This is a genomic window from Stenotrophomonas sp. YJH_SMC_69, from assembly GCF_059370495.1.
In genome coordinates this window covers 167,080-221,513 of sequence record NZ_JCAFTS010000002.1, presented here as the reverse complement: position 1 = coordinate 221,513, position 54,434 = coordinate 167,080, and the positions used below count along the sequence as shown (strand labels likewise).

At 68.1% G+C, this 54,434-nt stretch carries 55 protein-coding genes, 1 pseudogene and 2 riboswitches (2 of these 58 only partly in view); of the genes and pseudogenes, 25 read left to right on the top strand and 31 right to left on the bottom strand.

Annotation, left to right across the window (positions count from 1 at the left end):
• On the top strand, positions 1-1,884 hold the 3' portion of the coding sequence (locus tag AC5P8F_RS04140; protein WP_495227697.1) for a primosomal protein N'. Its footprint begins 294 nt before the window's first position; only the last 1,884 of its 2,178 coding nucleotides appear in the window; the start codon falls outside the window, past its left edge; its stop codon occupies positions 1,882-1,884.
• 96 nt (positions 1,885-1,980) lie between these two features.
• On the opposite strand, the gene AC5P8F_RS04135 is transcribed toward AC5P8F_RS04140, so the two are convergent.
• Positions 1,981-2,601 carry a glutathione S-transferase family protein gene (locus tag AC5P8F_RS04135; RefSeq protein ID WP_014648579.1) on the bottom strand — a complete coding sequence of 207 codons (621 nt, stop codon included), beginning with the start codon at positions 2,599-2,601 and terminating at the stop codon, positions 1,981-1,983.
• A 112-nt stretch (positions 2,602-2,713) separates the two neighbouring features.
• A complete protein-coding gene (locus AC5P8F_RS04130; RefSeq protein ID WP_014648580.1) occupies positions 2,714-3,493 on the bottom strand; it encodes an NYN domain-containing protein in 780 nt (259 codons plus the stop codon).
• A gap of 123 nt (positions 3,494-3,616) precedes the next feature.
• Between AC5P8F_RS04130 and AC5P8F_RS04125 the strand changes: the two genes are divergently transcribed.
• The gene (locus AC5P8F_RS04125) at positions 3,617-4,897 is read left to right on the top strand and encodes an NAD(P)/FAD-dependent oxidoreductase (protein WP_046432761.1); all 1,281 of its coding nucleotides are present in this window, start codon (positions 3,617-3,619) and stop codon (positions 4,895-4,897) included.
• A 92-nt stretch (positions 4,898-4,989) separates the two neighbouring features.
• Here AC5P8F_RS04125 and AC5P8F_RS04120 read toward each other — a convergent pair whose 3' ends face one another.
• From AC5P8F_RS04120 to AC5P8F_RS04110, 3 genes are all read right to left on the bottom strand, one after another.
• On the bottom strand, positions 4,990-5,406 hold the full coding sequence (locus AC5P8F_RS04120; RefSeq protein ID WP_049408667.1) for a hypothetical protein: 417 nt from the start codon (positions 5,404-5,406) through the stop codon (positions 4,990-4,992).
• A gap of 3 nt (positions 5,407-5,409) precedes the next feature.
• Positions 5,410-5,841, bottom strand: coding sequence for a nuclear transport factor 2 family protein (locus AC5P8F_RS04115; protein WP_227863671.1), 432 nt, complete (start codon positions 5,839-5,841; stop codon positions 5,410-5,412).
• 144 nt (positions 5,842-5,985) lie between these two features.
• Positions 5,986-6,261 (bottom strand): GIY-YIG nuclease family protein, encoded by a 276-nt coding sequence (locus AC5P8F_RS04110; RefSeq protein ID WP_111206764.1) that lies wholly within the window; start codon positions 6,259-6,261, stop codon positions 5,986-5,988.
• A 40-nt stretch (positions 6,262-6,301) separates the two neighbouring features.
• Positions 6,302-6,391, top strand: a riboswitch (glycine riboswitch).
• A gap of 13 nt (positions 6,392-6,404) precedes the next feature.
• Positions 6,405-6,510, top strand: a riboswitch (glycine riboswitch).
• Between the two features lie 79 nt (positions 6,511-6,589).
• Between AC5P8F_RS04110 and AC5P8F_RS04105 the strand changes: the two genes are divergently transcribed.
• Positions 6,590-7,207, top strand: a complete 618-nt coding sequence (locus AC5P8F_RS04105; RefSeq protein ID WP_005411215.1) for a trimeric intracellular cation channel family protein — start codon at positions 6,590-6,592, stop codon at positions 7,205-7,207.
• A gap of 262 nt (positions 7,208-7,469) precedes the next feature.
• Here AC5P8F_RS04105 and AC5P8F_RS04100 read toward each other — a convergent pair whose 3' ends face one another.
• From AC5P8F_RS04100 to AC5P8F_RS04070, 7 genes are all read right to left on the bottom strand, one after another.
• Complete coding sequence (locus AC5P8F_RS04100; RefSeq protein ID WP_014038657.1) at positions 7,470-8,543, bottom strand: 3-deoxy-7-phosphoheptulonate synthase; 1,074 nt, start codon at positions 8,541-8,543, stop codon at positions 7,470-7,472.
• Positions 8,544-8,837: 294 nt separating this feature from the next.
• Positions 8,838-9,095 (bottom strand): hypothetical protein, encoded by a 258-nt coding sequence (locus AC5P8F_RS04095; RefSeq protein WP_014038658.1) that lies wholly within the window; start codon positions 9,093-9,095, stop codon positions 8,838-8,840.
• A 90-nt stretch (positions 9,096-9,185) separates the two neighbouring features.
• Positions 9,186-9,524 carry a DUF6616 family protein gene (locus AC5P8F_RS04090; protein ID WP_046432768.1) on the bottom strand — a complete coding sequence of 113 codons (339 nt, stop codon included), beginning with the start codon at positions 9,522-9,524 and terminating at the stop codon, positions 9,186-9,188.
• 48 nt (positions 9,525-9,572) lie between these two features.
• Entirely contained in the window at positions 9,573-10,313 is a 741-nt protein-coding gene (locus AC5P8F_RS04085; protein ID WP_495227621.1) for a DNA alkylation repair protein, read from the bottom strand.
• On the bottom strand, positions 10,310-10,810 hold the full coding sequence (locus tag AC5P8F_RS04080) for a MarR family winged helix-turn-helix transcriptional regulator (RefSeq protein WP_495227620.1): 501 nt from the start codon (positions 10,808-10,810) through the stop codon (positions 10,310-10,312). Before AC5P8F_RS04080 ends, AC5P8F_RS04085 begins: the two co-directional genes overlap by 4 nt.
• Positions 10,811-10,882: 72 nt before the next feature.
• Entirely contained in the window at positions 10,883-12,181 is a 1,299-nt protein-coding gene (locus AC5P8F_RS04075) for a sensor histidine kinase (RefSeq protein WP_014648589.1), read from the bottom strand.
• Between the two features lie 32 nt (positions 12,182-12,213).
• Complete coding sequence (locus AC5P8F_RS04070) at positions 12,214-12,921, bottom strand: response regulator transcription factor (RefSeq protein WP_014648590.1); 708 nt, start codon at positions 12,919-12,921, stop codon at positions 12,214-12,216.
• A 106-nt stretch (positions 12,922-13,027) separates the two neighbouring features.
• Between AC5P8F_RS04070 and AC5P8F_RS04065 the strand changes: the two genes are divergently transcribed.
• Positions 13,028-13,957 (top strand): retropepsin-like aspartic protease, encoded by a 930-nt coding sequence (locus tag AC5P8F_RS04065; protein ID WP_046432775.1) that lies wholly within the window; start codon positions 13,028-13,030, stop codon positions 13,955-13,957.
• A gap of 67 nt (positions 13,958-14,024) precedes the next feature.
• On the top strand, positions 14,025-15,188 hold the full coding sequence (locus AC5P8F_RS04060) for a serine hydrolase domain-containing protein (RefSeq protein WP_495227619.1): 1,164 nt from the start codon (positions 14,025-14,027) through the stop codon (positions 15,186-15,188).
• 92 nt (positions 15,189-15,280) lie between these two features.
• Here AC5P8F_RS04060 and AC5P8F_RS04055 read toward each other — a convergent pair whose 3' ends face one another.
• The 3 genes from AC5P8F_RS04055 to AC5P8F_RS04045 all read right to left on the bottom strand — a co-directional run bounded on the left by AC5P8F_RS04055 (position 15,281) and on the right by AC5P8F_RS04045 (position 18,043).
• On the bottom strand, positions 15,281-15,892 hold the full coding sequence (locus tag AC5P8F_RS04055) for a DUF6445 family protein (protein WP_032958237.1): 612 nt from the start codon (positions 15,890-15,892) through the stop codon (positions 15,281-15,283).
• A gap of 132 nt (positions 15,893-16,024) precedes the next feature.
• Complete coding sequence (gene groL / locus AC5P8F_RS04050; RefSeq protein WP_005411226.1) at positions 16,025-17,674, bottom strand: chaperonin GroEL; 1,650 nt, start codon at positions 17,672-17,674, stop codon at positions 16,025-16,027.
• Between the two features lie 81 nt (positions 17,675-17,755).
• Complete coding sequence (locus AC5P8F_RS04045) at positions 17,756-18,043, bottom strand: co-chaperone GroES (RefSeq protein ID WP_005411227.1); 288 nt, start codon at positions 18,041-18,043, stop codon at positions 17,756-17,758.
• Between the two features lie 311 nt (positions 18,044-18,354).
• Between AC5P8F_RS04045 and AC5P8F_RS04040 the strand changes: the two genes are divergently transcribed.
• The 5 genes and pseudogenes from AC5P8F_RS04040 to AC5P8F_RS04020 all read left to right on the top strand — a co-directional run bounded on the left by AC5P8F_RS04040 (position 18,355) and on the right by AC5P8F_RS04020 (position 26,607).
• Positions 18,355-20,145 carry an endonuclease gene (locus tag AC5P8F_RS04040; protein ID WP_014648594.1) on the top strand — a complete coding sequence of 597 codons (1,791 nt, stop codon included), beginning with the start codon at positions 18,355-18,357 and terminating at the stop codon, positions 20,143-20,145.
• Positions 20,146-20,213: 68 nt separating this feature from the next.
• On the top strand, positions 20,214-20,552 hold the full coding sequence (cutA, locus tag AC5P8F_RS04035) for a divalent-cation tolerance protein CutA (protein ID WP_014648595.1): 339 nt from the start codon (positions 20,214-20,216) through the stop codon (positions 20,550-20,552).
• Entirely contained in the window at positions 20,549-22,921 is a 2,373-nt protein-coding gene (locus AC5P8F_RS04030; protein ID WP_197604921.1) for a protein-disulfide reductase DsbD domain-containing protein, read from the top strand. Before cutA ends, AC5P8F_RS04030 begins: the two co-directional genes overlap by 4 nt.
• Positions 22,918-23,478 (top strand): annotated as a pseudogene (locus AC5P8F_RS04025) (TlpA family protein disulfide reductase); the annotation flags it as partial. The gene AC5P8F_RS04030 and the pseudogene AC5P8F_RS04025, both read left to right, overlap by 4 nt.
• A gap of 606 nt (positions 23,479-24,084) precedes the next feature.
• Entirely contained in the window at positions 24,085-26,607 is a 2,523-nt protein-coding gene (locus AC5P8F_RS04020; RefSeq protein ID WP_262093636.1) for a PepSY domain-containing protein, read from the top strand.
• Positions 26,608-26,699: 92 nt separating this feature from the next.
• Here AC5P8F_RS04020 and AC5P8F_RS04015 read toward each other — a convergent pair whose 3' ends face one another.
• On the bottom strand, positions 26,700-29,237 hold the full coding sequence (locus tag AC5P8F_RS04015) for a methyl-accepting chemotaxis protein (RefSeq protein ID WP_495227618.1): 2,538 nt from the start codon (positions 29,235-29,237) through the stop codon (positions 26,700-26,702).
• Between the two features lie 203 nt (positions 29,238-29,440).
• Here AC5P8F_RS04015 and AC5P8F_RS04010 point away from each other — a divergent pair, with 203 nt between their 5' ends.
• Complete coding sequence (locus tag AC5P8F_RS04010; protein WP_495227617.1) at positions 29,441-30,280, top strand: arylamine N-acetyltransferase family protein; 840 nt, start codon at positions 29,441-29,443, stop codon at positions 30,278-30,280.
• 65 nt (positions 30,281-30,345) lie between these two features.
• Here the strand turns inward: AC5P8F_RS04010 and AC5P8F_RS04005 are convergent, their stop codons facing one another.
• Complete coding sequence (locus tag AC5P8F_RS04005) at positions 30,346-30,717, bottom strand: VOC family protein (RefSeq protein ID WP_401729225.1); 372 nt, start codon at positions 30,715-30,717, stop codon at positions 30,346-30,348.
• 82 nt (positions 30,718-30,799) lie between these two features.
• Here AC5P8F_RS04005 and AC5P8F_RS04000 point away from each other — a divergent pair, with 82 nt between their 5' ends.
• Positions 30,800-31,516, top strand: a complete 717-nt coding sequence (locus tag AC5P8F_RS04000; RefSeq protein ID WP_495202304.1) for a transporter substrate-binding domain-containing protein — start codon at positions 30,800-30,802, stop codon at positions 31,514-31,516.
• Between the two features lie 34 nt (positions 31,517-31,550).
• Here the strand turns inward: AC5P8F_RS04000 and AC5P8F_RS03995 are convergent, their stop codons facing one another.
• Positions 31,551-32,450 (bottom strand): LysR substrate-binding domain-containing protein, encoded by a 900-nt coding sequence (locus tag AC5P8F_RS03995; RefSeq protein ID WP_032959086.1) that lies wholly within the window; start codon positions 32,448-32,450, stop codon positions 31,551-31,553.
• A 98-nt stretch (positions 32,451-32,548) separates the two neighbouring features.
• On the opposite strand from AC5P8F_RS03995, the gene AC5P8F_RS03990 reads away from it, so the two are divergent.
• A complete protein-coding gene (locus AC5P8F_RS03990) occupies positions 32,549-32,692 on the top strand; it encodes a hypothetical protein (protein ID WP_162838509.1) in 144 nt (47 codons plus the stop codon).
• A gap of 7 nt (positions 32,693-32,699) precedes the next feature.
• On the opposite strand, the gene AC5P8F_RS03985 is transcribed toward AC5P8F_RS03990, so the two are convergent.
• Complete coding sequence (locus tag AC5P8F_RS03985; protein ID WP_049439308.1) at positions 32,700-33,266, bottom strand: GIY-YIG nuclease family protein; 567 nt, start codon at positions 33,264-33,266, stop codon at positions 32,700-32,702.
• A gap of 132 nt (positions 33,267-33,398) precedes the next feature.
• Here AC5P8F_RS03985 and AC5P8F_RS03980 point away from each other — a divergent pair, with 132 nt between their 5' ends.
• The gene (locus AC5P8F_RS03980) at positions 33,399-34,193 is read left to right on the top strand and encodes a D-alanyl-D-alanine carboxypeptidase family protein (RefSeq protein ID WP_481453179.1); all 795 of its coding nucleotides are present in this window, start codon (positions 33,399-33,401) and stop codon (positions 34,191-34,193) included.
• Between the two features lie 5 nt (positions 34,194-34,198).
• Here the strand turns inward: AC5P8F_RS03980 and AC5P8F_RS03975 are convergent, their stop codons facing one another.
• On the bottom strand, positions 34,199-34,792 hold the full coding sequence (locus AC5P8F_RS03975; RefSeq protein WP_049439310.1) for a TetR/AcrR family transcriptional regulator: 594 nt from the start codon (positions 34,790-34,792) through the stop codon (positions 34,199-34,201).
• A gap of 16 nt (positions 34,793-34,808) precedes the next feature.
• The gene (locus tag AC5P8F_RS03970; protein ID WP_495227616.1) at positions 34,809-35,405 is read right to left on the bottom strand and encodes an NAD(P)H-dependent oxidoreductase; all 597 of its coding nucleotides are present in this window, start codon (positions 35,403-35,405) and stop codon (positions 34,809-34,811) included.
• A gap of 126 nt (positions 35,406-35,531) precedes the next feature.
• On the opposite strand from AC5P8F_RS03970, the gene AC5P8F_RS03965 reads away from it, so the two are divergent.
• Complete coding sequence (locus tag AC5P8F_RS03965; protein WP_014648608.1) at positions 35,532-36,065, top strand: hypothetical protein; 534 nt, start codon at positions 35,532-35,534, stop codon at positions 36,063-36,065.
• Positions 36,066-36,122: 57 nt separating this feature from the next.
• On the opposite strand, the gene AC5P8F_RS03960 is transcribed toward AC5P8F_RS03965, so the two are convergent.
• Positions 36,123-36,950, bottom strand: coding sequence for an isocitrate lyase/PEP mutase family protein (locus AC5P8F_RS03960; protein WP_134966121.1), 828 nt, complete (start codon positions 36,948-36,950; stop codon positions 36,123-36,125).
• A gap of 164 nt (positions 36,951-37,114) precedes the next feature.
• On the opposite strand from AC5P8F_RS03960, the gene AC5P8F_RS03955 reads away from it, so the two are divergent.
• The 5 genes from AC5P8F_RS03955 (at position 37,115) to accC (ending at position 40,900) form a co-directional block, all read left to right on the top strand.
• Positions 37,115-37,843, top strand: a complete 729-nt coding sequence (locus tag AC5P8F_RS03955) for a DOPA 4,5-dioxygenase family protein (protein ID WP_014648610.1) — start codon at positions 37,115-37,117, stop codon at positions 37,841-37,843.
• Positions 37,844-38,116: 273 nt separating this feature from the next.
• The gene (aroQ, locus tag AC5P8F_RS03950) at positions 38,117-38,566 is read left to right on the top strand and encodes a type II 3-dehydroquinate dehydratase (RefSeq protein ID WP_032959080.1); all 450 of its coding nucleotides are present in this window, start codon (positions 38,117-38,119) and stop codon (positions 38,564-38,566) included.
• On the top strand, positions 38,563-38,988 hold the full coding sequence (locus tag AC5P8F_RS03945; RefSeq protein WP_032959079.1) for a lysozyme inhibitor LprI family protein: 426 nt from the start codon (positions 38,563-38,565) through the stop codon (positions 38,986-38,988). The genes aroQ and AC5P8F_RS03945 overlap by 4 nt, the downstream gene beginning before the upstream one ends.
• Positions 38,989-39,042: 54 nt before the next feature.
• The gene (accB, locus tag AC5P8F_RS03940) at positions 39,043-39,522 is read left to right on the top strand and encodes an acetyl-CoA carboxylase biotin carboxyl carrier protein (RefSeq protein WP_005419696.1); all 480 of its coding nucleotides are present in this window, start codon (positions 39,043-39,045) and stop codon (positions 39,520-39,522) included.
• 10 nt (positions 39,523-39,532) lie between these two features.
• On the top strand, positions 39,533-40,900 hold the full coding sequence (gene accC / locus AC5P8F_RS03935) for an acetyl-CoA carboxylase biotin carboxylase subunit (RefSeq protein WP_014648613.1): 1,368 nt from the start codon (positions 39,533-39,535) through the stop codon (positions 40,898-40,900).
• 129 nt (positions 40,901-41,029) lie between these two features.
• Here the strand turns inward: accC and AC5P8F_RS03930 are convergent, their stop codons facing one another.
• Together AC5P8F_RS03930 and AC5P8F_RS03925 are read right to left on the bottom strand one after the other, a co-directional pair.
• Positions 41,030-41,404 carry a hypothetical protein gene (locus AC5P8F_RS03930; protein WP_032959077.1) on the bottom strand — a complete coding sequence of 125 codons (375 nt, stop codon included), beginning with the start codon at positions 41,402-41,404 and terminating at the stop codon, positions 41,030-41,032.
• The gene (locus AC5P8F_RS03925; protein ID WP_126411424.1) at positions 41,401-42,372 is read right to left on the bottom strand and encodes a hypothetical protein; all 972 of its coding nucleotides are present in this window, start codon (positions 42,370-42,372) and stop codon (positions 41,401-41,403) included. The genes AC5P8F_RS03930 and AC5P8F_RS03925 overlap by 4 nt, the downstream gene beginning before the upstream one ends.
• A gap of 164 nt (positions 42,373-42,536) precedes the next feature.
• On the opposite strand from AC5P8F_RS03925, the gene prmA reads away from it, so the two are divergent.
• The 3 genes from prmA to fis all read left to right on the top strand — a co-directional run bounded on the left by prmA (position 42,537) and on the right by fis (position 44,658).
• Positions 42,537-43,457, top strand: coding sequence for a 50S ribosomal protein L11 methyltransferase (prmA, locus tag AC5P8F_RS03920; RefSeq protein WP_014648616.1), 921 nt, complete (start codon positions 42,537-42,539; stop codon positions 43,455-43,457).
• Positions 43,458-43,499: 42 nt separating this feature from the next.
• Complete coding sequence (locus AC5P8F_RS03915) at positions 43,500-44,267, top strand: DUF3426 domain-containing protein (protein WP_495227615.1); 768 nt, start codon at positions 43,500-43,502, stop codon at positions 44,265-44,267.
• A gap of 115 nt (positions 44,268-44,382) precedes the next feature.
• On the top strand, positions 44,383-44,658 hold the full coding sequence (gene fis / locus AC5P8F_RS03910) for a DNA-binding transcriptional regulator Fis (protein ID WP_005419706.1): 276 nt from the start codon (positions 44,383-44,385) through the stop codon (positions 44,656-44,658).
• A gap of 126 nt (positions 44,659-44,784) precedes the next feature.
• On the opposite strand, the gene AC5P8F_RS03905 is transcribed toward fis, so the two are convergent.
• Genes AC5P8F_RS03905 through AC5P8F_RS03880 form a run of 6 tightly spaced genes read right to left on the bottom strand, consistent with a single transcriptional unit; the run spans position 44,785 to position 50,585 of the window.
• Positions 44,785-45,780: a phosphatidate cytidylyltransferase gene (locus tag AC5P8F_RS03905; RefSeq protein WP_014648618.1), complete on the bottom strand. Its 996-nt coding sequence runs from the start codon at positions 45,778-45,780 to the stop codon at positions 44,785-44,787.
• Complete coding sequence (locus tag AC5P8F_RS03900) at positions 45,777-46,406, bottom strand: lysophospholipid acyltransferase family protein (protein ID WP_014648619.1); 630 nt, start codon at positions 46,404-46,406, stop codon at positions 45,777-45,779. Before AC5P8F_RS03900 ends, AC5P8F_RS03905 begins: the two co-directional genes overlap by 4 nt.
• A 13-nt stretch (positions 46,407-46,419) precedes the next feature.
• Positions 46,420-46,857, bottom strand: a complete 438-nt coding sequence (locus tag AC5P8F_RS03895) for a hypothetical protein (protein ID WP_111205600.1) — start codon at positions 46,855-46,857, stop codon at positions 46,420-46,422.
• Positions 46,854-48,182 carry a phosphatase PAP2/dual specificity phosphatase family protein gene (locus tag AC5P8F_RS03890; protein ID WP_425604378.1) on the bottom strand — a complete coding sequence of 443 codons (1,329 nt, stop codon included), beginning with the start codon at positions 48,180-48,182 and terminating at the stop codon, positions 46,854-46,856. Before AC5P8F_RS03890 ends, AC5P8F_RS03895 begins: the two co-directional genes overlap by 4 nt.
• Positions 48,182-49,933, bottom strand: a complete 1,752-nt coding sequence (locus AC5P8F_RS03885) for a bifunctional alpha/beta hydrolase/class I SAM-dependent methyltransferase (RefSeq protein WP_495227614.1) — start codon at positions 49,931-49,933, stop codon at positions 48,182-48,184. Before AC5P8F_RS03885 ends, AC5P8F_RS03890 begins: the two co-directional genes overlap by 1 nt.
• Positions 49,934-49,967: 34 nt before the next feature.
• Positions 49,968-50,585 (bottom strand): CDP-alcohol phosphatidyltransferase family protein, encoded by a 618-nt coding sequence (locus tag AC5P8F_RS03880; RefSeq protein ID WP_111205601.1) that lies wholly within the window; start codon positions 50,583-50,585, stop codon positions 49,968-49,970.
• Positions 50,586-50,793: 208 nt separating this feature from the next.
• Between AC5P8F_RS03880 and purH the strand changes: the two genes are divergently transcribed.
• A complete protein-coding gene (purH, locus tag AC5P8F_RS03875) occupies positions 50,794-52,377 on the top strand; it encodes a bifunctional phosphoribosylaminoimidazolecarboxamide formyltransferase/IMP cyclohydrolase (RefSeq protein WP_046429857.1) in 1,584 nt (527 codons plus the stop codon).
• Positions 52,378-52,438: 61 nt separating this feature from the next.
• Positions 52,439-53,722, top strand: a complete 1,284-nt coding sequence (gene purD, locus AC5P8F_RS03870; RefSeq protein WP_049439324.1) for a phosphoribosylamine--glycine ligase — start codon at positions 52,439-52,441, stop codon at positions 53,720-53,722.
• 134 nt (positions 53,723-53,856) lie between these two features.
• Here purD and rpoH read toward each other — a convergent pair whose 3' ends face one another.
• Positions 53,857-54,434, bottom strand: the 3' portion of a protein-coding gene (rpoH, locus tag AC5P8F_RS03865; RefSeq protein ID WP_005411269.1) for an RNA polymerase sigma factor RpoH. It continues 298 nt past the right edge of the window; the window shows 578 of its 876 coding nt (coding positions 299-876); its start codon lies beyond the right edge, outside the window — the gene reads right to left on this strand; it ends in the stop codon at positions 53,857-53,859.

The following is a 54,434-nucleotide window of genomic DNA, read 5'->3' as shown; positions in this document are numbered from 1 at the left end:
CTGAGCACCGCCCTGCCCGGCCCGCTGCGCCATGGCGAGGTCCTGCCCGACACACACCACTGGGGTTGGCAGCTGACCACCGAAGGCCACGCCCAGCGTGAAAAGCTGCGCGCTGGCAGCCGTCCACGGCAACTGGCCGAGCTGCTGGCCGAAGCCATCGTGGATGAGGACGTGCTGGGCGAACGCATGCAGGACTGGCGCACCGCCGCGCGCAGCCTGGCCAAGCGCGGGCTGGCCGAGCGGGTTGCGTTGAGCGTGGCCCCCCAACACGCGCAGCCACTGCCCGGTCCCACGCTCAACCCGGACCAGGCCGAGGCGGTGGCCGCGATCACTGCCGCCGACGGCTTCCAGCCGTTCCTGCTGGATGGCGTGACCGGCAGCGGCAAGACCGAGGTCTACCTGCAGGCGATCATCCATTGCCTGGCGCAGGGCAGGCAGGCGCTGGTGCTGGTGCCGGAAATCGGCCTGACCCCGCAGACCCTGGCACGCTTCCGTGGCCGCCTCGGCATCGCCGTGCATGCGCTGCACTCGGGGTTGAACGACAACGAGCGCGCGCGCGTCTGGGCAGCGGCCTCACGCGGCGAAGCGCGCGTCATCGTCGGCACCCGCTCAGCGGTGTTCACGCCGCTGCCCCAGGCCGGCCTGCTGATCGTCGACGAGGAACACGACGGCAGCTACAAGCAGCAGGACGGCATCCGTTACCACGCGCGCGATTTCGCCCTGGTCCGGGCCAAGTGGCTGGGCGTTCCGGTGTTGCTGGGCAGTGCCACGCCCTCGCTGGAAACCCTGCACAACGCCTACGCCGGGCGTTACACCCACCTGCGCCTGAAACAGCGCGCCGGCGATGCGCGGCCACCGCGCGTGCGCATCCTCGATGTACGCAAGCGCCCGCTGCATGACGGCCTCTCGGCCGATGTGCTGGCCGGCATCGGGGAGCATCTGCAGCGTGGCCAGCAGGTGCTGGTGTTCAAGAACCGCCGCGGCTACGCACCGGTGCTGCTGTGCCACGACTGCGGCTGGACCGCGCCATGCCAGCGCTGCGATGCGCCGATGACCGTGCATGGTGGCGGTCGTCGCCTGCAGTGCCACCACTGCGGCGCGCGGCAACCGGCGCCGCTGGCATGTCCGGCCTGCGGCAGCCTGGCACTGCAACCGCAGGGCATCGGTACCGAACGCCTGGAAGAACATCTCACTGCGGCCTTCGCCGACTTCCCGGTGGTGCGCATCGACCGCGGCACCACCTCACGGCGCGACGCGCTGGAACAGCAGCTGGCGAAACTGGGCGACCAGCCCGGCATCCTGGTCGGCACGCAGATCCTGGCCAAGGGCCACGACCTGCCCAAGCTGACCCTGGTGGTGGTGGTGGGTATCGATGAGGGCCTGTTCTCGGCCGACTTCCGCGCCAGCGAAAAACTGGCGCAGCAGCTGATCCAGGTGGCCGGTCGCGCGGGACGTGCGCGCGACCCGGGCGAGGTCTGGCTGCAGACCCATCACCCCGGGCACCCGCTGCTGGAAACCCTGGTGAGCGGTGGCTACCATCCGTTCGCGCAAGCCGAGTTGAACCAGCGCCAGGCGGCCGGATTCCCGCCCTTCGCGCATCTGGCGCTGATGCGCGCCGAAGCGCAGCAGGTGGAGCATGCCAATGCATTCCTGCTGGCAGCCCGGCACCTGCTGGGCGAACAGAACGTGGTCGAGGCCTACGGGCCGATGCCGGCGCCGATGCCGCGGCGGGCCGGTTACCAGCGCACGCAGCTGCTGCTGTCTGCGGTGCAGCGGCCGCCGCTGCATGGCGTGCTTTCGCAACTGGTTCCGCAGCTGTACGCGCTGCCGGAAGCACGCAAGGTGCGCTGGTCGCTGGATGTGGATCCAACGGATCTTTATTGAGGGGTCAGAGCCCACCCGTCGGGTGGGATCCGACCCCGATGCCCTGGGGTCGGATCCCTTTTCGCAGAAAAGGGCTCTGACCCCGGACGCCTTCGCTTACGTCAGCGGCGACATCACGCCGCGCTGGTAGGCCGGTCGCTCACGCAGGCGCGCATACCACTCGGCCAGGTGCGGCAGGTCCGGGCGCTGGATCGGCAGTTCATACCAGGCGTACACCAGCGAGCCGAGCGGAATGTCGCCCATCGCGAACGTCCCGCCCGACAGCCATGGCTGCGTGGCCAGGGTGGCATCGGCCATCGCCAGGTAGTCACCGGCACGGACGATGGCCGCGCTGATGCGCGCTTCGTCACGGTCGGCCGGCGCGGTGCGCATGATGCCCCAGACCAGGTCGCTGTACAGCGGCGCCATCCGCGAGGTGCTCCAGTCCATCCACTTTTCGGCCTGCGCGCGCTCCATCGGGTCCTCGGCGTACAGCGTGCCCAGCGCATAGCGCGCGCTCAGGTAACGCACGATGGTGTTCGATTCCCACAGCGGCAGGCCGTGGTCCTCGATCACCGGCACCAGGCCGTTGGGATTCATCGCCTGGTACTCCGGCGTCTGCGTGCCGCCATGGCTGCCGCCGACTTCGATGGATTCGTACGGCAGGCCGATCTCCTCGGCACACCACAGCACCTTGCGGACGTTGCTGGAATTGCGGCGGCCCCAGATCTTCAACATGCGGGTTTTCCTTGCTGGCAATGCGAGCGGCAACGATACGCCTGATTGGAGTGGAGATGTGCGTGCAGGATGCGGGATCGGGCGCCTGCGCGCTGCCGGCCGGCGGCCGGCACTACCGGTTCTTTTTTGGCAGCGCGCGCACGTAGGACGACTTGCCGTCCTTCTTCAGCTCGAACAGGCCGATCGCCGCCAGCAGATCGCTGAGTTTGCCGTAGCCATAGTTGCGCGGATCGAACGAGGCCTGGTTGCCGATCTGGCTGCCGACCGGCCCCAGGTGCGACCAGCCATCCTCGCCCTCGGCCGAGGACACCGCGCGGCGCAGCATCTTCACCAGCCGGGTGTCGCTGCGCATCTCCGCCCCGCTCTTGCGCGGGCGTGCATCATCATTGGCGACGGGCTCGTTCGATGCCTGTTCGCTCGATGCCTGCTCGGCATCCGGCACGCTGGCGTGGGTCTGGCCCAGCGCTTCCAGGTAGGTGAACTTCGAGCACGCGTTGACGAACGGTTCCGGCGTCTTCTTTTCGCCGAAGCCGTACACCTTCACGCCGTCGGTCAGCAGGCGCATCACCATCGGGGTGAAATCGGCATCGCTCGACACGATGGCGAAGCCATCAAGGTTGCGCGCGTACAGCAGGTCCATGGCATCGATCACCATCGCCATGTCCGACGCATTCTTGCCCTTGCTGTAGGCGAACTGCTGGATCGGGCGGATCGCATACTCATGCAGCACCGCTTCCCAGCCCTTCAACCGCGGGCTCTTCCAGTTGCCGTAGGCACGGCGCACGTTGGCCACGCCATAGCGGGCGACTTCGGCCAGGACCTCGTCGATCTTCGAGGCCGGCGCATTGTCGGCGTCGATCAACAGGGCGATGCGCTTTTCCGGTTCGCTCATGGATTCCTCGCGGGCGGTTGCCTGAACCCGAGTATCGCCGATCCACCCAGGCGCTGACGTGACAGGTGGCCGCCGTGCGAAGATGCCAGGCGCTTCCCCCAATGCCCCCACTGGAGTGAGTCGATGAGTCGCGAGCGCGTTCCCCACCTGGTCGTTGTCGGCGGCGGTTTTGCCGGTCTCTGGGCCACCCGTGCCCTGGCCCGCGAGCGCATACGCATCACCCTGGTCGACCGCCGCAACCATCACCTGTTCCAGCCGCTGCTGTACCAGGTGGCCACCGCCGGCCTGTCCGCGCCGGATATCGCCGCACCGCTGCGCCACATCCTCGGCCACCAGCGCAACGTGGAAGTCCGCCTCGGCGAAGTGGTCGCCATCGACAAGCAGGCACGGCAGATCGGCATGGCCGATGGCAGCACGCTGGACTACGACAGCCTGCTGCTGGCCACCGGCGCTACCCACGCCTACTTCGGCAACGACCAGTGGGCCGATGATGCCCCTGGCCTGAAAACGCTGGACGATGCCATTGCACTGCGCCGCAAGCTGCTGCTGGCGTTCGAACGCGCCGAGGCCGAACCGGACCCGGCCAGGAAGGCGGCGTGGCTGAGTTTCGCCATCGTCGGTGGTGGTCCCACCGGCGTCGAACTGGCCGGCACGCTGGCCGAGATCGCGCGCCACACGCTGCGCAACGAATTCCGCCACATCGATCCGGCCAGCGCCAAGGTGCGGCTGGTCGAGGCTGGGCCGCGCGTGCTGTCCTCGTTCCCGGAAGTGCTTTCGCTGAAGGCGCGCCGCCAGCTGGAAAAGCTGGGCGTGGAAGTGCTGACCGGTACCCCGGTGAGCGACATCGACAGCCAGGGCTTCAAGCTCGGTGAGCAGTTCGTGCCGGCCCGCACCGTGGTCTGGGCCGCCGGCGTGGCCGCTTCACCACTGGCGCGCACGCTGGACGTGCCGCTGGACCGCGCCGGCCGCGTGCAGGTGCAGCCGGACCTGACCCTGCCCGATCACCCGGAGCTGTTCGTGGCCGGCGACCTGGCCGCACTGAGCCAGGCCGACGGCAAGCCGGTTCCCGGCGTGGCGCCCGCGGCCAAGCAGATGGGCAAGTACGTGGCCGAGGTGGTCCGTGCACGCCTGCACGGCAAGCCCGAGCCCGGTCCGTTCAAGTACGCCGACTACGGCAACCTGGCCACCATTGGCCGCATGGCCGCGATCGTGCACCTGGGCCGGCTGCAGCTCTCCGGCGTGCTGGCCTGGTGGTTCTGGCTGGCCGCGCACGTGTTCTTCCTGATCGGCTTCCGCAACCGCATCGTGGTGCTGCTGAACTGGGCGGTCGCGTACTGGAGCTACCAGCGCAGCGCGCGCATCATCTTCGGTGATGACCAGGACGACCGGCGGCCGAGGCGGTAAGGCCGCACGCAACAGGGGTCGGATCCCTTTCCGCGGGAAAGGGCTCTGACCCCGTCAACAAACATGGAGCGCCATCCGCGCATGACGTGGATCTACTTCCGGCAGAAGTCCTCCTTCCTCGCGGTGTCCGCAATCTGCGCGGTACTCCAATGCCGGGTGATCCAGATCGCCAACGCGGTGCTGCTGAGATGCCAGCGCAGCATGCCGCGCCGAGGTTGCCGCCACAGGTGGCGCCGGGCAATCCAGAAGGCCTCCCGCTCCACTTCAGGCACCTTGTTCTTCATCCCGTCCTTGTCGAAGAACTGGGCGGTGAAGCGCCAGGGGTTCATCGGCTGGTATCCCGCCCGTGGCTCACCGCTGCACGCAGCCACGCCACTGGGCGCGCGGTCGGCCGGCTTCGGCCGACCGTCCACCAATGCCAGCCCGAGCAGATACAGCAGGCCAGGCAGCAGCGCGATGCCGGCGACCAGCACGACGACGGAGATCCATGCGTTGCCGGCGGCACGCATCGCTCAGTGCGCCTTCGGTTTCGGGTACCACAGTGCGTTGACGATGACCCAGCGCTGGTCGAAACGCCCCATGTGGAAGTAGTCGACGAACCACGGGGTTTCCAGCCGCACCGAGGCCGCGTTGCCGGTCACGTCCAGCACCGTGCAGCGGCGATCCCATTGATCCTTCGGGGTCTTCAGCGCGCCCTGTTTCGTCAACGAGACCAGCTCTTCCTTCGACATCCGGCGCAGGCCCAGGCGCTCGTCGGGTGTATCGCCGAGCACAGCGCGCTTGGCCAGGTCCGGATGCAGGGAACGGGCGACGCGCTGCGGGTCGGCCTCCAGCTGGCCATCGACGTAGTCGTGGCAGGTGGCTTCGATGGCCGCGATCGTGGCGGCGTCGGCGGCAGGGCTCGTTGATGCGGAAAGCGCGAACAGCAGGGCAATCGTGGACATCCGGGTCTCCGGCTCTGGGCGCGGGGCGATCATCGCATGGGCCGGGTAGCCCATCCACGCAGGGCGTGGATCTACTGTAGAGCCGAGCCCGTGCTCGGCTCCCGCATCGGGCAGACGGAACAACAGCCGAGCGTGGGCTCGGCTCTACAGAAGCGCAGGATCCGTTGCCTGCAGCCAGGCCAGCTTGCGTTCGCGGGGCTGCTGCTTGAGTTGCCACTCGGCCCGCGAGGCGGCGGCCCGGTCCGGGTATTCGCGCACGGCCAGCACGCGCAGCGGCGGCCGGGCCCGGGTGTAGCGCGCGCCCTTGCCGGCCTGGTGGGCGGCGAAACGCGCCTCCACATCGGTGCTGATGCCGGCGTAATAGCTGCCATCGCGGCATTCGAGCAGGTACAGGAACCACGGGCGGACGGACGAGGCCATGCCTGGATTATGCCGTGCTGCACTGCAGCGGATATACTGGCACCCGAATGCAGGAGAGAGGCGCCGCGCTGGCGCCCGCCGAAGGCGCAGGCTCCCATGATCGCTCAGGCCGGTGGGCTGGAATCCCACCAACCATGCATTCGACTCGCCGAGCTGGAGAGAGGTCACCGGGCATGCCCGGGACGATCCGCCGAAGGGGCACGCGGCCCATGCCGCTGAACTCTCAGGCAAAAGGACAGCGGGAGCGGCACCGGTCATCGTCCCGTCATTGCGCAGGCAGTGGCGGCGGTCGCGCATGGCCGGCCCCACCGCGCCCGGAGCCTGTCCCATGCTGCTGTCCATCATCTACCTGATCGCCATTTCCGCCGAAGCCATGACCGGCGCACTGTCCGCCGGCCGCCGCCGCATGGACCTGTTCGGCGTGGTCATGATCGCCTGCGTCACCGCCCTCGGTGGCGGCTCGCTGCGCGACATCCTGCTCGGCCACTATCCGCTGGGCTGGGTGAAGCATCCCGAGTACCTGGGCTTCACCGTATGCGCGGCGCTGATCGCCACCTGGGTGGCGCGCTGGATGCACCACTTCCGCCGCACCTTCCTGGTGCTCGATGGCCTGGGCCTGATCGCCTTCACCCTGATCGGCTGCTCGATCGCGCGCGAAGCCGGCCATGCAATGCCGATCGTGCTGATCGCCGGCATGCTGACCGGCGCGTTCGGCGGGGTGCTGCGCGACATCCTCTGCAACGAGGTGCCACTCATCTTCCAGAAGGAGCTGTACGCGATCATCGCGCTGCTGACCGGCGCGGCCTATCTGTTGCTGCTGCACTGGGGCGTGGCCGATGCCACCGCGATCCTGTGCTGCCTCGGCGGCGGCTTCGCGTTGCGCCTGCTGGCGATCCACTACCGCTGGGAAATGCCGAAGTTCGTGTACCACGACGAAGTGCATTGAGCCTCTTCGTAAAGTCGAGCCATGCTCGACTGCTCTTTGCAGCAAACCAACGCGCTTCGCGCGCAGGTCGGGCATGGCTCGACGCTACAGGAAGCGGTATCACCACCCCGGCGATGTACCTGGCGCTGTCGCTCATGCGCAGCGCCAGGCGCATCGCCGGTGCAGATGGGCCGGCCTCCAACTCTGACCGGCCCTGATCGCGGCCGCACCCCCGCAGGCGCTGGCCGCCATCCACACACGTGCCGCACTCAGGCGGTTTCGATCAGGCTGCTTCGGACACCTTCACGTCGCGACGGGCGCGCACGGCCGCAGCCAGACGCTCCAGCACCGTCACGGTGGTGTCCCAGTCGATGCAGCCATCGGTGATGCTCTGCCCGTAAACCAGCGGCTGGCCTTCCACCAGTTCCTGGCGGCCACCGACCAGATGGCTCTCGATCATCACGCCAACGATGCGCTGTTCGCCGTCTTCCAGCTGAACAGCGATGTCCTCGATCACCTTCGGCTGGTTCTCGGGGTTTTTCAGGCTGTTGGCGTGGCTGGCGTCGATCATCAGGCGCGTCGGCAGCTTGGCCTTGGCCAGCACCTGGCAGGCGTCGGCGACGCTGCCGGCGTCGTAGTTCGGCTGCTTGCCGCCACGCAGGATCACATGGCAATCCGGATTGCCGGTGGTCGACACGATGGCGGTGCCGCCCTGCTTGGTGACCGACAGGAAGTGATGCGGATTGGACGCCGCACCCACCGCGTCAGCGGCGATCTTCACGTTGCCATCGGTGCCGTTCTTGAAGCCGACCGGGCACGACAGCCCCGAGGCAAGCTCACGATGCACCTGGCTTTCGGTGGTACGCGCGCCGATCGCGCCCCACGCCACCAGGTCGGCGATGTACTGCGGCGAGATCACATCGAGGAATTCGACACCGGCCGGCAGGCCGAGCTTGTTGATGTCGCGCAGCAGGCCGCGGGCGATGCGCAGGCCCTTGTCGATCCTGAAGCTGCCGTCCAGGTCCGGGTCGTTGATCAGGCCCTTCCAGCCCACCGTGGTGCGCGGCTTCTCGAAGTACACGCGCATGACGATTTCCAGTTCGCCGGCCAGCGCGTCGCGCAGCGGCTTCAGGCGCTGGGCGTATTCGATGGCGGCCTTCGGGTCGTGGATCGAGCACGGGCCCACCACCACTGCCAGGCGGTCGTCACGGCCGTGCAGGATCTGGTGCAGGGCCGCGCGCGAGGCGCTGACGGTGTCGGAGGCTTCATCGTCACAGGGCAGCATCGCCAGCAGCTGGGCAGGCGGTGTCAGCGGTTCGATGGTGCGGATACGCAGGTCGTCGGTGTGCGGGGGCATTGCAGGAGATCTCCGGAACGTTGGGGTCCCCAGCGTGGCGGCATGAAAAAAGCCGCCAGGTTCGCTGGCGGCTTTCGGGAATGCGTCTGAAGCTTTCTTCAGGGTGAGCGCAGTCCTTCCTCCGCCAGTGGCTTCGGAAAGTAATACCAGTAAAAGCGGGTGGCGGCTGCGTTCATGGGGTGTATTGATAGCACAGCTTTTGCGCAGTGCAAAATGTTTCATCCGCAACCGGGGGTGCGGTTCAGCGAGGCGCGCGCCAGCGCTGCCCACGCGGCAGCAGCCACGCAAAGCTGCTCATTTGCCATGCACTTCCACGTCCAGCAGCAGGCCTTCGTGGATGTCGGCCCAGCGCTCCAGCACGCGGTCCAGCTCCTGCCTGGCCTCGTCCAGCTGCTCGGGATTGAGCAGGGAACGGGCGGTGTAGAGGTCGGAGACCAACCGCCGCAGGGCCGCCTCCGGGATGGCCACCGACGGCCCTTCCCGCCCCGGCAACTGCAATGCCGGGCTGTCGCCAAGCGGGCCGAACAGCGTGACCTGGAGCGTGCTCTGCATGATCAACTTCCCTGCGGATGGACATGGGCAATGTCCTGTTTACCGCGTCCGGGTGACAGGCGCATGTGCCATGCGCGTCCGGAGACGCTGCTACAAGGCGGCCAGGTCGGCAAGGTGCTGCCCCATCCCATCGTCTGCGCCGACGGCGTTGATGGTGGCGAAGTACTGATGCCAACCGGTGGCGGCAATGCCGGCCACCAGCGCATCGGCGTCCGCGCGGCTTGCACAGCGCCAGACCGCATAGAACTGCTCATCGCTGCCGTGCTGTACGCCCCTGGCAATGCGGCCCATCGCCAGCAGTGTGATGCGGACTGGATCGAACTGCTGCATGCCTGCACCGATACGGGCGAAGAAGGCATTCCGCTGCTCGGGCTGGAGCGTGGTCCAGGCGGGGGTGGCGGTATAGAGCTCGATGAAGGTGTGCGACATGCTGCTTCTTCCTTGAAGGTTTGGGGGGGTGCCGGCCAGCGGCCGGCACTACCGGAGCGAGCGCATGGCGCGTTTGCGGATGTAGGCATTGGCATCGCCACGGTGCTGCTGTTGCCAGCGCGCGCACAGCGCACGCAGCCACTGCGGCTGTGTCTTGCCGGCATCATTGAGCCAGTTGCCGACCGAGTCCTGCACATAGCGCTCCGGGTCGTCGGCGAGTGCCTCCAGCATCGCCTCTGCAAGTTCCGGCTGCCGCTTGAACAGCGCGACATGTGTGGCCCACACGCCGCGCGGGCGCAGCGCTTCGCAGGCGAAGCGGCGCAGGTACGGCGATCCTTCCTGCGTCCATGGTTGCAGGTACTCCAGCGCCTGCAGTGGTGCGGCAACAATGTCGGCACGCAGCGCCAGCCACGCCCATTCGCGCACGCCGAAGTGCGGGTCGTCAGCCAGTGGCCGCATCGCCTGCAGCTTGGCCGGCAGCGTCGCGTCGGCGTCGCCGCCGATCAGGTAGCAGGCCCAGCCACGCACCGTGTCTGACGCATGCGCCTGCCAGCGCGCAGGCTCCCCCTGTCCGGCTTCGTGCAGCAACCGCGCCGCCAGCGCCATGCGCTGGGTGATGCCCTTGCCTGAGGCGTCGCGCATGCATTGCAGCGATTCCGGCTCAAGGGCAGGCGCCACCACCTGCAGCAGCGCGGTGAAATCCACGGCCAGGCATTCGGCCAGATGGGTGGCAGCAGCGCTGCCACTGTTGAGTGCATGCAGCCTTTGCGCAGGAACGGGCGTGCTCATGCTGCCGATTCCCGCCCGCCGTCCGTGTGCTGCCAGACCTTGTGCAGCAGCTGCGACAGCTGCTGCTGTTCACCCGCATCCAGGCCGTCGAACAGGCCGCTGATCCATTGCGTGTGCTGCTCGAACAACGACTCGGCCAAGCGCTTTCCCGGTGCGGTCAATACGATCTGCAGACGGCGGCCATCCCCGTCATCGCTGCGACGCTGCAGCAGGCCTTCACGCTGCAGGCCATCGAGCAGGCCGCTGATGGTGGCACGGGTCACGCCAGCACGCTCGGCCAGCAGGTGCGGCGGCAGCGTGCCACCGGCCCCGTGCAGCAGGAACAGCACGACGAAGCGGCCCTCGCTGAGCCCATGCGGTGCCAGCCGCGAGGCGCAGTCGCGATCGATCGACGAGGACAACGAGAGCAGCTGGAAGCACAGGCGCAGTTGCGCGATGTTGGCGTGGCCGCGTCGCTGCGATTCCTCCAGCAGGGCCTGATGCTTGGCTTCGATCATCTCACGAACACGATATGGTTAGGCGCCTAATCATATCACCGGATAGCCGCCACCTGTAAATCACAGCCGATATCAGGGGAGCTTTCCCAGCAGCAGGCGCGCGATCAGCCCGCCACCCTCGCGGTGCAGCAGCTGCAGTTCGCCTGCGTGACGCCTGGCCACGTTGGCGGCCATGGCCAGTCCCAGCCCGGTCCCACCGGTAGCGCGACTGCGCGAGCTTTCGCTGCGCTGGAACGGTTGCAGCAGGCGGACACGATCAGCTTCGGCGATGCCCGGTCCGCGATCCATCACATCCAGCTGCACCCCATGTCCCCACACGGCGACATGCAGCTCCACGGCGCCCGCGTAACGCTCGGCGTTGTCGATGAGATTGTCGACCGCGCGCCGGAGCAGCAGCGCATCGCCATGCCACGGCAGCGTATCCGGGCACTGAAGCGAAATGTCGACCCCGCGCAGCAGCGCCCCTTGCAGGCATTCCTGCAGCAGGGCAGCCAGATCCAGCGAGCGCATCTGCAAGGGCTGCAGCTCGCCGCGTGCATAGTCCAGCACCTGCTCGATCATCGCGTCCATGCGTTCGATGTCCGCCACCATCCGGGCGGCCTGTGGTGCGGGAGCGAACTCGGCGCGCAGGCGCAGGCCGGTCAGGGGCGTGCGCAGGTCATGCGCCACTGCCGCCAGCATATGGGTCATGTCCTGTGCCTGGACCCGCAGGCGTTCGCGACCGGTGCTGATCGCGGCGGCCAGCATCTGCACTTCGCGTGGGCCATCGTCGGGCAATGGCGACTCGGCCTGCAGGTCGACGCGTGCGCTCGCTTCGGCCAGGCGCCGCAGCGGGCGCCCCAACCGGATCGACGCCCACGCCGCCAACGGCGCCAGCAGGATCGCACCGCCCAACAGGGCGAGCATCACCTGGCGGCGCCAGGCCGCCAGGTCACTATGGTCGCTGCCGACCACCCGCCAGCGGCCGTCGGCCTGGCGCATCCCCAGTTCAAACGGCGGCCACTGCATCGCGGTCAGCAGCGCGGCCTGTGATTTCAGCACGCCAGCACGACCGGAGGCGTCCAGTACCGCGCCACCCTCGATGACCTGCACATCGGGCGCCCTGCCCTGCCCCGTCCATGCCAGGCGTACATCCTCGGCCGGCATGCCCATCTGCGCGGCCGCCAGCTGCGCGAGCCAGTCGCTGGCGCTACCTTGGGGGGGCGCGTCCTGCGTCGCCCTGCGCAATCCCAGTGACGCCGGCGCCTGTTCCCCACGCAGTACCTGCATCGCATGGTCCAGCCGCATCGGTGGCGGCGCGGGCCGGGGCATCCAACCCACCACTGCAACGCTGGCCAGGGTTGCCAGCAGCAGGCTGGCCAGCGCCAGCATCGCGATCCAGCGAGTGGTCGACCACCGGCTGCTCACAGCACCTGTACCTCAGCGTCGAAGCGATACCCTTCCCCGCGCAGTGTCTGCACGAGGGCTTCTGCCCCGGACGCGGCCTGCCCGAGCTTGCGGCGCAGGCGGCTGATCGCGAGGTCAATGGCACGGTCCACGCTGTCACTGGCTTCTCCGCGACTCAACTGCAGCAGCTGCTCACGCCCCAGCACCCGCCCGGGACGTTCGGCCAGCGCCAGCAACAGGGAAAACTCGCCACGACTCAGCACCAGCTCGGCACCGTCCGGTGCGAACAGGCGACGCTGGTCGGGCAGCAATCGCCAGCCATCAAACCGCAGTTCGCTGGCCACCTGCGTGCGCAGCTTGTCCTGACGGCGCAGCAGTGCGCGTACCCGCGCCAGCAGTTCACGCGGATCAAAGGGTTTGGCCAGGTAGTCGTCCGCGCCCATCTCCAGGCCGATCACGCGGTCCGGTGCAGCCCCCATCGCCGACAGCATCAGGATCGGGATCGCCCTCGCCTGCAGCCTGCGGCAGACCGACAGCCCATCCTCACCGGGCATCATCCAGTCGAGGATGATCAGGTCCGGTCGTTCGGCCTGCAGCAGCACGTCCAGTGCCGCCGCATCCGCCGCCAGGCGTACCTGGTAGCCGTGCAGCAGCAGGTGGTCGGCGATGGCGTCGCGGATGCTGGCATCGTCGTCGACGACGATGACACGGATGGGAGTACTCATTCGGACAGTATCCAGCACCTGTGTATCAGGACGGTATCAACGCCGATATTCCGGCGATACGCCGCCGTGCGCCAATGGTCACCCACGATCACTGCGGAGTCTTCCCTTGCGCCTCTTCCTGTTGCCCCTGTTCGCCGCTCCCTTGCCTGCGCTCGCCTCCAACGCCGCCGCGCACATCCTGCCGATGTGGATGCAGGGCGGTCATCCGGCGGTGGCCGTCTCGCTGGACGGGCGCGCCGAACCGCTGCGCTTCGTGGTCGACAGTGCCGCGGGGGCAACGCTGGTCGATGCCCGCGTCGTGCGGCGCTATGGCCTGGAGGATGCGGATGCAGAGGTATCACAGGCGCAAGGGGCGAGTGCAGCTTCGGCGCGGTTGCAGCGCATGCGCAGCACGTCCTGGCAGCTGGGCAGCTGGCAGCTGCAGGCCCAAGCCATGAACGTCGATCTGTCATCGTTGCCGAAGGATGATGATCCAGCCATCGACGGCTTGATCGGCAACGATCTGACCGGGCGCTGGGACACCCGTTGGGACTTCGGCCGCAATCAACTGGCGCTGTGGACACCCGGCGGATTGAACCTGGAAGGACCGGGTTGCCAGCCCAATGCGCTGCCCGGCCGCACTGGCGGCCTGCGCCAGTTCGGCTTCATCACGCTTGCACTGGGCGCGCCTGCGGTGGACGCCATCGCCGTGGTCGACACCGGTGCCGCACAGACCGTCCTCAACGCCGAAGCCGCCCGCGCACTGGGGCTGCGCACCGACGGCAGCGACGCGCGGGTGCGGGTGCGTGAAAAGGGCACCGAAGGCCTGGGCGGCGGCAAGCAGGCAACCTGGCTGTACACCCTGCCCGGCATGACCGGCGGCGGCTGGCAGCACCCGTCGATGGAGGTCCGCATCAGCGAACTGCCGGTGTTCAAGGCGATCGGCCTGGAGGGCCGGCCGGCGCTGATCCTCGGTGCCGATGCAATGCGCGGCGGCCAGGTGGACATCGGTGCCGGCGCGGCGCGGATCTGCCTGCGCCGGCCGCAGGCCGGCTGACATCTGGCGATGACGCCAGCGGCAGCCCGGCGTAGAATCACCGTGCGCCCCACCAGGAGTTCCACGCATGTGCCGTGCCACCCTGATGTTGCTGACGCTGCTCCCGCTGGCGGTACTGGCCGCGCCGCCACCCGTGCCCTCGCCCACTCGCATCGATGCCGAAGCACGGCGGCTGATGCAGGCGGCCCATGCGCGCGGGATGGCGCTGGCGGTGATCGATGACGGCAAGGTGGTGCATGTGGCCGCCTACGGTGAACGCAACGCCGCAGGCGAGCCGCTGCGCACCGACACCGTGATGTATGCCGCATCGCTCACCAAGATGGCCTTCGGCCACCTGGTCGCACAGCTGGCGCAGGACGGGGTGATCGATCTGGATGCCAGCATCGCCACAGCTCTGGACGTGCCGCTGCCAGACTACCCGCCCGAACCGAAAAAGTACGCCGACTACAGCGTGCTGGCGAGTGATGCACGCTGGCGCCGGCTCACGCCCCGAAAGCTGCTGAATCACGCCAGCGGCTTTGCCAACTTCGGCTTTCTCGAACCGGATGGCCGGTTGAAGTTCCACTTCGAGCCCGGCAGCCGCTACGGCTATTCCGGCGAGGGCCTGATCCTGCTGCAGTTCGTGATCGAACGTGGGCGACTGGGCGAGGATGTGGGTGCGTTGATGCAGCAGCGCGTGTTCGATCGCTTCGGCATGGCGCGCACCAGCATGTCGTGGCGCGCGGATTTCGCCGGCAACCTGGCCGATGGCTGGACCGTCGAAGGCAATACAGAGCCGCACGATCAACGCAGCCGTGTGCGGGCGGCAGGATCGATGGATACCACCATCACCGACATGGCCCACTTCGCCGCCGGTTATGTGCGCGGCGATGGGCTGTCTGCGGCAATGCGCAGGGAACTGGTGCGGCCGCAGCTGCCGATCACCACCGCCAGCCGGTTCCCAACGCTGCAGCCGGAGCTGCCCGTTGCGCAGCAGCACCGGGATCTGGCCGCGGGCCTGGGCGTGGTGACCTTCCGTGGCCCCCAGGGTGCAGGCTTCTACAAGGGCGGCCACGACGATGCGGTCGGCAACACCCTGGTGTGCATCGAGCGGCACAAACGCTGCGTGGTGATCCTGGGCAACGATGTACGGGCCGAGGCCACCTTCCCGGCACTGGTGGCGTTCGTGCTGGGTGATACCGGCGTGCCATGGCAGTGGGAGTACGGCGCGGCGAAGGCCTTCGTCGAATGAAGGCGCGATGATCCCTGGGCGGGGAGTGCGGAGGGATGGGAGCAACCATGCATGGCGTGTGGATCCACCTCACGCGTGGATGCCTGCTCCGCTCAGCGCGCCTGCTCGAAGAACATCAGGTACACCAGCCGGCCATTCTCCGGGCGGTCGCCGAACGCTGGCCCGGCGGTATGCCAGAACCAGGGCCGCAGCAGCACCAGCCGGTTGAAACGCATCGGGATGCGCATGGTCATTTCCCACTGGCTGTCGTCGTTGCTGTCGCGCTCGATGATGTCACGATGCATGTCGCCGCCGTTGGCATAGCCCAATGCGGCCAGCTCCGCTGCATCCAGGGCCATGCGCTCGGTGCCGGTACGGCGGTGGCGGAAGAACTCGGTGCCGCCCTCGCAGTGCTCCGGTGCACTCAGGTAGAGGATGCCCGACCAGTGCGAGTGATCGGCGTGCACCTTGGCGCGGCCGGTGTCACCGGCCAGGGTAAGGCGGAACTTGCCATGCGACTGCAGTGGGTTGACCGGCCGCAGCGGTTCGTTGACCAGCCGCGAGACCGCGCCGGACAGCCCATCCAGTTCCAGCCGCTGCTGCGAATTGCGGCCGGGGAATGCACCCTCCTGCACCGGATAGGTCAGGCCCAGCGCCGCCTGGCGCAGCCCCTGCGCATCGGCAGGAGAAAGGAAGTCGTCGACGACGATGAAGGAGGTAGGCATGGCCACCGAGCGTAGCGATGCGCTGCTGCGGCGGCAACCGGGCAACGAAAAACCCCGCCTTGCGGCGGGGTTCTTCCTTGCATCGGGAGGGCGTGCCGACCAGGGTCGGCAACGACCGCCGGGGACGTGGACTTAGAAGTCCATGCCGCCCATGCCACCCATGCCGCCCATGCCACCGGCGCCACCCATGGCCGGCTCGTCCTTCTTCGGAGCTTCGGCAACCATGGCTTCGGTGGTGATCATCAGGCCAGCGATCGAAGCGGCGTTCTGCAGCGCCGAACGGGTCACCTTGGTCGGGTCCAGGATGCCGAACTGCAGCATGTCGCCGAACTCGCCGGTGGCGGCGTTGTAACCGAAGCTGCCGGTGCCTTCCTTGACCTTGTTGATGATGACCGACGGCTCGTCGCCGGCGTTGGCCACGATCTCGCGCAGCGGGGCTTCCATCGCACGCAGGGCGATCTGGATGCCGTGGTTCTGGTCTTCGTTGGCGCCCTTCAGGCCGGCCAGCGCGGTGATCGCGCGGACCAGGGCAACACCGCCGCCCGGAACCACGCCTTCTTCAACGGCCGCACGGGTCGCGTGCAGGGCGTCGTCGACGCGATCCTTCTTTTCCTTCATTTCGATTTCGGTCGAGGCGCCGACCTTGATCACGGCAACACCGCCGGCCAGCTTGGCCACGCGTTCCTGCAGCTTCTCGCGGTCGTAATCCGAGGAGGTGTCCTGGATCTGGGTCTTGATCTGCGCCACGCGTGCATCAACGTTGGCCTTGTCGCCGACGCCGTCGATGATGGTGGTGTTCTCCTTGGAGACCTGCACCTTCTTGGCGCGGCCCAGGTCCTTGATGGTGGCCTTCTCCAGCGACAGGCCGACTTCTTCGGAGATCACGGTGCCGCCGGTCAGCACGGCCATGTCTTCCAGCATCGCCTTGCGACGGTCGCCGAAGCCCGGGGCCTTGACGGCCACGACCTTGACGATGCCACGGATGGTGTTGACCACCAGGGTGGCCAGCGCTTCGCCTTCGACTTCCTCGGCCACGATCAGCAGCGGCTTGCCGGCCTTGGCGACACCTTCCAGCACCGGCAGCAGGTCACGGACGTTGGAGATCTTCTTGTCGTGCAGCAGGATGAACGGGTCATCCAGGTCAGCGGTCTGCGACTGCTGGTTGTTGATGAAGTACGGCGACAGGTAGCCGCGGTCGAACTGCATGCCCTTGACCACGTCCAGTTCGTTGTCCAGGCCCGAGCCTTCTTCAACGGTGATGACGCCTTCCTTGCCGACTTCCTTCATCGCGTCAGCGATGATCTGGCCGATCGACTCGTCCGAGTTGGCCGAGATGGTACCGACCTGGGCGATCGCCTTGTCGTCGGCGGTCGGCTTGGAGATGTTCTTCAGCTCGGCGACGGCGGCCGAGACGGCCTTGTCGATACCGCGCTTGAGGTCCATCGGGTTCATGCCGGCGGCAACGGCCTTGGCGCCTTCGCGGATCAGGGCCTGGGCCAGCACGGTGGCGGTGGTGGTGCCGTCGCCGGCATCATCGTTGGTGCGCGAAGCAACTTCCTTCACCATCTGCGCGCCCATGTTCTCGAACTTGTCAGCCAGTTCGATCTCCTTGGCGACGGAGACGCCGTCCTTGGTGATGGTCGGCGCGCCGAAGCTCTTTTCCAGCACGACGTTGCGGCCCTTCGGGCCCAGGGTGGCCTTGACGGCATTGGCGAGAACGTTGACGCCGCGCACCATGCGCGAACGGGCGTCTTCACCGAAACGAATATCCTTGGCAGCCATTGCATTTACCTCATTGGTAGCGCCGGACGATGCCCGGCGGCTGGGAGTTTGGGATCAGGTTGAAACAGGTCGCGCCGGGGCTCAGCCGATGACGGCGAGCACGTCGTCTTCGCGCAGGACCTTGTATTCGACGCCTTCGCTCTTGTACGAGCTGCCGGCGTACTGGCCGTAGATGACCTTGTCGCCGACCTTCAGCGACGGCGCGCGCACGTTGCCGTTGTCCAGCGGCTTGCCGGGGCCGACGGCCACGACCTCACCCTTGGTGGACTTTTCCTTGGCCGAGTCGGGGATGACGATGCCACCGGCGGAGATTTCGTCGGCTTCGATCGGCTTGACCACAACGCGGTCGTGCAGCGGCTTGATGCTCATAGGAGACCTCTTAAGTGATTGATTGGTCTAAAAAAGTCCGGCGATGTTAGCACTCACCCCAAGCGAGTGCCAGAACCGCACGTGAAGAAACCCGACAACGTCGGGAGCAGGGCAGAGATGGAGCCCCGCCGCCCCCTTTCAAGGGCGGAATGAAAAAATTTTTCCGCCCGCGCGCCTCGGCCAAGGCGTCGGTCTTGGACAATTTCGGTGACAAGCGTCGCACTGTCAGATATCTGACGTTCATTTACGACAAAGTGTCACTGGATCGGCCTTAGGCTCGGTCAGGCATTCCCAATCACAAGGAGTAGTCGATGCGATTGCTGTCCCCGCTTGCCGCCGCCTGCCTGCTGGCACTGGCCGCCGCGCCGGCCCAGGCCGAGGTTTTCATCAACGAACTGCACTACGACGACAGCACCGCCGCCGGTGACGTCGGCGAAGCCATCGAAGTGGTCGCCACCGCCGGCGAGGACCTGTCCGGCTACCGCCTCTACCTCTACAACGGCAGCAATCCTTCGGCGGCCGCGGTCTACGCCAACAACCCGGTCCCGGCCGGCACCGCCGCCGGCTGCGGCAGCGCGACCATCGCCGTGGTCAACTACCCGACCAACGGCATCCAGAACGGCCCCAACGACGGCATCGCCCTGGTCGATGCCAGCGGCAAGGTGGTCCAGTTCCTCAGCTACGAGGGCGCCATCACCGCCTCCGGTGGCCCTGCCGCCGGCATGACCAGCCAGAACATCCCGGTGGCCGAGACCAACAGCACGGCCGCGGGCACCTCGCTGCAGCTGACCGGCAGCGGCAGCCAGTACACCCACTTCACCTGGGCCGAGTCGGCCAGGCAGACCTTCGGCAGCTGCAACAACGGCCAGACCTTCAGTGGCGGCGGAACCCCGGGCCCGAACACACCGCCGTCGGTCTCCACCACCACCCCGGCGCAGGGCAGCAGCACCTTCCCGGCCGCCGCCGACCTGGAAGTGGTGTTCAGCGAGACGGTGAACCTGGCCAGTGGCGCCTTCGCCCTGAGCTGCGGCACCTCCGGCAGCGTGCCGTTGACCTTCCCGGCCAGCGGCCGCAGCGTGAAGCTGTCCACCAACACTGCGCTGGTGGCCGGTGAGGCCTGCCGCTTCGACATCCGCGCCGCGCGCATCACCGACCTGCAGGGCGCGCACCCGGCCGCCGACAGCCGCATCGCCTTCACCGTGGCCAGCACCGGCGGCAATCCGGACCCGGGCAACCCGGGCGTGCCGGCCGGCTATTACTCCAAGGTCAACACCAGCAGCCCCAGCCAGCTGCGCTGCTCGCTGCATGCCACCATCAAGGGCCACACCGCCTACCCTTACAGCGGCTCGGGCACCAGTACCTGGACCATTCTGGAAATCGCCGACGAGGATCCGAACAATTCCGGCAGGATCCTCGATGCATATCGCAACCACAGCTACGCCAAGGTGACCGATCGCGCCGGCAGTGGCAGTGGCCTGAAGTACAACCGCGAGCACACCTGGCCGAACTCGCTGGGCTTTGCCACCACCACCGGTGACAAGGGCCTGCCGTACGCGCCGTATACCGACACCCACATGCTGTACCTGACCGACGCGCAGTGGAACGCCGACCGTGGCAACAAGCCGTTCGGCAAGTGCGACGCCAACTGCGGCGAGCGCGCCACCGAGGCCAACAACGGCCAGGGCGGCGGCAGCGGCGGCTATCCGGGCAACTCCAACTGGGTGCGCACGCCGGACGGCAACACCGGCACCTTCGAGGTGTGGGGCAAGCGCAAGGGCGACATGGCGCGTGCGGTGATGTACATGGCGATCCGTTACGAGGGCGGCAAGGATGCGGCCACCGGCCAGTCCGAGCCGGACCTGGAGCTGACCGACGACCGCAGCAAAATCGTCAAGACCAGCAGTTCGCCGGCCTACATGGGCCTGCTGTCCACGCTGATCGACTGGCACCTGTCCGATCCGCCGGATGATGCCGAGCGTGCGCGCAATGACGTGATCTACAGCTTCCAGGGCAACCGCAACCCGTTCATCGACCACCCCGAGTGGGCAACCCCGGCCCTGTTCACCTCGGCCAAGCCGGCCACCTGCCAGCTGGCCAACTGACCGCGCAACGCAGCGGTCCACTGCCGCCGCCCGGCCCTGACCCGGCGGCGGCCCTATACTCGGCGGTCATGTCGACCGTCGATCCCGTCCTGCTGCTGTTGACCACCTGCCCGGACCGGGCCAGTGCCGAGCGCATCGCGCACGCGCTGGTCGGCGAGCGCCTGGCGGCATGCGTGACCCGCCTCGATGGCGCGCAGTCGACCTACCGCTGGCAGGGGGAGGTGACCACCGACGCCGAACTGCAGCTGCTGGTGAAAACCACCGCGAGCCGCGTCGATGACGCAATTGCCCGGATCGTCGCACTGCATCCGTATGAACTCCCGGAGTGCATCGCGGTCGAAACCCGGGCCGGCCTGCCGGCGTATCTGGACTGGATCCGGGCACAGACCCGGGAGGACACTGATTGAAGACTCTGTTTGCGCGCGGCGCCGCCTTGTGCGCCCTGTTGTGGCTCTCGCTGCCGGCCTTCGCGCTGGATGAGAAGGACCTGCTGCCGGTGGACCAGGCGTTCGCGCTGACCGCCAGTGCCCCCGAACGGGGCCAGGTGCAACTGCAGTTCAAGATCGCACCGGGCTATTACCTATATCGCCACCGCACCAGCGTCAAGGCCGACCCGGCCTTCAATGCCGGCGCGCTGCAGATGCCCAAGGGCGACAAGCACCACGACGATTTCTTCGGCGAAGTCGAGACCTATCGCGAGCGCCTGCAGGCCACCCTGCCCGGCACGCCGTCCGAGGCTGCCGGCACCATCAGCCTGGAAGTGCGTTACCAGGGCTGCGCCGATGCCGGTGTCTGCTACCCGCCGCAGAAGCGCGTGGTGCAGGTCACCCTGCCGGGCGCCGGTGCGGCGGCGGCGGTGCCTGCCGCGCGTGCCGGTGCGGCCAGCCCGTTCAACAACCCGCTGGCCGGTGCCGGCAACAGCGGTGGCCTGCGCCTGCCGGGCGCGGCCAACAACAGCCAGGCCCTGCCGCTGCCGTCGGAACAGGCGTTCGGCTTCGATGCCATCGCCAGTGACGGCAACACCCTGCTGCTGCGCTTCAGCCCAGCGCCCGGCTATTACCTGTATCGCGACCGCACCTCGCTGAAGCTGGAAGGCAGCGCCGGCGTGCTGGCCGGCAAGCCGCGCTGGCCAGCCGCGCAATCGCATCGCGACGAGCACTTCGGCGATGTCTCGGTCTACTTCAACCAGGTGGAAGTGCCGTTGCCGCTGCGCCGCACTGTCACTGATGCCGTCGACAGCACCCTGGTGGTGACCTTCCAGGGCTGCCAGACCGATGGCATCTGCTACCCGCCGATGACCCGCCGGGTGAAGCTGTCGATCCCGGCCGGCAAGGTCAGCGCCAGCGCCGACCAGGCACCGCCGCGCAACGAGGTAATCAGCCCGTTGGCTATGGCGCCACGCGAAGGCGCCAACGGCGCCCCCCTGCGCCTGCTGCCGACGGTGCCCAATACGGACGCCGCCCCCCCGGCCGTCGCAGGCACCGTGGACGGCAATGAATTCGCCGCCGATGCGCGCGGTGACAACGCGCTGCGTACGCGCCCGCCGGCGACCACCCCGAACCCGGACCGTTCGTTCGTCTGGGTGCTGCTGCTGGCGCTGGCCGGTGGCCTGGTGCTGAACCTGATGCCCTGCGTGCTGCCGATCCTGTCGCTGAAGGTGCTGAGCCTGGCGCAGAGTGGCGAAAGCCCTGAGCGGGCACGCAGCCATGCCCTCTGGTACACGCTGGGCGTGCTGGTCGCGTTCGCGGTGATCGGCGCGCTGATGGTGGGCCTGCGCGCGATCGGCAACGCCGTCGGCATCGGCTTCCAGCTGCAGCACCCGGGCGTGGTGGCGGCGCTGGCCTACATCATGTTCGCGGTGGGCCTGAGCCTGTCCGGCGTGTTTACCCTCGGCGGTGGCATCGGCAACCTCGGCCAGTCGCTGGCCAGCCGCAGCGGGCCGGCCGGCGATTTCTTCACCGGTGCGCTGGCCTGCCTGGTCGGCAGCGCCTGCGTCGGCCCGTTCATGGGCGGGGCGATCGCCTATGCCTTCATTGCCCCGCCGCTGAAGGCGATGACCGTATTCCTGTTCCTCGGCCTGGGCCTGGCGCTGCCGTTCCTGCTGATCGGCTTCGTGCCGGCGCTGGCACGCCGCCTGCCCAAGCCCGGCCCGTGGATGGAAACGCTCAAGCACGTGCTGGCCTTCCCGATGTATGCCACCGCGCTGTGGCTGCTGTGGGTGCTGGGCAAACAGCGCGGCGTGGACGGCATGGCACTGGTGCTGGGTGGCCTGCTGCTGTTCGCCTTCGGCCTGTGGCTGTTCGAGCGCAATCGCTGGACCGGCTCGCGTGCGGTGACCCTGCTCGGCGTGCTGCTGGCGATCGGCGCGCTGGTTCCTGCCTGGGGCGTGACCCAGCTGGCACCACCGGCGCGGGCCGCACAGGCCGCCAGCGAGAACGTGGTCGAGTATTCGCCGCAGTTGCTGGACCGCCTGCGTGCGGACAACCGCGTGGTGTTCGTCAACATGACTGCCGACTGGTGCGTGAGCTGCAAGGCCAATGAACGTGCCGTGCTGTCGCGGCCGGAGTTCAAGGAACTGCTCAAGCGCACCAACGCGGTGTACATGCGCGGTGACTACACCAACGTCGACCCGCAGATCACCACGTTCCTTGAAGAGCACAAGGCCGTGGGCGTGCCGCTGTACGTGGTGTACGGCCCGGGGGCGCCGCCGACTGTGCTGCCGACCCTGTTGACCCAGGCGGTGGTCGAGGAAGCGCTGCTGCGCACCGCACGATGAAGTGGCAACGGCCAGCGCTGCTGTGGACAGCGGTGCTGGCCGCCGGCCTCGGCCTGTGGGCCGGGCATCGATTCTCACCCGGCCCGTCTGCACCGGCCGCGGCAACGACGGCTTCCACAGCGACGGCCGTGAAGCCTGCCCTGCAGGTGGGTGATCCCTTGCCGGCGCTGATCCTGCCGGACCTGGCGGAACAACCGCTGGACCTGCGCGCCCGCTTCGCCGGCCGGCCGCTGCTGATCAATGTCTGGGCCAGCTGGTGTGCGCCCTGCGTGGAAGAGATGCCCGAACTGGCCCGCTTCGCCGAAGCCCAGGGCAACAACGGTGTGCAGGTGCTGGGCATTGCGCTGGATGCCCCGGACGACGTGCGCGCTTTCCTGCTGCGGGTGCCGGTGGACTACCCGATCGTGGTCGAGACGCCGGGGCCACGCGATGCCAGCGTGCAACTGGGCAATACGCAGGGCCTGCTGCCCTACAGCGTGCTGTTCGATGCACAGGGGCGGCGGGTGAAGGCAAAGCTGGGACCGTTCGCCCACGGCGAGATCGACGGCTGGGTGAAGTGGGGTGTTTTTGCAGGGCTTGCAGCCCTGCACCCTGCTCAATGCAACGGCAACAGCCAAAGCGGGCTTTCCGTGGGATGGCGGGGCGCTGTGGCCGTGCAGGACACGCCGTAAACCCGTCCGTGGGGGCTCGATGGCGCCATCCATGGCGCCAACGGTCCTGCACAGCCACACCGCCCCACCTTCGACAGATTCCGGCGGCTGTTGGTAGGTGTCGACCTTGGTCGACACATCTGTCAGATATCGATATTCAGAACGGAATCAGACCCCGTGCCGACCAACGGTCGGCACCCACCAAAGCAGAACCTCGTTCCGACAGATCGCAGGAACTGTCGAAGGCGGGGTGGGTCCGGTTGAGGGGGTGTCCGCGGCATGGATGCCGCGGCCAAGGCTACAGGGACGTACTTGCGCCGTCCCCCGCAACCGGACCCGCCCCGCTTCCTCACAGGAAACCCGCTGTTGCTTCGGCTGTTGCTTCTGAGGTTGCCGGCCAGGCCGGCAACCCCTGCTTGACCGCGGGCAGGGCGCCACGGAGAATTCCGCGACTAATTCTCATTTGCTGTTGCGCAGGATGCGGGCGGCAGCCTCCCGGGCCCCTCTCCTTCGATGTTCAAGAACGTCCTGTTCCAACTGCATTGGCTGCTGGGCATTACCGCCGGTGCCGTCCTGGCCCTGATGGGCCTCAGCGGCGCCATGCTGTCCTTCGAGGACGAGCTGCTGCGCGCGGCCAATCCTGGCTTCGCTGAGATCGCCGAGCACCATGCGGACGGCCAGCATCCCCTTGCACTCAGCGAACTGGTGCCGTTGCTGCAGGCTGGCAGCGAGCGTCCCCTGCAACGCCTGCGCGTGGATGCCACCGGACAGCGGCCGTCGGTCGCGCGCTTTGCCGGCGGCAAGGAACACTGGGTGTACTTCGATCCGTACAGCGGCGAGCGCTTCAGCGCCCTGCGCGGGCAGGCATTCTTCGACGTCGTCGAGGACCTGCATCGCCACCTCGCTGCCGGTGAGCGCGGCAAGTGGATCACCGGCAGCTGTGCAATCGCGCTGCTGTTCTTCACCCTGTCCGGTCTCTACCTGCGCTGGCCACGACGCTGGTGGCACTGGCGCAGCTGGCTGGCGGTGGAGTGGACGCGCAGCGGCCGAGGCTTCCTGTGGAGCCTGCACTCGGTGGTCGGCACCTGGGTGCTGCTGATCTACCTGATGAGTGCGCTGACCGGCCTGTGGTGGTCGTTTGACTGGTACCGCAACGCGGCCAACACGCTGCTCGGTGTGGCGCCGGCGGCAAAGCACACGGTTGCCGCCGACGCGGCACTGGACGTCCATCGCATCGAGGCCACGCTGTACGCGCTACCCGGCGTGCGCACCGGCTTCATCGACCTGCGCCTGCCGGAGAAGCCGGGGCAGGCGCTGAACGTGCGGGTGATGGCCGGTGATCCGTCGCAGCGCGGCGGCCACCACGACCGTGCGCATGACCTGCTGCAGCTCGATCCGGCCAGCGGCGCGGTTCTCGATGCCCGCCCGTACGCACGCCAGGGCGCGGGCGGACAGCTGGCCACCAGCGTGTTCGCGCTGCATTCGGGCAGCTACTTCGGTGTGCCCGGGCGCGTGGTGGTGATGCTCAGCAGCCTGGGCATGAGCCTGTTCTTCATCACCGGCTGGATGCTGTACCTGGACCGCCGCCGCAGCCAGCGTGCAGCGCGAGGGCTGCGCCGCGCGCTGCCGGCCACGACCACCGATGGCCGTGGTCCGCCGTGGCTGGTGGTGCATGCCAGCCAGAGCGGACTGGGCGAACAACTGGCGTGGCGTGCGGCCGCGCAGCTGCAGGCGTCCGGTCATGCGGTGCAGGTGCAGTCGCTGGCCCGCGTCGATGCCGCGACGCTGCAGGCCACGTCCCAGGCGCTGCTCGTGCTGAGCACGTTCGGCGACGGCGAGCCACCGGATGCCACGCGCCGCGCGGCGCGGCTGCTGCTCGCACAACGCCTGGACCTGTCGCGCCTGCAGTTCGGCCTGCTCGCGCTGGGCGACCGCCAGTACCCGCATTACTGCGGCTTCGGCCGCCAGTTCGATGGCTGGCTGATCGGCAACGGCGCGCGCCCGCTGTTCGAGCGCATCGATGTCGATGCCGCTTCGGTGCCGGCATTGCGCCAATGGCAGCAGCAGCTGGGTACGCTCACCGGCATCGTCACCGATGACAGCGTGCTGCCTGCGGCTACGCAGATGCATGAGTGGCGCCTGCTCGGCCGCGACCACCTCAACCCGGGCAGCGTCGGCGGAGCCATCTGGCGTATCCGTCTTGCCGCACCGGCCGACGTGCAGTGGCAGGCGGGTGACATCCTGCACATCGCACCCCGCCACAACGCGCGGCATGCCGGTGCCGTGCTGAAGGGCCACGGTCTGGATCCGCTGCAGCCCCTGCTGGTCGATGGCCATCCGCGCACGCTGCTGGCGCTGGCAAGTGAACGCGAGCTGCCCGAGGCCGATGCCGCGCTGGCGGTGCAGGATGCGTGCCTGTGGCTGGCCGGGCTGCCGCTGCTGCCCAGCCGCGAGTATTCGATCGCGTCCTGCACGGATGATGGCGTGGTGGAGCTGGTAGTGCGGCTGGTGCATGACGCCTCCGGTCGCGCCGGGTTGGGCTCGGGCTGGCTGTCGTTGCATGCACCGATCGGTGCCGGCATCGTCGCCCGCGTGCATCGCAACCCCGGTTTCCATCGCGTCAGCGGCGCGCCGATGGTGCTGATCGGCAACGGCACCGGCATCGCCGGGCTGCGCAGCCTGTTGCGCGAAGCTGCCCACGCAGGCGAGCGCGGGCACTGGCTGCTGTTCGGTGAACGCCAGCGCGCACACGACTTCCTGTTCGCCGACGAGATCGAAGCCTGGCAGGCCAATGGCCATCTCACGCGGGTGGACCTGGCGTTCTCGCGCGATGGCGAGGGTGGTTACGTGCAGGATCGCCTGCGTGCGGCCGTCGATGCGCTGCGCGACTGGATGCAGCGCGGTGCGGTGATCCATGTCTGTGGGTCGTTGCAGGGCATGGCCGAAGGCGTGGACCAGGTGCTGCGAACCGCGCTGGGTGATGAAGCGGTGGAAACGCTGCTGGAAAACGGGCGCTACCGCCGCGACGTGTATTGATTCCTGCCGCCGAACGCTGGTGTGAGCCGAGCATGGGCTCGGCTCTGCAGTGTTCGTGCAGCCGATGTAGCGCCGAGCCCACGCTCGACTGACTAGGCCGCCGCGCGCGCCTGCGGCATCGACTGCAAGCGGAACGCGCCCACGGCTTCTGCCAAGGCACGCACCTGCGCCTGCATCTGCGCCGTGGAGGCACCGGCCTCTTCCACCAGACTGGCGTTGCGCTGGGTGCTGGCTTCCATCTGCACGATGGTCTGGTTCACCTGAGCGATGCCCGCATGCTGGTCCTGCGACGCACTGCGGATACCTGCCAGCAGCTCGGCCAGCTGCTGCACGCTGCCGACGATCTCGCCCATCGTGGTGCCGGCCTGCGCGGCCTGCTGGTTGCCCTGGCCGACACGCGCCACCGAATCCTCGATCAGCCCCTTGATCTGCTTGGCCGCCTCGGCACTGCGCTGCGCCAGCAGGCGCACTTCGGCGGCCACCACGGCGAAGCTGCGGCCCTGCTCGCCGGCACGCGCCGCTTCCACCGCCGCATTGAGGGCAAGGATGTTGGTCTGGAAGGCGATGCCGTCGATCAACTGGGTGATGTCGCCGATCCGTCGCGAGGCTTCGCTGATGCCATGCATGGTCGCGACCACCTGGCCGACCGCCTCGCCACCCCGCTGGGCCACCGCCGCCGCGCCCTGCACCAGTGCATCGGCGCGGCCTGCGGCATCGGCGTTGCGGCCGACGGTATCGGTCAGCTCCTGCATCGACGCCGCGGTCTCTTCCAGGTTGGCGGCCTGCTGCTCGGTGCGCTGCGACAGATCGTGATGGCCGGCGACGATCTCGCCAACGCCGGTATCCAGGCTGGAGGTGGCCTGCTGGATGCGGGTGACGATGCGGCCCAGCTGCGCGACGGTGGCATTGGCATCGTCGCGCATGCGCGCGAACACGCCCTGCAGGTCCCCCTCCATGCGCACGCTGAGGTCGCCGCGGGCCAGCGCAGCCAGCAGTGCCTGCAGGTCACCAAGGTTGGTTTCAAAGGTGGCCAGCAGGCGATTGATGCTGGTCGACAAGGTGCGCACGAAGCCCTGCTTGCCCTCCAGCACGATACGGCCATGCAGGTCGCCGCGTGCTGCAGCATCGACCAGGGCAGCGACCTCGGTTTCCAGCAGCGTCTCCAGCGCACGACTGCGCCATTCCACCGCTACGCCGAGGAACTGCCCTTCGTCGATGATGGGGTTGGCAATCAGCTGGTAGCGCACGCCGGCATGGCCGATCTCGCGCTCCTCGCGCTGGCGCGCGCCGGCCAGGCTGGCCAGCGCCGGATGCAGGCGCACGGCATCGCTGCCCACCAGATCTTCGGCCTCGCGCTCGAGTTGCTGCAGCAGTGCCGGATTGACGTAGGCCACCTGGCCCTCGGCATCGATCACCATCAGCCCGGTCTGCGCACTGTCCAATGCCTGCCGCACACGGGTGTTGCCGCGCGCCACGGCACGCTCGGTCTCGATGCGCGCGCGCAGGCGCTGCTGCATGTCGACCAGGCGCTGCGCCAGCTGGCCGATTTCATCGTTGGCGTTGTAGACGCGCAGGGTGGTGTCGAGTCGGTCGTCGGCGATGTCGCTGGCGAAACGCAGGGTGTCCTGCATCGGCTGGCGCACCGCACGCAGCACCAGCACCAGGCTGGTGATCAACACACCGGCGACCAGCAGCAGGGTCACCGCGAACAGCACGCTCATGGTGCGTGCGCCGGCCTGCTGGCGCGCCTGTGCCTTGGCCAGCGCCGCCACCTGGGCCTGCTGGAAGGCGGCCAGCGCCGGCGCCACGCCGGCGGCGGTCTCCAGCAGCGATTGCGCCTCTACATCCAGGCCCACGCGGGCGGCGGTATAGCCCAGCAATGCGGCCTGATAGGCCTCCATGCCGTTGCGAAGGGCATCCTGCGCATCGGTCGGCAGGCCCACCAGTGCGAGATCGAACGGCAGCTTTTCTTCGCTCGCACGGTCGGCATGGGTGGAGTCGCCATCGAGCAGCAGCAGTGCCTCCTGTCGGCGCATCTTCTGCAGGGACAACGCCAACGAAGGCCGCTGCAACGCATCCACCTGCGCCTGCAGGGCGTCGGCGGCCTGCTGCAATTGCGCGGCGAGGCCGGCATCGCCACGACCCATCTCATCGACGCGTTCGAACAGGGCGGCCACACCCTGCGAGAACGCGCCGGCGGCTTCGGTCAGTGCCCGCAGCGCCTCGCGCCGGCCGGGATCCATCGGCATCGCGCGCAGCGCCTGAAGATCGGCCTGGAGCGCCTTCTGCGTCGCCAGCAGCTGCGCGCGGTCGGCATCGTCGAAACTACGTGCATACTGGGTCTGCAGACGACGCGCCTCGGCCACCCGCGTGGCCACGCTCGCGGCCAGATCGCTGCCGTGCTGGTAGCTGGCCTGGCTGCGCGCCGCCTGCGTGCTGGCATGGCCGGTCCAGGCGTAGACGGCGGCGATCGCGATCAGGCCCAGCCCACAGACCCACAGGGTCGCCTTGAGCTTGCTGGCCACACTGAGCCGATGCGGCTGCAGCCACAGCAGCAGGCCGGGGGACGCCGAGCGCAGTGCGGCAAGCCGCATGCGCAGGGACCGGAGGTGGGGGACGACGGCCGACATGACAGGCTCCAGGCGGAAGGACGCACCTGTATCGGCGGGAAATGGCGCAACTTTAGGGCGCTCCTGGTTCACTCCCACCGATTGCTGGCGGACGCGGCCTTTGTACCCGGCACAGGCGACGGGGGGATGACACCCGCGCAATGCTTGACCTCAACCCCGGTTGGGAGAGCACAGTAGATCTCCCTCCCCCGCCCGGCGCGCGCATGACGACGCTCGATGTCCCCCGCTACCTGCAACGCCTGAAGCTGGATGCACCGCCACCGCTGACGCTGGCGGGCCTGACCCTGCTGCAGCAGCGCCACAACGCACTGGTTCCGTTCGAAACCCTCAGCTGCCTGCTGCGCGATGCAGTACCGATCGACCTGGACAGCGTGCAGCGCAAGCTGCTCGACGACCGTCGTGGCGGCTACTGCTTCGAACTCAACGGCGGCCTGCTGGCACTGCTGCAGGCGCTGGGCTTCGATGCACAGCCGTTGAGCGCGCGCGTGCTGCTGGCCGCCCAGGACGGCGAACTGACCGCACGCACCCACCTGCTGCTGCGCGTGCAGGTGGACGGCGATGACTGGCTGGTGGATGCCGGTTTCGGCAGCCTGACCCCGACCGTGCCGCTGCGGCTGCATGATCCGCAGCCGCAGGCCACGCCCCACGAGCGCTTCCTGTTGCAGCGCCTGCCCGGCGAGGGGGATTTCGTGCTGTCCGCCGAGTCCGGCGATGGCTGGCGGGCGATGTATCGCTTCGACCTGCACGCGCCGGCACCGATCGACAACGTCGTGGGCAACTGGTACGTGTGCACCCATCCCGATTCCAGTTTCCCCGGCCAGCTGCGCGCATCCCTGACCGGGCCGGACTGGCGACGCACCATCGGCAGTGGCAACTACACCGAGTACCGTCCCGGCCAGGCACCGGACAAGCGTCCGCTGCGCGATGTGGGCGACGTGCGCGAGGTGTTGCAGCAGCGCTTCGGCATGCAGCTGCCGGACGACCCACGGCTGGACCCGGCGATCAACGACTGGCTGCAGCGCTCACGCTCGGCCACGGTGTAGAGCCGGGCCGATGCTCGGATGAGCGTTGGCGGCTGGGTCAACAGCAGCCGAGCATGGGCTCGGCCCTACAGAACCACGCGCGCCTGCAGCGCAATGCGATTGCCTTCGCTGTCGGCGATCTCGGCCACGCGCCAGTCACCGGCATCGGCCGGGCCGAAGCGCAGCTCGGCCCCGGCCTGCAGCGCACGCTCGAGGCTGGCATCCAGGTCATCAACCCCGATGTAGATGCGCGCACCGTGGACGGAGGGCAGATAGTCGGCCCCCCGCACCAGCGCCATGCTGGCACCGGTGGCCTCATCGGCAAACGGCAGGTAGGCCATCCTGCAGTCGTGCAGCAGGATCGGTTCGTCCACCGCCACCTGCAGCCAGTGCTGGTAGAACGTGATGGCCCGGGCCAGGTCAGTGACCGGTATCTCGACGTGCAGGATGGGGTTCATGTCCGCAGGATAACCGGATGCTGACACTGCCTTGCAGGTCCGTACTGGCATGCTGGACCGCCCTTTCCCCGCGGAGTCCTGCATGTCCCTGGCCGATCATCGTGGTGCGCTGGCACCGCTGGGCTTCCTGCGCGTGGCCATCAACCTGGGCAATCCAGTACTGGCGCAGGGGGACGCGCGCTCACCGCGCGGGCCGTCACTGGAACTGGCCACGGCATTGGCGCAGCGCATGGGCGTGCAGGCACGCTTCACCTGCCACGACGCCGCGGCCGCGGTGGTCGCTGCAGCCAGCAAGGATGCCTGGGACCTGGCCTTCCTGGCCATCGATCCGGCGCGCGCCGGCCGCATCGCCTTCAGCGCCCCCTATGTGGAGATCGAAGGCACCTACCTGGTGCGCGAGGACAGCCCTGCGCAGCAGGTGGCCGACCTGGACCGCGATGGTCTGCGCATCGCGGTCGGTCGTGGCGCCGCCTACGACCTGTTCCTCAGCCGCGAACTGCGCCACGCCATGATCGAGCGGGCCGAGACGTCGGCCGCTGCCATCACCCTGTTCGATCTGCAGCGCCTGGATGCCGCCGCCGGCGTGCGCCAGCCGCTGGCCGCCTGGGCGCAGGCGCATCCCGGCCACCGCGTGCTGGCCGACCGTTTCACCGTGATCCAGCAGGCGGTCGCGGCGCCGGCCTCGCGCCCGGCCGATGCATTGCAGGCGCTGTTCGAGGAAGTGGAGGCGATCAAGGCAGGCTCGTTGCTGGGCGAAGCCTTCGCCCGTGCCGGGCAGGCGGTTACGTTGGTACGGTGACCGCGGGACACACGCAGTCGAGCATGGCTCGACGCTATAAATGCGCGTCTGCCATGTGCCGGACGTGCTCGGCCGCCTGAGCGTGCAGCCAGTCGCGGAAGGCCAGGAAGCCGCGATGGCGGGCCGAGCGCTGCGGGTAGACCAGCCAATGCGGCCAGGCGGTTTTCAGTCGCAGGCTGGACAGCGCCACCAGTTGGCCCGAATCCAGCAGCAGGCGCGCCCGCGTCACCCGTCCCAGCGCTACGCCCACCCCGTCCAGCGCCGCACGGTGATGCGCCTCCGAATCATCCAGCACCGCCACGAAGCGCGGCGGCGGGTTCTGCCCACTCAGCGCGAACCAGGCGCCCCACGCGCCATCGGGATCCCCCAGCAGCGGCCACTGGTTCAGCGGCACGCGGTCGATCCCTCCCATGCGTTCGATCAGCGCCGGGCTGGCCATCGGCAGCAGCCACTCGTCGAACAGCGGCTCCACCACCAGGCCCGGCCACTGCCCGCTGCCCAGCCGCAGCGCGGCGTCGAACTGGCGCTGTCGCTCGAAGTCAATCAGGCGTTCACTCGACTGCAGGTTGATCTCGATCTGTGGATGCTCGGCAACGAAGTGCCCCAAGCGCGGCACCAGCCACGCCGACGCCATCGACGGTACCGCGCTGATCGTCAGCACGTGCTCGGCGCGTGCGGCATAGGGCTGGAAGGCCTCGTTGATCGCATCCAGATGCGGGCCGACCTGGTCGAGCAGGCGCTGCCCTTCCAGGGTGAGGGTGACGCCGCGTGGCTGGCGGACCAGCAGTGGCTGCCCCAGCCGCTCTTCCAGCTGGCGCATCTGATGGCTGAGCGCACTGACGGTCAGGCTCATCGACGCCGCTGCGCGTGACAGGTTGCCCAGCCGCGCGGCGGCCACGAAGCCCTGCAGGGCGTGAAGGGGCGGACGGGACATCAGGCTTGAATTCCTCTCAAGGCATGCTTGCGGAAATGTCGCTTTTTCCCGGTCAATGCTGCCCGTATCGTGCAATCCACTCAAGTGGAGGGACGCTCATGAACATCTACGGCAGCCTGTTGTTCCTGCAGGGCCACGTGGCCAACGCCGAACTGGCCCGGCAGCTGGCCTGCCCGTCCACCGGCTCCCCCACGGGTGCGCCGCAACCGGCCGCGCCGGTTCAGAAACCGCGTGGCCGTTGAACACGGCTCAACCTGCATACCAACGCTGGACGTGTTCAGGCAGCCATGGCATTGGGTCGATATCCAGCGCCCGGCAACCGTCGAGGGTGTCACGCAGCACGCGCTCGCCGGGGCCACCGGGCATGCGCAGGCCATCCTCTTCCGGTAGCTGCACCGCCGCCCAGTCGTGCAGCCGGTCCATGCGCAGGCGCTGGGCGGCCTGCAGCCAAGCCTTGAGCTGGAAACAGCGATAGCCCTGTGCGCCCAACGCATCAACCGCGAGCGACAACGCCTGGTTGGCACCACGCACCCATTCGGTGCGACCTCCGGCCTTGTCCTGGACCGTCATCGGCGCCGGCGCGCGGTGCGCCTTGAACGGCGAACGCAGCTGCAGCTCCAGATCACGCGCATCGCGCTCGCTCTCCGCTTCCACCAGCGTACCGGCATCAAGGTCGAAGAACTCGAACCAGCGCCGGTGCAATGCGCTGATGCGCCCGAGCGGATCGCGTGAAAAGCCGATCTTCGCGTAGTCCTCCCACGCACAGGGGAAGACGTAGGCGAAGACACGACCGTCGATGCGGATATGCGACTGCATGTGCGCAGGCTGCCTCCACTGCAGCCCGGGCGCAACCGGGCGTTGCGGTGGGCGCCGCAGGGCTTTGGCAGTACGGCTTCATGCAGCCGCTTCGGACTATCCTCGCTGGCTGTCGCTGTCATCACCGCCACCATGCCTGCTCCTGCGCCTGCCCACCTGCCGGTCTCGTCCATCACCCTGGACGCGGCAACCTTCGCGGTGGTCCACCAGCACAACGCGGACATCGCGCGGCAACCGGCCTCGCTGACCAAGCTGATGACCGCCTACGCCGCTTACGGATGCGTCGAAGAGAACGGTGGCACGTGGGACCAGGCGGTCACCATCGCCGCCGAGGATGTGCATGCCGTAGCCGATGATGAAACACGCATGGGCCTGGTGCCCAGCGAAACAGTCACGCTGGCGCGCCTGCTGGAAGGGTTGATGATCGTCTCCGGCAATGATGCGGCGCTGGCCATCGCACGCCATCTGGACGGATCACAGCCTGCGTTCCTGGGCCGCATGAACTGGCACGCGCGCCAGCTTGGCCTGCGCAGCACGCGGTTCGCCAGCGTGTCCGGCATCACCACCCCGCACCATGCCTCCAGCGCGCGCGACATGGCGGTACTCGCCGCCTGCCTGCTGAATGACCATCCGCAGATCCTGGCAATCACCGCGCAGCGCACGTTCGCGCATGGCCGCTTCAGCCGCAGCAACCAGAACGCACTGCTTGGCGAAGACGGCGTGGATGGATTGAAGACCGGCTACACCCAGGCCGCAGGCTTCTGCCTGGCCGCCACTGCCTGCCGGGCTGTGCCCGGGCGGAACCTGCCGGTACGCCTGATCACCGTGGTGCTGGGCGCTGAAAGCCGCGACGCACGCGATGCCCTTGTGCGCGAGCGGCTGGCCGCCGGGTTTGCGGCGCTGGCCGACACCACCGCCGACGCCTGAGCGGATCAGCGCCGCTTGACCGTCGCCACGATCAAGCGCTGCAGCTCGGCCTCGGCGCCGACCTTGTCCAGCGCGCCTGCCGCCACGGCTTCGGACAGGGCTTCGGCCGCACCGAGAATCGCCCAGCGTCCGGCCAGGGGGACCGTGCCATCGGCCGCAAACGGGCCCAGCCAGGTGTCGCAGTTGTCGATGAAGTCCTGCTGGTAGCGCCGACGCACTTCATGGAGTTCCGGCGCGCCCACCAGCGCAGCGAGGATGCCCTGCACTTCACTGCCCTGGCTGAGGACGCAGTCGATGTAGCCGGAGGCGATGGCCGCCGCACGATCGGCCAGCTGCGCCCTGGCACGGCCGATACGCTCGTGGAAGACCACCGTCTGCCGCCCGTCATAGTCATCGTAGAGCGCGGCCAGCAGCCCGTTGCGGGTCACGAAGTGATCATAGGCCACCGGTTTGGTCACACCGGCCGCCTCGGCCAGCCGCCCCAGCGTCAATGCGTCGGTGCCTTCGTCGCCGACCAGCGCCCAGGCCACGTCCAGCAACTGGCGGGCGCGTTGCTCGCGGGTCAATCGGCGGCGCGTGGGAGCGGCGTTGGCAGGCATCGGTGGAGCACGGCGGTCAGCGCATCGGAGCACCGATTTTACGGCCGATCGCCAGCGCGGTCTGCAGATGCGCTTCGGCTGCACCGGAATCGGCGTCCAGCAGCAGGTCGGACGACAGCACGCGCGCGCCGCAGTAGTCGAAGATGCCCATGTCGATCTGGGTCTTCATCGCCGCACCGTAGCCGCGCCGTTCGATCATGTCCGCGCCAGCCCCGCCGATGCCGACCAGATGCACGCCCAACCGCTGCAGCTTTTTCTGCACCTTGCCATCGGCGCCGTCCTGGTAGGCCCAGCCCTGGGTGAACACACGATCGATCCAGCCCTTCAGCAGCGCGGGGAAGGACCACCAGTACAGGGGATAGACCAGTACCAGCGTGTCGGCAGCCTGCAGCCGCGCCTGCTCGGCGGCGACGTCAGCCGGAGTTGCGCCGATGCCACGGAACAGCGCCTCGTCCTGCATGTTGAAGCGCGGATCGAAGCCTTCGGCCATCAGATCGGCGTGGGTCACGCTGTTGGCGGCATCCGACGCGGTGATGGCTTCGCCGATGCGCCTGGCGATGGCATGGGTCAACGCGCCGGGTTCAGGGTGGGCGGTAACGATGAGGGTGTGCATGGGGCATGTCCGGAGTTCACTAACTACCAATAGTAAGTAGTGTCGCCCGGGATACCAGCGCCATGCGTGGGACGCTGTTTCCGCATCCACCGTATAGTGCGGCGGTTCCCACTGAGCTGCCCGACGATGCACCGGTATCTGCTTGCCCTTCTGCTGGCCCTGCCGATGGCAATGGACGTTACGCCCGCGCTGGCCGGTGAACTCAGTCCGGAAGACTCGGCCGCATTGCGCAAGGAGGTGCAGGCGATGATGGGCGCCTTCGCCCGTGGCGATACCGAGCTGATCATCGCGCGTACCCATCCCAGCCTGAAGCAGCTGGCCGGTGGCGACGAGGCCTATGCGCGGGCGACCCGCGACACCGTGAAGGCGCTGCGCAGGGCCGGCGTCAGCATCATCAGCGACGAGGCAGGCGTGCCGGGCCGCACCTATGCGGCCGGTGACGAGGAAGTCTGCTTCGTACCGCGCCAGTCACTGCTGCGCGTGCGCGAAGCGCCGATGCGCAGCACGTCATTCATGGTTGCTGTGCGACGCGTCGGTACAACGCAATGGCGCTATCTGGACGGCGCGGCGATGCTGGACAACCCGGCACTGCTGCGGCAACTGCTGCCGGCGCTGGAGCCGGGCGTGACGCTGCCCAGGGGCGGGATGGAAGCGCTGTAGTCGCAGGCGCGCGTCCATCCACGCCCGGGCTCGATCCATTGCAGGCCTGGGCGTGTGTCAGCGGAACAGCGCGTTCAACGCCGCGCCCGAAGCCGCCTGCTGCAGGCCATCGAAGCGGCCGTCCTGCATGATCGGCTCGATGGCCTGCATCAGCCCACCCCACGCGGCTCGCGCCAGCGCACCGCCCAGGCTGACCCGTCGCACGCCGAGTGCGGCGATGTCCTGCAGGCTCAGCGGTGTCGGTCCACCGACCAGCAGGTTCACCGGCTTCGCCCCCGCAGCGGCAACCACCGCGCTGATCTGTTCGGGCGTGCTGATGCCCGGTGCATACAGCACATCGGCGCCGGCCTCGGCATAGGCGCGCAGGCGCTGCAGGGTGTCCTGCAGATCCGGCACGCCAACGAAGAAATTCTCGGCCCGCGCGACCAGCAGCACATCGCCCCCCGCGCGGTCGATGGCCGCACGTGCCGCACACAGTCGCTCGACCGCCTGCCCGATCGGCCGCAGCGGCGCATCGGCCACGCCGCTGGCGTCCTCGATCGACAGCGCCGCGATACCGGTGTCGATGGCCGCCGCCACCGCCTCGCCCACTGCCTGTGGCGTGGCGCCGAAGCCATCACCGAAATCGGCGTTCAACGGCAGCGGTGTCGCGGCCGCCATCAGCCGCAGATGTTCCAGTGTGGCCTGCAGCGAAACCGCCCCATCCGGCCGCCCTTCACTCCAGGCGCAGCCGGCACTGGTCGTGGCCAGTGCCTGGAAGCCCTGCCGCTGCAGGTAGCGGGCGCTGCCCACGTCCCACGGATTGGGCAGCACGAAACAACCTCGCGCATGCAGCTGGCGGAAACGCGCGCGCTTGCGCTGGGTGTCGGCATCAAGCGGGGTCATGGCGGGGTCCCGGGCGGCGGACCTGCACCCTAGCCCACGCTGCGGCGGCACTCAATCACGGCGTGGGCCAACGTGCATGAGGTGATGCCGGCTGCTTATTGGACACCACCGTGCACGCTGCCCGAGCGTGCTTGCCTGCCACACAGTGCCCCACGGAGCCCCAGATGCACCCGGACCCGCAGACCCTGATCGACGCCGGCGACGATGACGCCCATTGGGCCGACCTGCTTTCACCCGCGCGCCGTCGCCTGATCGCGTCGGCCGGGCTGGCCGCTGGCGGCCTGGCCAGCGCGTCGGCTGCCACCGCAGCCGCGCGCAGCGACAACGCCGTGAACACCACCGAACCCGGGCGACCCGGCTTCCGAGCCATCGTTCCGCCAGCGCCCGAGGGCCGCAGCCCATGGGGCCAGGCCACGGCCAGCGAGCCTACCCCGCGGCCGGCCAGCGTGCGCCCCGGCGAGGCCACGCTGCCCACCCGGCCACGTGCCTACACCGCCATCAAGAGCTACCACGCCCACATCTACTTCGACGAGGACAGCTTCGAGAAGGCCGCGCTGCTGCGGCGCTGGGCCGCCGAGCGCTTCCCTGTGGAGCTGGGCAACTGGAACCTTGAGCCACGCGGGCCGCACGTCACCCCGTCGTTCTATTTCGGCTTCACCAACGACCTGTTGCCGGTGCTGGTGCCCTGGCTGCAGCTCAACAGCCTGGGCCTGACCATCCTGATCCACCCCAATACCGGCGATGGCCGCGCTGACCATCTGCATTACGCGTTGTGGGTGAACCGCGCGCAGCCGGTCAATGCCTACAACTGGCCGGCGCCGAAGCCCGGGCAGCCGGAACCGCTGGAAGAGGTGTTCCCGAACGTGGTGCCGACGGTGCCGCTGGAGATCTGAGCGGCCGGGTGCCGGACAGCTCCATGTTGGGGCGCAGTGTGCTGCCCACCGAACCCCGTCTCCCCGCATGGCGTGGATGCCGGCATCGTCGGCCTACGTGCACGCATCCCCGTCCAGCACCACGTTCAGCGCGCCTTGATCCAGCGCCCGCCATACGGCCGCAAGCGCTCCGGCAGATTTCAAACATACGATTGAAACGCTGCAAACTTCGCCGAACTGGACAGCATCCGCCGGTTCCGCCAGACTGCCGCCCTTTCCCGTCTTCCGGATCCCATGGCGAAGCTGCTGGTCCTGCACGGCCCCAACCTCAACCTGCTCGGCACCCGCGAGCCGGAGGTCTACGGCCACACCACGCTGGCCGACATCGACCAGGCCCTGGCTGCCCAGGCATCGGCCGCCGGACACACCGTGGAACGCCTGCAGTCCAACGCCGAGCATGTGCTGGTGGACCGCGTGCAGGCTGCGCGCAGCGACGGAACCGCTTTCATCCTGATCAACCCCGCCGCCTTCACCCACACCTCGGTCGCCCTGCGCGATGCGCTGGCGGCGGTGGCGGTGCCGTTCATCGAGATCCACCTGTCCAACCCGCATACCCGTGAGCCGTTCCGCCAGCACAGCTACTTCAGTGACAAGGCAGTGGGCGTGGTATGCGGTTTCGGTGCCGACAGCTACCGCTACGCGATGGACGCGGCGCTGCTGCGCGTGCAGGCGGCCAGCGCGTGAAGATGCCGCCGCGCGTGCTTGCCGGCATCCTGCTGTGGGCCGGTCTGTGCGGCGCCAGTGTCGCTGCCGAGCGCGCGGCCGCGGGCATCGACTGCGCACAGGCAAGCGGCGGCTACGAGCGCGACATGTGCGATTCCGATCGCCTGGATGATGCCGACAGCGCATTGAACGCCGTCTACGCGCAGGCGCGTGGCGAACTGAAGGCGCAGGCAACCGATGGCAGCTGCAGCCGCTGCGCGGCGGCCGAACAGCAGCTGGTGAAGGCCCAGCGCATCTGGATCACCTTGCGCGATGCAGATTGCGAGGCGGTGTATGCCTTCAATGCAGACGGCACCTCGCGCAACCCCGCGAAGATGCAATGCCTGATCACCCAGACGCGCGACCGTACGCGGCAGCTGCGCGAGTTCTACGAACTGCTTTGAACCGAGTGCAACCGCACTCTCCACCACACTGACATCACGAGCAAAGAGGCCACCATGGATCTCCGCAAAATCAAGAAGCTGATCGACCTGCTGGAAGAGTCGAACCTGGCTGAAATCGAAATCAAGGAAGGCGAAGAGTCGGTGCGCCTGTCGCGCGCCCCGGTGGCCGGCTATGCCGCCCCGGTCGCCGCGCCGGTGTATGCCGCTCCGGCCGCCCCGGCGCCGCAGGCGATGCCGATGCAGTCGCCGACCGAAGCCTCCACCGGCGGCAGCGCCAAGCCGGGCCCGGCACTGCCGGAAGGCCACGTGCTGCGCTCGCCGATGGTCGGCACCTTCTACGCCTCGTCCGCCCCGGACAAGCCGGCCTTCGTCACCGTGGGCCAGCAGGTCAAGGAAGGCGAAACCCTGGCCATCATCGAAGCGATGAAGATGTTCAACCCGATCGAAGCCGACACCTCCGGCACCATCGTTGCCATCCTCGGCGAGAACGGCCAGCCGGTGGAATTCGACCAGCCGCTGTTCGTGATCGGCTGAGGGGCGCGCCATGCTCGACAAAGTCGTCATCGCCAACCGAGGGGAGATCGCGCTGCGCATCCTGCGCGCGTGCCATACCCTCGGCATCCGCACGGTGGCCGTGCACTCCACGGTCGACCGCAACCTCAAGCACGTGGCCATGGCCGACGAGTCGGTCTGCATCGGTCCGGCGCCGTCGCCGCAGAGCTACCTCAACATCCCGGCCCTGATCGCGGCGGCGGAAGTCACCGATGCCCAGGCCATCCACCCGGGCTACGGCTTCCTGTCGGAGAACGCCGACTTCGCCGAACGCGTGGAAGAATCCGGCTTCATCTTCATCGGCCCCAAGGCCGACACCATCCGCATGATGGGTGACAAGGTCGAAGCCATCCGCGCGATGAAGGCCGCGGGCGTACCGTGCGTGCCCGGCTCGGGCGGCCCGCTCGGCGAGGACATCGTCGCCAACACCAAGATCGCCCGCGAGATCGGTTACCCGGTCATCATCAAGGCGGCCGGCGGTGGCGGTGGTCGCGGCATGCGCGTGGTGCACGCCGAAGCGTCGCTGAAGACCTCGATCGAAACCACCAAGAGCGAGGCCAAGGCCGCGTTCGGCAATGGCGAGGTCTACATGGAGAAGTTCCTGGAGAATCCGCGCCACGTGGAAATCCAGGTGCTGGCCGATGGACAGGGCAATGCCATCCACCTCGGTGAGCGCGACTGCTCGATGCAGCGCCGCCACCAGAAGGTGGTGGAAGAGGCACCGGCGCCGGGCATCACCGCCGAGCAGCGCGAGCAGATCGGCAAGGTCTGCGTGGAAGCCTGCATCCGCATCGGCTACCGCGGCGCGGGCACGTTCGAGTTCCTGTACGAGGACGGCCGCTTCTACTTCATCGAGATGAACACCCGCATCCAGGTGGAGCATCCGGTCACCGAAATGGTCACCGGCATCGACCTGGTGGCCGAGCAGCTGAAGATCGCCGCCGGCCAGAAGCTGTCGATCAAGCAGAGCGACGTGGTGCTGACCGGCCATGCCATCGAGTGCCGCATCAACGCTGAAGATGCTGAAACCTTCGTGCCGAGCCCGGGCACCATCACCGGCTTCCATCCGCCGGGTGGCCCCGGCGTGCGCGTGGACACCCACATCTACAGTGGCTACCGCGTGCCGTCGAACTACGACTCGATGATCGGCAAGCTGATCGTGCACGGCCCGGACCGCGAAACCGCCATTGCCCGCATGCGGGTGGCACTGAGCGAAATGGTGGTCGATGGCATCAAGACCAACATCGCCCTGCAGCAGCGGATCATGCGTGACAAGGGCTTCCAGGCCGGTGGCCAGAACATCCACTACCTGGAAAAGCGCCTGGCCGAGCGCAAGAACAAGCCGATTGCATTGACCTGATCGGCGCCAGGTGCTGGACATGAAAAGGGCGGGGATCTCCCCGCCCTTTTCTGTTCCTGTAGAGCCGGGCCCATGCTCGGCTTGCCGCCAAGCACAGCCGAGCATGGGCTCGGCTCCACAGCGAGCACGTCAGCGCTTGTCGGCCACGTCGGCCGGAATCTGCGAATGGGCCAGCGGCCGCACGCCATTGGGCGAGGTCGGATCGACGATCACCATGGTTTCGGTCGAACCATCGGGCCACACCACCTGGAAGGTGCTGCCGGCCGGCAGTGAAGCGAATGGCATGCCACTCTGCGCGCGGTAGACCGCAGCGACCTGGCTGGCACCGGCGCGGCGCACGTCTTCCTGCGCCTTCACCGTGGTCAGCTCCACCTTCGACAGATGCCGGTAGCGGTCCTCGTAGGTATCGATCATCAGCAGGCCAACCGCCCCAGCCGAGTAGGCCACGAACAGCGCCACCCAGAACCAGAACTTGGCCCCATGCAGGAATCGACGGTAATTCATCGCCCGTCCCTCTTTCCAACCAATCGCTTGATCCATTCCTTCATTTTCCCAGCACCTTGCCGCGATACCGCAGCGTCATACACGAAATCCCGGAAATCCTGCGCTCCATCCTGCGAACAGATCCCTCCGTTCGCACAAAAATTGTTGACCAGCACGCTGTCCGCTCCACAGGCCAGGCCGAGTTCACAGGCCGCAAGCCGCCATGCAAGTTCACTGAGCTGCTCGCCCGCCACCAGCCCGTCAAGCGCGCGGTCACCGGCCGCACGCACGCCCATGCCTGGCGCGATGGCCATGTAGGCCTCGGGGTCGCGCGAGGTACGCACGCGCTCGACCAGGTCGCGGCGGTACTCGGCACTGTCATGCAAGGGCTCGCCCTCGGCGAACAGCGACGCTTCCGCGGCCAGGTTGCCCTGCGCGGCCGCCTTGCGGCGTTCGGCCAGCACCAGCGCCGCGCCCAGCTTGTCGCCCGGCACGAAACCGCCACACCGCTGTGCCACCCGCTCGCGTGCCTCGATCATCGCCGGCGCCGCAGTCAGGCCCAACCCGCTCAGTACGTTGTTGTCCAGGCGGTAGCCACCCGGATCCAGTGCGTACTGCGCGCAATAGTCATAGACGCGGCTGAGCATCCAGCGCGCCTCGTGATTGCCGTTGTCGGCCTGTGCGCGCAGGCGCTGGGCGTAGGCATACAGGTCGCTGGCGTCTTCGATGTCGGCGCGCAGGTCCAGCGGCAGGCCCGACGGCAGCGTGTTGCCGCGCTCGAAAGCCGCCAGCCGACGCGCCAATGCTTCCGGCACCACCGGCAGCGGCGCTCCGCCGTCACGGCTGGCCATGACCAGCGGCAGGTCCGGCGACGCCGACGTCGACGCCACGCCCGCGGCATGGCCGCTGGCCCGATACCCGGCCACGCCCAGCACGGCCACCGCCGGCAGCACGAGCAACCAGGTTTTCAGGGTCGGAGCGAAGGCCATCGGCGGTGGTGAGCGTTCACGGCACACAGGAAAGCGCCGAGTTTAGCAAGGCCCGGCAGGCCTGTCTGAACTGCCCCCATTCATCTCAAAGCGGCATCTCAGGCAATACGGAGACGCCCCGATGGTCTAGCATTGCCCCCTTTCCCGCGACTGTCCCCACCGCCATGCCGTTCCTGGAACTGACCCTGCGCTGCACCGAAGCCACCCAGCCCCGCTATGAAAATGCGCTGGAGGACGTCGGCGCACTGGCCGTGACCCTGCTTGATGCCGAAGCCGACACCAGCAACGAACAGGCCATCCTCGAACCCGGCGTGGGGGAAACGCCGCTGTGGGACACCCTGGTGCTGAGCGCGCTGTTCCCCGCCGACAGCAATGCGCTGCTGCTGCTGGCCGCCCTGGAATCCTTCGACCCGGAACTGGACTGGAGCAATGGCAGCTTCCGCGCGGTCGAAGACGAAGACTGGGAGCGCGCATGGCTGGACCAGTTCCAGCCGATGGATTTCGGCAGCCGCACCTGGATCGTGCCGTGGAACCATGAACTGCCGGACGCTGCACAGGCCGCCGATGCCGCCGTGGTGCGGCTGGACCCGGGCCTGGCCTTCGGCTCGGGCACCCACCCGACCACTGCCCTGTGCCTGCGCTGGCTGGACCAGCTGGCCGTGGACGGCCAGCTGCAGGGCCAGCGCGTGCTCGACTTCGGCTGCGGCTCGGGCATCCTCGCGCTGGCCGCGCTGAAGCTGGGCGCCGCCGAAGCGATCGGCGTGGACAACGACCCGCAGGCGCTGGTCGCCACCGCCGACAATGCCGAGCGCAATGGCGAGCAGGCCCGCATGCAGGTGTACCTGCCGCAGGACGAACCGGTCGCCACCTACCCGATCGTGGTCGCCAACATCCTTGCCTCGGCGCTGGATGCGCTGGCCGAGCTGCTGGCCGCACGCGTCGCCGCCGGCGGTCGCATCGCCCTGTCGGGCATCCTGCAGGGTCAGGAAGGCGAACTGCTGCAGCGTTATGCCGCGTGGTTCGACGATCTGCAGGCCACCCAGGATGGCGACTGGATGCGCATCACCGGCACGCGCCGCGCCTGATCGTGATTGAATGACCGCTGGATCCGAGTCCGCGCCCTGAGCATGTCCGAGCCGAACCCGCCGCGCCGCCCTTTGGCCACCTTCCTGCGCCCCGCGTCGGAAGGCGAGGCCGCACCTGCGACCGACGCGCGCACGCCCGACCCGTCGGCGCATGACATCCCTGCCGCGAAGTCCGGGGACCCGGTCGACGCGGCGCTGCCGCCGATGGCGGAGACGCGACAGCTCGATGACACCGTCATCGTCGACGAAGCGACCGTGATCGAACCCGTCCTTGCCGGCCCGGCCGCGCAGGCGGTGGCCGGCGATGCGCCGAGCTTCCTGGGCACTTCGCGGCCGCGCGCGCTGCCGACGCCGCGCTGGCACTGGGTGCTGGTCGCCGGGCTGGCACTGCTGCTGGTACTGCAGAGCGTGCTGGCCGATCGTGCGCGACTGGCCGCCGACGCCGGCAACCGCACCTGGCTGGGCGCACTGTGCGGCGTGCTGCGCTGCAGCCTGCCGGCCTGGCACGAGCCGACCGCGTTCACCATGACCAGCCGCGAGATCCGCCCCCTGCCCGGCCAGGCCGGTGTGCTGCAGGTGCAGGCCAGCATCCGCAACGATGCGCGCTGGGCACAGGCCTGGCCGGACCTGCGCCTGTCACTGTCCGATGCCGATGGCCGGGTGATCGGCAGCGGCGTGTTCACGCCCGCGCAATACCTTGGCGAAAGCCCGGCCACGACCGTGCTGGAACCGGGCCAGAGTGCGCGCATCGCGTTCCGCGTGCAGGAACCCGCCGCGTCCACCGTCGCATTCACCTTCGACTTCCTCTGACCAGGGTAGAGGCGACCAGCCGTGGCAGGTCGGGCACGCTCGCGCTAGACTGGCCGCCACCACCTCGTCCGGCCGCGCGCTCCGCGCGCACGGGCCAACCGAATCGGGAACCCCCTTGAACGCTGTCCTCTCTCGTCCTGACAACAGTCGTGGCGCTCCCCGGCCACCGCTGCGTGAACACGTCGCCCAGTCCGTGCGCCGCTACCTGCGTGACCTTGATGGCTGCGACGCGGACGATGTCTACGAGATCGTGCTGCGCGAGATGGAAATCCCGCTGTTCGTGGAAGTGCTCAACCACTGCGAAGGCAACCAGAGCCGCGCCGCCGCGATGCTGGGTATCCACCGCGCCACCCTGCGCAAGAAACTGAAGGAATACGGCATCAGCGCCTGAGCGCGCGCGGGTAGTGCCGGCCGCTCGCCGGCAACCCCATGAACGATGGCAGGATGTCGCAGTTGCCGGCCAGCGGCCGGCACTACCGGTAGATCCACGCCATGCGTGGATGCAGCCCCGGCGGGATCACCCGCCGCCGCCCGCCTTCCAGTAGTACCGCACCACATGGAAGAACACCGGCGCGGCGAAGCACACCGAATCTAGCCGGTCGAGCATGCCGCCATGGCCCTCGATCATGTGGCCCCAGTCCTTGATCCCACGGTCGCGCTTGATCGCCGACATCACCAGGCCGCCCCAGAATCCCATCAGGTTGATCAGCAGCGACAGGCCGAACGCCTGCAGCGGCGTGAACGGGGTGATCCACCATAGCGCCGCCCCAAGCGCGCTGGCGCTCAGCACGCCACCCACGAAGCCCTCCACCGTCTTCGACGGCGACAGCTTCGGCGCGATCAGGTGCCGGCCCAGCAGCTTGCCCCAGATGTACTGCAACACGTCCGAGGACTGCACCACGATCACCAGGAAGGCGAACAGCAGCACGTTGCGCGAGGGGTCGTGACCGGGCACGTGCAGGTTCAGCAGCAGCGGCACGTGCGAGATGCAGAACACGCAGATCATCAACCCCCACTGCACCTTCGCGGTGCGCTCCAGGTAGTGCGTGGTATCGCCACCGATGGTCGACAGGATCGGCAGGAACAGGAACGCATAGACCGGGATCAGCAGCGTGTACATGCCGTACCAGTCGATCCACACCAGGTAGTACTGCCACGGCAGCACGATGTAGAACGCAGCCAGCAGCGCGTAGTAGTCGCCTGAACGGGTCGGTGCCAGGGTGATGAACTCGCGCAGCGCGAACAACGAAATGATCGCGAACAGCACGATCACCCCGGCGCGACCGAAGAACAGCGCCAGCCCGACCACGATCGCCATCACCCACCATGCACGGATACGCGACACCAGGTTGGCGATCACCGCGCTGGGCTGACCGCGCTGGCGCCAGCGCAGGGTCTCGGCCACCAGCGTGGCCAGCACCAGCACCGCGCCGACGCCGGCAAACAGCAGGCCGGTCTGCTGGCCGACACTCTGCGTTGCCAGATCGCCAGATACATCCAGCACGAAACTCATGCACGACCTCCATTCGGCGCCAGGTCCAGCAGCGCCTGCCGGCTGCGGGCCAGGAATGCGGCCTTGTCCTCGTCGGCCTGCAGCCGCAGCGGCGTGCCGAAGGTGGCCGTGCACAGCAGCGGCAACGGCAGGAACCGCCCCTTCGGCATCACCCGCTTCAGGTTGTCGATCCATACCGGCACGAACTCCAGCTCCGGCCGTTGCCGCGCCAGATGGTAGATGCCGCTCTTGAACGGCAACAGCGGTTCATCGCCGATATTGCGCGTGCCTTCCGGGAACAGGATCAGCGAGCAGTCTTCGTCCACCGCATCGCGCAGTACCTGCAACGGGTCCTGCTGGCGATGGCCGGCCTCGCGCTCGACCAGAACACCGTTGAACACCGCATCGATCAGGTAGCGACGCAGGCCATCACGCTGCCAGTACTCGGCCGCGGCCACCGGGCGCACCTGGCGCCGCAGTGCCGGTGGCATCGATGACCAGATCAGCACGAAGTCACCATGGCTGGCGTGGTTGCCGTAGTACACGCGGCGCTCGCTGGACGGCGCGCAACCGATCCACAGCGCGCGTGCGCCGGTCACCACATGGATCGCGCCACTGCAGGCGCGGGCAATCAGTTCGGCAAACATCGGTCACTCCCATTCACGTCTGCGGCCACACCACGGCCAGCACCAGCAGTGCGAACTGCACTGCGGTCAGCAGGTACTGGCGCAGCAGCAGGCGGCGCATGCCGGACCAGCGCGCATCCCAGCCACGCAGTGGCGCATCGGGCGACGCGCGGCGCAGGCCACTGTCGTGCAGCAGCTGATCGATGCGGCGTGCGGCGGCTTCGCCCTCCAGGCCTTCATCGCGCAGCAGCTGCAGCAGGCTGGCATCCAGCCCCACCCGCCACGCGTGGTAGGCCTGTGCGATGCCCGCGGCAACACTGAGCAGCAACAGGCCGGCAGCGATCATCGCCAGCCCCGGCTCGGTGCCGAGCAGCAGCAGTGCCACCAGCAACAGGCCCAGCGACAGCAGCGCCGGCCAACGCCCCTGGCGCAGCAGCAGCTGCATGGTCACCAGATCAGGAACCGTGCTCATGCGCGCGCTCCTGCCGCAGCAGTGATGGCATGCAGATGCGCCGCGTGCAGCACGATGCCGGGGCGTGCAGCCCGCACGATCGCCACTGCCGCGTTCGCATCGGCGGCACGACCACTGCGCAGCAGCCAGGTGGCGACGCTGGCGGCACTACGCGAATAGCCCAGCGCGCAGCACACCAGCAGCGGCCCCTGCACGCGCAGACGCTCGATGGCATCGGCCGCCTCGCGCAGCTGTTCTGGCGTGGGCACCACCAGGTCCAGCATCGGCACGCTGGCATACGCCGCGCCCGGCGCGCGGCAGGACAGTTCAGCACAGGTATCGACCACGCCGACCAGCGGTGTTGGCAACGCAGCACAGGGAATGCGTCCCAGCCACACGTCATCCATCACCGGCACCGGCTGCGGCGCACGCCGCGTCCACAGCCGCGAATTGACCCAGGCTGCGCCCAGGTACGGCGCCAGCAGCCAGCGTGCCGCCATGGTCAGGCGACCATCGGCGCGCTTCTGGAACACCGCGGTACCCAGCCCGGCATAGGCCAGCGCCACCAGCAGCAGCGACACCACCGGCCACAGCAGCCACAACGCGGCGCCACGCAGAAGCACCACCGGCACCAGCAGCACAGCGGCCCCCAGCAGGTACACCCCCGCCAGGCGCCAGCGCTTGGCATCACGTGCCGTGCGCCATGCACGCAGCGGTGGCGTGCCCTGCTCCGGCCACAGCCAGACGCACAACCAGCCGGCCAGCAGGCCGGTCGGGATATCGATGAAATGATGCTGGAACGTGGTCAGCACCGAGACGCCGATCAGCAGCGCCCACACATGCAGCACCCAGCGCCACACGCCGTGCAGGTACTGTGCGAACTTCACCCACAGCACGATCAGCAACACGATGTGCAGCGACGGTGCTTGGTTGAACGGCTTGTCGAAGCCCAGCAGCACATCGAACAGCCAGCCGAACACACCGCCGATCTCCGGACGCTCGAAGCTGAAGCGCAGCGGCCACAGCAGGAAGCAGCTCACGGCGATCAGCTGTGCGCTGAACAGCCGCAATGCGTGCCGGTCCAGCTCCAGCCGTTGCCGGCACAGGAAGAACGAGACCGCGTAGAACAGGTCGATCGACCAGTACGGCACGATCGTCCATGGCACGAACGGGATGCGGGTCTCCCAGCCGAACGCCATCACCGGCAGGGTGGCGTGGCGGCCGGCCATCCAGTTGGCGAAGCCATAACTGGCGAAGAAGAACGGACCCAGCAGGGCCAGCCACAACAGGGCGCGCCGCCAGGGGCGCCCCTTTGCGGCCAGTGGGGATGCGGCGAGCGTCGCCATCACGCGGTCCGGCGCGCCAGCGATACGGTGAAGATGCCGAAGTCGTCGATACGCTGCGCCACCTTCTCGAACCCGGCCAGGCGCACCAGCTCGTCCATCTCCTGCTGGGTACGGCGGCGCATCACCCACGCCGCGCCACCGCGGTGGCTGGTCAAGGCACGGGCAATGAATTCCAGCTGCGGGTGCCAGGGCTGGCCGGTATAGGCCAGGTAGCCACCCACCGGCACCGCTGCGGCAATGCCCTGCAGCGAGCGCAGCACGGCGTCGTTGTCGGGGAACAGTTCGTACAGGCCCGAGACTACCGCCAGCGTCGGCGCTGGATCGCCCTTGGCCAGCTGTGCCGGGTCGAACGCATCACCCTGCTCGAAGCGCGCGATGTCGGCCGCGCCCAGGCGCTGGATCAACGCCTGGCCCTGGGTCACGTTCAGATCGCTGAAGTCGCGCAGCACGATGCGGTCGGCGCGCTGCTCGCCCTGGCCCAGTGCTTCCAGCACATAGCGGCCATGGCCGGCGGCCACGTCCAGCACCCGCACCGGCGTGCCCTGCCCGCGCAGGCGCTGTGCGGCGTCGCGCAGCAGTTCCTGCAGGTGCTGGCCACGCACTCGGATGCCACGCCAGCCGATCGCATCCAGGTAGTTGCGGTCGACCATCCGCCCCAATGGGCCCTTGCCGCGCGCCTCATTCCGGTAGATGTAGTCCAGCGTGCTACCGGAATCGAAACCGGTCTGCAGGCCCAGCGCGATGCCTTCGGACAGCGTGCCGCCGAAGCGCAGGCCGCCACGTACCACGCGCCAGCGCAGGTCGGCCAGGCTGTTGCGTTCCGGTGGCCAGGCCAGGATCTCCGACTCTTCGAAGGTCGGCCCATGGCGGTGCGCGTCGCGCCGTGACAGCTCGCGCAACGGTTCGGCGAAACGCGCCTGGATGAAGCTGCGGATGCGCGCCAGTGCCGGTGCCCGATCGCGCTCGCCCAGCGTGTCGTGGAAGAAGCCCGGCAGGTGCACCCGCTCCTTGATCGGGCTGGACAGGCGCTCATAGAAGCGATCCTGCGGGCCACGGTGCACCACGAAATCCGAGCCGGACACCAGCAGCTGCACCGGCACGCTGATCGCCTGCGCATCGGCCACGATGCGGTCGGCCGCTTCGTACAGGCCCAGCAGCACGCGCACCGAGATCGGCCGGGTGATCAGCGGATCGGTACGGTAGCTTTCCACCCGCGCCGGGTCATGGGTCAGCCACTGCGGCTTGACGTAGCTGTTGACGAAGAAGTTGCCGCGCAGCTTCTGCATCAAGGTCAGGCCCGGCCGCGCGAACGGCACGTACAGCTTCACCTTGAACGCCGGTGAAGCCATCACCAGCGCACGCAGGCGTGGCGCGTAATCGTGCACCCAGGTCGCGGCGACCACCGCCCCTACGCTCTGCGCGATCACCACGATGTCTTCCACCGCAATGCCGTGCTCGGCGCCGATGTGGGCGATGAAGCTGTCCAGGTCGCGCACCAGCGCCGGGAAGCCCGGTGCATCGCCACGCGCACCCGGCGAACGGCCATTGCCGCGCGCATCCCAGGCGAAGAAGGCGGTGTCTGGCAGGTCCAGCTCATCGACCAGGTGGGTGACGCGCCCGGAGTGCTCGTGGCCGCGGTGCAGCAGCACGATGGCCCGGGTGGCCGGGGTGGCGGTGGTGCCCGCCCAGTACCGGTAGAACAGCGGTACCTGGTCGAAGCTGTGGAATTCCCGTTCCTGCGCCTGACGCATGCAATCTCCTGATTGTCTTTTTGTATCTGCTTGATTAATTCGACGAAACCGCCGTTTCCCGCAGTCCGCGACGGACGCGGTTGATCATGGTCAGCATGCACAGCACCGCCATGGCCGCAGCCACGCCAGTGACCGTCATCGCGCCAACCCACTCAGACGCCAGCAGCAGACCCAGCACGCCGACGACGAAGGCGCGGTCACTCTTGCCCATCGGGCCGTCATAGCGGCGGCTGGCACCGACCATCAGCCCCAGCACCCCGGCGTACTCGCTCAGCGCCGCCGTCCAGGCCAGCAGCCACAGCACTTCCGGGCGCACGCCCGGCACGCTGAGCAGGCTCAGGTACAGCGCCGCATCGGCGATCACATCGCACAGCTCGTTCAGATAGGCGCCCAGCCGCGACTGCTGGCCGAACTCGCGGGCCAACATGCCGTCCACGGCGTTGAGCGCCATGCGCAGCAGCATCCACAGCGGCAGCAGCAGGTACAGCAGGGGCTGGGCCGGCGCGCAGCACCAGACGGCGGCAGCGACCAGCAGCGAGACCACGGCCGCGGTCACGGTCACCGCATTGGCGGTGATCCCCATGCGGTACAGACCGCGTACGGCCGGACGCAACAGGTCCTGAAAACGTCCTTTCAATGCATAGATCGACACGATCCGAACCCGCTGATCCTTGGCAGTTCCGGCACAGCCTACCCGATTGGAGCAGCGCGCCCCATCGAATTGCTTGCGGACCGTCCCCGGCCAGGCTGTGCTGAAGGCGGCCACAGGCCGTGGGTGCGGGTCGATTTTCCCCGCCGGCGCCCGCCACCGGCCCCCACCGCCTACAATATCGGCCCCGCTCCGCTGCCGATTCTGTCCCATGACTGCTGATCTGTTGCCCGTCCGCCGGGCCCTCCTCTCCGTTTCCGACAAGACCGGCCTGGTCGAGCTGGCCACTGCGCTGGCGGCACGCGGCGTGGAGCTGTTGTCCACCGGCGGCACCGCCAAGGCGATCCGCGATGCGGGCCTGGCCGTGAAGGACGTGGCCGAGGTCACCGGCTTCCCGGAAATGATGGACGGCCGGGTCAAGACCCTGCACCCGATGGTGCACGGCGGCCTGCTGGGCCGCTCCGGCCTGGATGACGCAGTGATGGCCGAGCACGGTATCGGTGCCATCGACCTGCTGGTGCTGAACCTGTACCCGTTCGAATCGGTCACCGCCCAGGCCGACTGCACCCTGGCCGACGCGGTCGAGAACATCGACATCGGCGGCCCGGCCATGCTGCGCTCGGCGGCCAAGAACTTCGCCCGCGTGGCGGTGGCCACCGATCCGTCGCAGTACGCCGAGCTGCTGGCCTCGCTGGAGGCCAACAACGGCCAGCTGACGGCGGCCACCCGCTTCGCATTCTCGGTGGCCGCGTTCAACCGCGTCGCCCAGTACGATGCGGCGATCAGCAACTACCTGTCGGCGGTCACCGCCACTGACGCCGCCGTGCCGGCCCGTGCCGAGTACCCGGCGCAGATGAACTCCACCTTCGTGAAGGTGATGGACCTGCGCTATGGCGAGAACCCGCACCAGAGCGGCGCGTTCTACCGCGACCTGTACCCGGTGCCGGGCACGCTGGCCACCTTCCAGCAGCTGCAGGGCAAGGAGCTGAGCTACAACAACCTGGCCGACGCCGATGCGGCGTGGGAATGCGTGCGCCAGTTCGATGCGCCGGCCTGCGTCATCGTCAAGCACGCCAACCCGTGCGGCGTGGCCGTCGGCGCCGGCAACGGCGATGCCTACGAGCTGGCCTACGCCACCGACCCGACCAGCGCCTTCGGCGGCATCATCGCCTTCAACAAGCCGCTGGATGCCGCCACCGCCAAGGTGATCCTCGACCGCCAGTTCGTCGAAGTGCTGATCGCCCCGGACTACGAGCCGGCCGCGCTGGAGTACGCGCAGAAGAAGGCCAACGTGCGCGTACTGCGCATCCCGCACGGCGACGGGCTGAACAACTTCGACAGCAAGCGCGTCGGCTCGGGCCTGCTGCTGCAGTCCTCGGACAACCGCGGCATGACCCGCGACGAACTGAAGGTGGTCAGCAGGCTGGCGCCGACCGACAAGCAGTTCACCGATCTGCTGTTCGCCTGGAACGTGGCCAAGTTCGTGAAGTCCAACGCGATCGTCTATGCCAAGGACAACCGCACCATCGGTGTCGGTGCCGGCCAGATGAGCCGCGTGTACTCGGCCCGCATCGCCGGCATCAAGGCCGCCGATGCGAACCTGGTGGTCGAGGGCTCGGTGATGGCCTCCGACGCCTTCTTCCCGTTCCGCGATGGCATCGATGCCGCTGCAGCCGCCGGCATCAAGGCGGTCATCCAGCCGGGCGGTTCGATGCGCGATGCCGAAGTGATCGCCGCCGCCGACGAACATGGCCTGGCCATGGTGTTCACCGGCGTGCGCCACTTCCGCCACTGATCCGCATCACCAAGCCGGGCCCTGCCCGGCTTTTCTCTTCCGTACCCGAGAACCCTGTCCCATGAAGATCCTCGTCATCGGCTCTGGCGGCCGCGAACACGCCCTGGCATGGAAGCTGGCCCAGTCCTCCCGTGTCACCGAAGTGATCGTGGCGCCCGGCAACGCCGGTACCGCCAGCGAAGACACGTGCCGCAACGTGGCAGTCAAGGTCACCGATATCGACGGCCTGCTGGCGCTGGCCCAGGCCGAGGGCGTAGCGCTGACCGTGGTCGGCCCGGAAGTACCGCTGGTGGCCGGCGTGGTCGACCGCTTCCGCGCCGCCGGCCTGCGCATCTTCGGGCCGACCGCCGCCGCCGCGCAGCTGGAAGGCAGCAAGGCCTACGCCAAGGACTTCCTGGCGCGCCACAACATCCCCACCGCGTACTACGCCGTGCACAGCGACGTGGACGCCGCGCTGGCATATGTGCGCGAGAAGGGCGCACCGATCGTGGTCAAGGCCGATGGCCTGGCCGCCGGCAAGGGCGTGATCGTGGCGATGAGCCTGACCGAGGCCGAGGACGCGGTGCGTGACATGCTGTCCGGCAACGCGTTTGGCGATGCCGGTGCGCGCGTGGTCATCGAGGAATTCCTCGACGGTGAGGAAGCCAGCTTCATTTCGATGGTGGACGGCGTGCATGCGCTGCCGATGGCCACCTCGCAGGACCACAAGCGCGTCGGCGACGGCGACACCGGCCCGAATACCGGCGGCATGGGCGCCTATTCGCCGGCCCCGGTGGTGACGCCGGAGGTGCATGCACGGGTGATGCGCGAGGTGGTGAACCCCACCGTGCAGGGCATGATTGCCGACGGCATTCCCTTCACCGGTTTCCTCTACGCCGGCCTGATGATCGATGCCAGCGGCGCACCGAAGGTGATCGAATTCAACGTGCGCTTTGGCGACCCGGAAACCCAGCCAGTGATGCTGCGCCTGCAGTCGGACCTGGTCGAGCTGGTGGAAGCGGCCATCGATGGCCGCCTGGATGAGGTCGAAGCGCAGTGGGACGCGCGCCCGTCGCTGGGCGTGGTGCTGGCGGCCAGGCCGTACCCGGAAGCGCCGATCACCGGTGACGTGATTTCCGGCCTGGACGACGTGCCGGCCAGTGCCAAGGTGTTCCATGCCGGTACGGCATTGGATGCTCAGGGCCACGTGGTCAGTGCGGGCGGTCGCGTGCTGTGCGTGGCCGCACTGGGCGACAGCGTGCGCGACGCGCAGGCCAATGCCTACGCCGGCGTGGCCAAGGTGAGCTGGGCCAACGCGTTCCACCGCAACGACATTGGCTGGCGCGCGATCGCACGCGAAGAGTGACGACCGCGCCGCAGCCACGCAGGGCGTGGCTCTACTGACATTGGTAGATCCACGCCATGCATGGATGAGAACGCCACCGAAAAGAAAAGGCCCGGCAATGCCGGGCCTTTTCATTGCTTCAACACCGTCCCGCCTTACGCGGTGAACAGCGCCTTCATCTTCTTCAGCGCGTTCGCTTCAACCTGGCGGATGCGCTCGGCCGACACGCCGTACTCGTCGGCCAGCTCCTGCAGCGTCACCTTGCTGTCGGCATCCAGCCAGCGGCGGCGGATGATGTCACGCGAACGCGCATCCAGTTCCGCCAGGCCTTCGCGCAGCAGCTGCATCTGGTTGTCTTCGCTGTCCTCGCGCTCGTAGGCCATCGACGGGTCTTCGTCATCGGCGACCAGGAACGCAGCCGGCGACGGCGGTGCGTGTTCGTTGTCCTCGTCGGTCGGCGCATCGAACCCGATATCGCGACCCGACAGGCGCGACTCCATTTCCATGACCTCGCGCTCGGACACGTTCAGGTCCTTGGCCACCGCGCTCACTTCCGCCGCGTTCATCCAGCCCAGGCGCGTCTTCGACTTGCGCAGGTTGAAGAACAGCTTGCGCTGCGCCTTGGTGGTGGCGACCTTCACGATGCGCCAGTTCTTCAGGATGAACTCGTGCATCTCGGCACGGATCCAGTGCACCGCGAAGGAAACCAGGCGCACGCCCATGTCCGGGTCGA

Excerpts from the sequence above, each read along its gene's own strand:
- AC5P8F_RS04125 (WP_046432761.1), top strand. The coding sequence starts at position 3,617 with ATGAGTCGCGAGCGCGTTCCCCACCTGGTCGTTGTCGGCGGCGGTTTT.
- AC5P8F_RS04130 (WP_014648580.1), bottom strand. The coding sequence starts at position 3,493 with ATGAGCGAACCGGAAAAGCGCATCGCCCTGTTGATCGACGCCGACAAT.
- AC5P8F_RS03900 (WP_014648619.1), bottom strand. The coding sequence starts at position 46,406 with ATGTTTGCCGAACTGATTGCCCGCGCCTGCAGTGGCGCGATCCATGTG.
- AC5P8F_RS03915 (WP_495227615.1), top strand. The coding sequence starts at position 43,500 with ATGTCCGAGCCGAACCCGCCGCGCCGCCCTTTGGCCACCTTCCTGCGC.
- AC5P8F_RS04080 (WP_495227620.1), bottom strand. The coding sequence starts at position 10,810 with ATGATCGAAGCCAAGCATCAGGCCCTGCTGGAGGAATCGCAGCGACGC.
- AC5P8F_RS04075 (WP_014648589.1), bottom strand. The coding sequence starts at position 12,181 with ATGCTGGCGCTGGCCAGCCTGCTGCTGGCAACCCTGGCCAGCGTTGCA.
- AC5P8F_RS03960 (WP_134966121.1), bottom strand. The coding sequence starts at position 36,950 with ATGACCCCGCTTGATGCCGACACCCAGCGCAAGCGCGCGCGTTTCCGC.
- accC (WP_014648613.1), top strand. The coding sequence starts at position 39,533 with ATGCTCGACAAAGTCGTCATCGCCAACCGAGGGGAGATCGCGCTGCGC.
- AC5P8F_RS04055 (WP_032958237.1), bottom strand. The coding sequence starts at position 15,892 with ATGCCTACCTCCTTCATCGTCGTCGACGACTTCCTTTCTCCTGCCGAT.
- AC5P8F_RS03885 (WP_495227614.1), bottom strand. The coding sequence starts at position 49,933 with ATGCGTCAGGCGCAGGAACGGGAATTCCACAGCTTCGACCAGGTACCG.
- purH (WP_046429857.1), top strand. The coding sequence starts at position 50,794 with ATGACTGCTGATCTGTTGCCCGTCCGCCGGGCCCTCCTCTCCGTTTCC.
- AC5P8F_RS04110 (WP_111206764.1), bottom strand. The coding sequence starts at position 6,261 with ATGGCCTCGTCCGTCCGCCCGTGGTTCCTGTACCTGCTCGAATGCCGC.
- AC5P8F_RS04100 (WP_014038657.1), bottom strand. The coding sequence starts at position 8,543 with ATGCCCCCGCACACCGACGACCTGCGTATCCGCACCATCGAACCGCTG.
- AC5P8F_RS03930 (WP_032959077.1), bottom strand. The coding sequence starts at position 41,404 with ATGAATTACCGTCGATTCCTGCATGGGGCCAAGTTCTGGTTCTGGGTG.
- AC5P8F_RS03925 (WP_126411424.1), bottom strand. The coding sequence starts at position 42,372 with ATGGCCTTCGCTCCGACCCTGAAAACCTGGTTGCTCGTGCTGCCGGCG.
- AC5P8F_RS04085 (WP_495227621.1), bottom strand. The coding sequence starts at position 10,313 with ATGAGCACGCCCGTTCCTGCGCAAAGGCTGCATGCACTCAACAGTGGC.
- AC5P8F_RS03955 (WP_014648610.1), top strand. The coding sequence starts at position 37,115 with ATGCACCCGGACCCGCAGACCCTGATCGACGCCGGCGACGATGACGCC.
- AC5P8F_RS04105 (WP_005411215.1), top strand. The coding sequence starts at position 6,590 with ATGCTGCTGTCCATCATCTACCTGATCGCCATTTCCGCCGAAGCCATG.
- AC5P8F_RS04070 (WP_014648590.1), bottom strand. The coding sequence starts at position 12,921 with ATGAGTACTCCCATCCGTGTCATCGTCGTCGACGACGATGCCAGCATC.
- AC5P8F_RS04000 (WP_495202304.1), top strand. The coding sequence starts at position 30,800 with ATGTCCCTGGCCGATCATCGTGGTGCGCTGGCACCGCTGGGCTTCCTG.
- AC5P8F_RS03905 (WP_014648618.1), bottom strand. The coding sequence starts at position 45,780 with ATGAGTTTCGTGCTGGATGTATCTGGCGATCTGGCAACGCAGAGTGTC.
- AC5P8F_RS03990 (WP_162838509.1), top strand. The coding sequence starts at position 32,549 with ATGAACATCTACGGCAGCCTGTTGTTCCTGCAGGGCCACGTGGCCAAC.
- AC5P8F_RS03975 (WP_049439310.1), bottom strand. The coding sequence starts at position 34,792 with ATGCCTGCCAACGCCGCTCCCACGCGCCGCCGATTGACCCGCGAGCAA.
- AC5P8F_RS03970 (WP_495227616.1), bottom strand. The coding sequence starts at position 35,405 with ATGCACACCCTCATCGTTACCGCCCACCCTGAACCCGGCGCGTTGACC.
- AC5P8F_RS04015 (WP_495227618.1), bottom strand. The coding sequence starts at position 29,237 with ATGTCGGCCGTCGTCCCCCACCTCCGGTCCCTGCGCATGCGGCTTGCC.
- AC5P8F_RS04095 (WP_014038658.1), bottom strand. The coding sequence starts at position 9,095 with ATGCAGAGCACGCTCCAGGTCACGCTGTTCGGCCCGCTTGGCGACAGC.
- AC5P8F_RS03965 (WP_014648608.1), top strand. The coding sequence starts at position 35,532 with ATGCACCGGTATCTGCTTGCCCTTCTGCTGGCCCTGCCGATGGCAATG.
- AC5P8F_RS03895 (WP_111205600.1), bottom strand. The coding sequence starts at position 46,857 with ATGAGCACGGTTCCTGATCTGGTGACCATGCAGCTGCTGCTGCGCCAG.
- accB (WP_005419696.1), top strand. The coding sequence starts at position 39,043 with ATGGATCTCCGCAAAATCAAGAAGCTGATCGACCTGCTGGAAGAGTCG.
- AC5P8F_RS04120 (WP_049408667.1), bottom strand. The coding sequence starts at position 5,406 with ATGCGTGCCGCCGGCAACGCATGGATCTCCGTCGTCGTGCTGGTCGCC.
- AC5P8F_RS04040 (WP_014648594.1), top strand. The coding sequence starts at position 18,355 with ATGCGATTGCTGTCCCCGCTTGCCGCCGCCTGCCTGCTGGCACTGGCC.
- cutA (WP_014648595.1), top strand. The coding sequence starts at position 20,214 with ATGTCGACCGTCGATCCCGTCCTGCTGCTGTTGACCACCTGCCCGGAC.
- AC5P8F_RS04060 (WP_495227619.1), top strand. The coding sequence starts at position 14,025 with ATGTGCCGTGCCACCCTGATGTTGCTGACGCTGCTCCCGCTGGCGGTA.
- AC5P8F_RS04135 (WP_014648579.1), bottom strand. The coding sequence starts at position 2,601 with ATGTTGAAGATCTGGGGCCGCCGCAATTCCAGCAACGTCCGCAAGGTG.
- AC5P8F_RS04010 (WP_495227617.1), top strand. The coding sequence starts at position 29,441 with ATGACGACGCTCGATGTCCCCCGCTACCTGCAACGCCTGAAGCTGGAT.
- AC5P8F_RS03980 (WP_481453179.1), top strand. The coding sequence starts at position 33,399 with ATGCCTGCTCCTGCGCCTGCCCACCTGCCGGTCTCGTCCATCACCCTG.
- prmA (WP_014648616.1), top strand. The coding sequence starts at position 42,537 with ATGCCGTTCCTGGAACTGACCCTGCGCTGCACCGAAGCCACCCAGCCC.
- AC5P8F_RS03890 (WP_425604378.1), bottom strand. The coding sequence starts at position 48,182 with ATGGCGACGCTCGCCGCATCCCCACTGGCCGCAAAGGGGCGCCCCTGG.
- AC5P8F_RS04090 (WP_046432768.1), bottom strand. The coding sequence starts at position 9,524 with ATGTCGCACACCTTCATCGAGCTCTATACCGCCACCCCCGCCTGGACC.
- aroQ (WP_032959080.1), top strand. The coding sequence starts at position 38,117 with ATGGCGAAGCTGCTGGTCCTGCACGGCCCCAACCTCAACCTGCTCGGC.
- purD (WP_049439324.1), top strand. The coding sequence starts at position 52,439 with ATGAAGATCCTCGTCATCGGCTCTGGCGGCCGCGAACACGCCCTGGCA.
- AC5P8F_RS04005 (WP_401729225.1), bottom strand. The coding sequence starts at position 30,717 with ATGAACCCCATCCTGCACGTCGAGATACCGGTCACTGACCTGGCCCGG.
- AC5P8F_RS03985 (WP_049439308.1), bottom strand. The coding sequence starts at position 33,266 with ATGCAGTCGCATATCCGCATCGACGGTCGTGTCTTCGCCTACGTCTTC.
- AC5P8F_RS04115 (WP_227863671.1), bottom strand. The coding sequence starts at position 5,841 with ATGTCCACGATTGCCCTGCTGTTCGCGCTTTCCGCATCAACGAGCCCT.
- AC5P8F_RS04045 (WP_005411227.1), bottom strand. The coding sequence starts at position 18,043 with ATGAGCATCAAGCCGCTGCACGACCGCGTTGTGGTCAAGCCGATCGAA.
- AC5P8F_RS03995 (WP_032959086.1), bottom strand. The coding sequence starts at position 32,450 with ATGTCCCGTCCGCCCCTTCACGCCCTGCAGGGCTTCGTGGCCGCCGCG.
- AC5P8F_RS04020 (WP_262093636.1), top strand. The coding sequence starts at position 24,085 with ATGTTCAAGAACGTCCTGTTCCAACTGCATTGGCTGCTGGGCATTACC.
- groL (WP_005411226.1), bottom strand. The coding sequence starts at position 17,674 with ATGGCTGCCAAGGATATTCGTTTCGGTGAAGACGCCCGTTCGCGCATG.